General features: G+C 72.5%; 51 protein-coding genes and 16 pseudogenes (2 of these 67 only partly in view). 42 read left to right on the forward strand and 25 right to left on the reverse strand.

Annotated elements, in window-relative coordinates; all coding sequences use genetic code 11:
* Positions 1-781, forward strand: the 3' portion of a protein-coding gene (locus DEJ15_RS03290; RefSeq protein ID WP_110825597.1) for an endonuclease/exonuclease/phosphatase family protein. Its footprint begins 2 nt before the window's first position; 781 of the gene's 783 nt are visible here — the last part of the coding sequence; the start codon is cut by the window's left edge — 1 of its three bases falls inside, at position 1; its stop codon occupies positions 779-781.
* Positions 782-803: 22 nt separating this feature from the next.
* On the opposite strand, the gene DEJ15_RS03295 is transcribed toward DEJ15_RS03290, so the two are convergent.
* Complete coding sequence (locus DEJ15_RS03295; protein ID WP_146232839.1) at positions 804-1,532, reverse strand: hypothetical protein; 729 nt, start codon at positions 1,530-1,532, stop codon at positions 804-806.
* A gap of 144 nt (positions 1,533-1,676) precedes the next feature.
* On the opposite strand from DEJ15_RS03295, the gene DEJ15_RS03300 reads away from it, so the two are divergent.
* On the forward strand, positions 1,677-1,883 hold the full coding sequence (locus tag DEJ15_RS03300) for a hypothetical protein (RefSeq protein ID WP_110825595.1): 207 nt from the start codon (positions 1,677-1,679) through the stop codon (positions 1,881-1,883).
* 96 nt (positions 1,884-1,979) lie between these two features.
* On the forward strand, positions 1,980-2,891 hold the full coding sequence (locus DEJ15_RS03305; protein ID WP_110825594.1) for an SDR family oxidoreductase: 912 nt from the start codon (positions 1,980-1,982) through the stop codon (positions 2,889-2,891).
* A gap of 83 nt (positions 2,892-2,974) precedes the next feature.
* On the opposite strand, the gene DEJ15_RS03310 is transcribed toward DEJ15_RS03305, so the two are convergent.
* Entirely contained in the window at positions 2,975-3,295 is a 321-nt protein-coding gene (locus DEJ15_RS03310) for a hypothetical protein (RefSeq protein ID WP_110825593.1), read from the reverse strand.
* A gap of 212 nt (positions 3,296-3,507) precedes the next feature.
* On the opposite strand from DEJ15_RS03310, the gene DEJ15_RS03315 reads away from it, so the two are divergent.
* The 3 genes and pseudogenes from DEJ15_RS03315 to DEJ15_RS03325 all read left to right on the forward strand — a co-directional run bounded on the left by DEJ15_RS03315 (position 3,508) and on the right by DEJ15_RS03325 (position 4,512).
* The gene (locus DEJ15_RS03315) at positions 3,508-4,200 is read left to right on the forward strand and encodes a TetR/AcrR family transcriptional regulator (protein ID WP_146232840.1); all 693 of its coding nucleotides are present in this window, start codon (positions 3,508-3,510) and stop codon (positions 4,198-4,200) included.
* 116 nt (positions 4,201-4,316) lie between these two features.
* Positions 4,317-4,373: pseudogene (locus DEJ15_RS03320) on the forward strand (DUF2795 domain-containing protein); the annotation flags it as partial.
* Positions 4,374-4,428: 55 nt separating this feature from the next.
* Positions 4,429-4,512, forward strand: coding sequence for a DUF2795 domain-containing protein (locus tag DEJ15_RS03325; protein ID WP_284176284.1), 84 nt, complete (start codon positions 4,429-4,431; stop codon positions 4,510-4,512).
* A 78-nt stretch (positions 4,513-4,590) separates the two neighbouring features.
* Here the strand turns inward: DEJ15_RS03325 and DEJ15_RS03330 are convergent, their stop codons facing one another.
* The 3 genes from DEJ15_RS03330 to DEJ15_RS03340 form a co-directional block, all read right to left on the reverse strand.
* Complete coding sequence (locus tag DEJ15_RS03330) at positions 4,591-5,154, reverse strand: threonine/serine exporter family protein (RefSeq protein ID WP_284175599.1); 564 nt, start codon at positions 5,152-5,154, stop codon at positions 4,591-4,593.
* Between the two features lie 18 nt (positions 5,155-5,172).
* Positions 5,173-6,147, reverse strand: coding sequence for a threonine/serine exporter family protein (locus DEJ15_RS03335; RefSeq protein WP_110825589.1), 975 nt, complete (start codon positions 6,145-6,147; stop codon positions 5,173-5,175).
* Between the two features lie 92 nt (positions 6,148-6,239).
* Positions 6,240-6,680 carry an OsmC family peroxiredoxin gene (locus DEJ15_RS03340; protein ID WP_110825588.1) on the reverse strand — a complete coding sequence of 147 codons (441 nt, stop codon included), beginning with the start codon at positions 6,678-6,680 and terminating at the stop codon, positions 6,240-6,242.
* A 173-nt stretch (positions 6,681-6,853) separates the two neighbouring features.
* Between DEJ15_RS03340 and DEJ15_RS03345 the strand changes: the two genes are divergently transcribed.
* Positions 6,854-7,897: an NAD(P)-dependent alcohol dehydrogenase gene (locus DEJ15_RS03345; RefSeq protein ID WP_110825587.1), complete on the forward strand. Its 1,044-nt coding sequence runs from the start codon at positions 6,854-6,856 to the stop codon at positions 7,895-7,897.
* Positions 7,898-7,976: 79 nt separating this feature from the next.
* On the opposite strand, the pseudogene DEJ15_RS03350 reads toward DEJ15_RS03345, so the two are convergent.
* Positions 7,977-9,794: pseudogene (locus DEJ15_RS03350) on the reverse strand (gamma-glutamyltransferase family protein).
* 274 nt (positions 9,795-10,068) lie between these two features.
* Here DEJ15_RS03350 and DEJ15_RS03355 point away from each other — a divergent pair.
* The 7 genes from DEJ15_RS03355 to DEJ15_RS03390 all read left to right on the forward strand — a co-directional run bounded on the left by DEJ15_RS03355 (position 10,069) and on the right by DEJ15_RS03390 (position 16,275).
* On the forward strand, positions 10,069-10,449 hold the full coding sequence (locus DEJ15_RS03355) for a hypothetical protein (protein WP_284175600.1): 381 nt from the start codon (positions 10,069-10,071) through the stop codon (positions 10,447-10,449).
* Entirely contained in the window at positions 10,388-11,227 is an 840-nt protein-coding gene (locus DEJ15_RS03360) for a M23 family metallopeptidase (protein WP_284175601.1), read from the forward strand. Before DEJ15_RS03355 ends, DEJ15_RS03360 begins: the two co-directional genes overlap by 62 nt.
* A 117-nt stretch (positions 11,228-11,344) precedes the next feature.
* A complete protein-coding gene (locus DEJ15_RS03365) occupies positions 11,345-11,917 on the forward strand; it encodes a DNA alkylation repair protein (protein WP_284175602.1) in 573 nt (190 codons plus the stop codon).
* Between the two features lie 369 nt (positions 11,918-12,286).
* Positions 12,287-12,853 carry a cytochrome c oxidase assembly protein gene (locus DEJ15_RS03375; RefSeq protein WP_284175604.1) on the forward strand — a complete coding sequence of 189 codons (567 nt, stop codon included), beginning with the start codon at positions 12,287-12,289 and terminating at the stop codon, positions 12,851-12,853.
* A gap of 120 nt (positions 12,854-12,973) precedes the next feature.
* On the forward strand, positions 12,974-14,179 hold the full coding sequence (locus DEJ15_RS03380) for a zinc-dependent alcohol dehydrogenase (RefSeq protein WP_110825582.1): 1,206 nt from the start codon (positions 12,974-12,976) through the stop codon (positions 14,177-14,179).
* Positions 14,176-15,201, forward strand: coding sequence for an NAD-dependent epimerase/dehydratase family protein (locus DEJ15_RS03385; protein WP_110825581.1), 1,026 nt, complete (start codon positions 14,176-14,178; stop codon positions 15,199-15,201). The genes DEJ15_RS03380 and DEJ15_RS03385 overlap by 4 nt, the downstream gene beginning before the upstream one ends.
* Positions 15,202-15,303: 102 nt before the next feature.
* Positions 15,304-16,275, forward strand: coding sequence for a S1 family peptidase (locus tag DEJ15_RS03390; protein ID WP_284175605.1), 972 nt, complete (start codon positions 15,304-15,306; stop codon positions 16,273-16,275).
* A 68-nt stretch (positions 16,276-16,343) separates the two neighbouring features.
* Here DEJ15_RS03390 and DEJ15_RS03395 read toward each other — a convergent pair.
* Positions 16,344-16,574: pseudogene (locus DEJ15_RS03395) on the reverse strand (MarR family winged helix-turn-helix transcriptional regulator); the annotation flags it as partial.
* A gap of 333 nt (positions 16,575-16,907) precedes the next feature.
* Between DEJ15_RS03395 and DEJ15_RS03400 the strand changes: the two are divergent.
* The 3 genes from DEJ15_RS03400 (at position 16,908) to DEJ15_RS03410 (ending at position 19,313) form a co-directional block, all read left to right on the forward strand.
* Positions 16,908-17,474 (forward strand): COG1361 family protein, encoded by a 567-nt coding sequence (locus DEJ15_RS03400; RefSeq protein ID WP_284175606.1) that lies wholly within the window; start codon positions 16,908-16,910, stop codon positions 17,472-17,474.
* 94 nt (positions 17,475-17,568) lie between these two features.
* Positions 17,569-18,861, forward strand: coding sequence for a S24/S26 family peptidase (locus tag DEJ15_RS03405; protein WP_284175607.1), 1,293 nt, complete (start codon positions 17,569-17,571; stop codon positions 18,859-18,861).
* On the forward strand, positions 18,858-19,313 hold the full coding sequence (locus tag DEJ15_RS03410; protein WP_284175608.1) for a LamG domain-containing protein: 456 nt from the start codon (positions 18,858-18,860) through the stop codon (positions 19,311-19,313). The genes DEJ15_RS03405 and DEJ15_RS03410 overlap by 4 nt, the downstream gene beginning before the upstream one ends.
* A 57-nt stretch (positions 19,314-19,370) precedes the next feature.
* Here DEJ15_RS03410 and DEJ15_RS03415 read toward each other — a convergent pair whose 3' ends face one another.
* The 3 genes and pseudogenes from DEJ15_RS03415 to DEJ15_RS03420 form a co-directional block, all read right to left on the reverse strand.
* The gene (locus DEJ15_RS03415) at positions 19,371-19,835 is read right to left on the reverse strand and encodes a hypothetical protein (protein ID WP_284175609.1); all 465 of its coding nucleotides are present in this window, start codon (positions 19,833-19,835) and stop codon (positions 19,371-19,373) included.
* 139 nt (positions 19,836-19,974) lie between these two features.
* Positions 19,975-20,310 (reverse strand): annotated as a pseudogene (locus DEJ15_RS17590) (signal peptidase I); the annotation flags it as partial.
* Positions 20,213-21,022 carry a hypothetical protein gene (locus DEJ15_RS03420; protein ID WP_284175610.1) on the reverse strand — a complete coding sequence of 270 codons (810 nt, stop codon included), beginning with the start codon at positions 21,020-21,022 and terminating at the stop codon, positions 20,213-20,215. The pseudogene DEJ15_RS17590 and the gene DEJ15_RS03420, both read right to left, overlap by 98 nt.
* A gap of 115 nt (positions 21,023-21,137) precedes the next feature.
* Between DEJ15_RS03420 and DEJ15_RS03425 the strand changes: the two genes are divergently transcribed.
* The 3 genes from DEJ15_RS03425 to DEJ15_RS03435 are packed head-to-tail and all read left to right on the forward strand — an operon-like array spanning position 21,138 to position 22,818.
* Positions 21,138-22,091 carry a MarR family winged helix-turn-helix transcriptional regulator gene (locus DEJ15_RS03425; protein ID WP_284175611.1) on the forward strand — a complete coding sequence of 318 codons (954 nt, stop codon included), beginning with the start codon at positions 21,138-21,140 and terminating at the stop codon, positions 22,089-22,091.
* Positions 22,073-22,384: a pentapeptide repeat-containing protein gene (locus DEJ15_RS03430; RefSeq protein WP_284175612.1), complete on the forward strand. Its 312-nt coding sequence runs from the start codon at positions 22,073-22,075 to the stop codon at positions 22,382-22,384. The genes DEJ15_RS03425 and DEJ15_RS03430 overlap by 19 nt, the downstream gene beginning before the upstream one ends.
* On the forward strand, positions 22,381-22,818 hold the full coding sequence (locus DEJ15_RS03435) for a DUF6314 family protein (RefSeq protein WP_110825573.1): 438 nt from the start codon (positions 22,381-22,383) through the stop codon (positions 22,816-22,818). The genes DEJ15_RS03430 and DEJ15_RS03435 overlap by 4 nt, the downstream gene beginning before the upstream one ends.
* A gap of 42 nt (positions 22,819-22,860) precedes the next feature.
* On the opposite strand, the gene DEJ15_RS03440 is transcribed toward DEJ15_RS03435, so the two are convergent.
* Positions 22,861-23,202 (reverse strand): hypothetical protein, encoded by a 342-nt coding sequence (locus DEJ15_RS03440; protein ID WP_284176333.1) that lies wholly within the window; start codon positions 23,200-23,202, stop codon positions 22,861-22,863.
* A 232-nt stretch (positions 23,203-23,434) separates the two neighbouring features.
* Positions 23,435-23,875, reverse strand: a pseudogene (locus DEJ15_RS03445) (FAD-dependent oxidoreductase); the annotation flags it as partial.
* 15 nt (positions 23,876-23,890) lie between these two features.
* Here DEJ15_RS03445 and DEJ15_RS17595 point away from each other — a divergent pair.
* Positions 23,891-24,208, forward strand: coding sequence for a helix-turn-helix domain-containing protein (locus DEJ15_RS17595; protein ID WP_349814796.1), 318 nt, complete (start codon positions 23,891-23,893; stop codon positions 24,206-24,208).
* Between the two features lie 18 nt (positions 24,209-24,226).
* Positions 24,227-24,610 carry a cupin domain-containing protein gene (locus DEJ15_RS17600; RefSeq protein WP_349814797.1) on the forward strand — a complete coding sequence of 128 codons (384 nt, stop codon included), beginning with the start codon at positions 24,227-24,229 and terminating at the stop codon, positions 24,608-24,610.
* On the opposite strand, the gene xylB is transcribed toward DEJ15_RS17600, so the two are convergent.
* The 4 genes from xylB to DEJ15_RS03470 all read right to left on the reverse strand — a co-directional run bounded on the left by xylB (position 24,589) and on the right by DEJ15_RS03470 (position 28,085).
* Positions 24,589-26,091 carry a xylulokinase gene (gene xylB / locus DEJ15_RS03455; RefSeq protein WP_110825570.1) on the reverse strand — a complete coding sequence of 501 codons (1,503 nt, stop codon included), beginning with the start codon at positions 26,089-26,091 and terminating at the stop codon, positions 24,589-24,591. The two genes, DEJ15_RS17600 and xylB, sit on opposite strands and share 22 nt — an antisense overlap.
* Complete coding sequence (gene xylA / locus DEJ15_RS03460) at positions 26,084-27,277, reverse strand: xylose isomerase (protein WP_110825569.1); 1,194 nt, start codon at positions 27,275-27,277, stop codon at positions 26,084-26,086. Before xylA ends, xylB begins: the two co-directional genes overlap by 8 nt.
* 128 nt (positions 27,278-27,405) lie before the next feature.
* On the reverse strand, positions 27,406-27,741 hold the full coding sequence (locus tag DEJ15_RS03465; protein WP_284175613.1) for a TetR family transcriptional regulator C-terminal domain-containing protein: 336 nt from the start codon (positions 27,739-27,741) through the stop codon (positions 27,406-27,408).
* Positions 27,738-28,085, reverse strand: a complete 348-nt coding sequence (locus tag DEJ15_RS03470; protein ID WP_284175614.1) for a hypothetical protein — start codon at positions 28,083-28,085, stop codon at positions 27,738-27,740. The genes DEJ15_RS03465 and DEJ15_RS03470 overlap by 4 nt, the downstream gene beginning before the upstream one ends.
* 132 nt (positions 28,086-28,217) lie before the next feature.
* On the opposite strand from DEJ15_RS03470, the pseudogene DEJ15_RS03475 reads away from it, so the two are divergent.
* Positions 28,218-28,373: pseudogene (locus DEJ15_RS03475) on the forward strand (LacI family DNA-binding transcriptional regulator); the annotation flags it as partial.
* 103 nt (positions 28,374-28,476) lie between these two features.
* Positions 28,477-29,154: pseudogene (locus tag DEJ15_RS03480) on the forward strand (substrate-binding domain-containing protein); the annotation flags it as partial.
* 255 nt (positions 29,155-29,409) lie between these two features.
* Here DEJ15_RS03480 and DEJ15_RS03485 read toward each other — a convergent pair.
* The gene (locus DEJ15_RS03485; protein WP_181419509.1) at positions 29,410-29,571 is read right to left on the reverse strand and encodes a hypothetical protein; all 162 of its coding nucleotides are present in this window, start codon (positions 29,569-29,571) and stop codon (positions 29,410-29,412) included.
* Positions 29,572-29,709: 138 nt separating this feature from the next.
* Here DEJ15_RS03485 and DEJ15_RS03490 point away from each other — a divergent pair, with 138 nt between their 5' ends.
* Positions 29,710-30,558, forward strand: coding sequence for a class I SAM-dependent methyltransferase (locus tag DEJ15_RS03490; RefSeq protein WP_110825566.1), 849 nt, complete (start codon positions 29,710-29,712; stop codon positions 30,556-30,558).
* Positions 30,559-30,592: 34 nt separating this feature from the next.
* Here the strand turns inward: DEJ15_RS03490 and DEJ15_RS03495 are convergent, their stop codons facing one another.
* Entirely contained in the window at positions 30,593-31,975 is a 1,383-nt protein-coding gene (locus tag DEJ15_RS03495) for an FtsX-like permease family protein (protein ID WP_181420209.1), read from the reverse strand.
* Positions 31,976-32,026: 51 nt separating this feature from the next.
* Positions 32,027-32,404, reverse strand: coding sequence for a hypothetical protein (locus DEJ15_RS03500; protein WP_284175615.1), 378 nt, complete (start codon positions 32,402-32,404; stop codon positions 32,027-32,029).
* A gap of 268 nt (positions 32,405-32,672) precedes the next feature.
* On the opposite strand from DEJ15_RS03500, the pseudogene DEJ15_RS03505 reads away from it, so the two are divergent.
* The 3 pseudogenes from DEJ15_RS03505 (at position 32,673) to DEJ15_RS03515 (ending at position 35,696) form a co-directional block, all read left to right on the forward strand.
* Positions 32,673-33,867 (forward strand): annotated as a pseudogene (locus DEJ15_RS03505) (Gfo/Idh/MocA family protein).
* 100 nt (positions 33,868-33,967) lie between these two features.
* Positions 33,968-34,616, forward strand: a pseudogene (locus DEJ15_RS03510) (ThuA domain-containing protein).
* Positions 34,613-35,696, forward strand: a pseudogene (locus tag DEJ15_RS03515) (Gfo/Idh/MocA family protein). Before DEJ15_RS03510 ends, DEJ15_RS03515 begins: the two co-directional pseudogenes overlap by 4 nt.
* A gap of 19 nt (positions 35,697-35,715) precedes the next feature.
* Here DEJ15_RS03515 and DEJ15_RS03520 read toward each other — a convergent pair.
* Both DEJ15_RS03520 and DEJ15_RS03525 read right to left on the reverse strand, forming a co-directional pair.
* Positions 35,716-37,618: pseudogene (locus DEJ15_RS03520) on the reverse strand (ABC transporter ATP-binding protein).
* Positions 37,619-37,660: 42 nt separating this feature from the next.
* Positions 37,661-37,852 (reverse strand): hypothetical protein, encoded by a 192-nt coding sequence (locus DEJ15_RS03525; protein ID WP_284175616.1) that lies wholly within the window; start codon positions 37,850-37,852, stop codon positions 37,661-37,663.
* Positions 37,853-37,907: 55 nt separating this feature from the next.
* On the opposite strand from DEJ15_RS03525, the gene DEJ15_RS03530 reads away from it, so the two are divergent.
* The 6 genes and pseudogenes from DEJ15_RS03530 to DEJ15_RS03555 all read left to right on the forward strand — a co-directional run.
* Positions 37,908-40,313 (forward strand): extracellular solute-binding protein, encoded by a 2,406-nt coding sequence (locus DEJ15_RS03530; RefSeq protein ID WP_284175617.1) that lies wholly within the window; start codon positions 37,908-37,910, stop codon positions 40,311-40,313.
* Between the two features lie 213 nt (positions 40,314-40,526).
* Entirely contained in the window at positions 40,527-41,429 is a 903-nt protein-coding gene (locus tag DEJ15_RS03535) for a carbohydrate ABC transporter permease (protein WP_110891462.1), read from the forward strand.
* Entirely contained in the window at positions 41,426-42,349 is a 924-nt protein-coding gene (locus DEJ15_RS03540) for a carbohydrate ABC transporter permease (RefSeq protein ID WP_110825558.1), read from the forward strand. The genes DEJ15_RS03535 and DEJ15_RS03540 overlap by 4 nt, the downstream gene beginning before the upstream one ends.
* Positions 42,349-44,608, forward strand: a pseudogene (gene yicI, locus DEJ15_RS19335) (alpha-xylosidase). The gene DEJ15_RS03540 and the pseudogene yicI overlap by 1 nt, the downstream one beginning before the upstream one ends.
* Before the next feature lie 134 nt (positions 44,609-44,742).
* Complete coding sequence (locus tag DEJ15_RS03550) at positions 44,743-45,057, forward strand: MarR family transcriptional regulator (protein ID WP_284175618.1); 315 nt, start codon at positions 44,743-44,745, stop codon at positions 45,055-45,057.
* Positions 45,054-45,755, forward strand: a pseudogene (locus DEJ15_RS03555) (ROK family protein); the annotation flags it as partial. The gene DEJ15_RS03550 and the pseudogene DEJ15_RS03555, both read left to right, overlap by 4 nt.
* 393 nt (positions 45,756-46,148) lie before the next feature.
* Here the strand turns inward: DEJ15_RS03555 and DEJ15_RS03560 are convergent.
* Positions 46,149-46,727 carry a MarR family transcriptional regulator gene (locus DEJ15_RS03560; RefSeq protein ID WP_349814934.1) on the reverse strand — a complete coding sequence of 193 codons (579 nt, stop codon included), beginning with the start codon at positions 46,725-46,727 and terminating at the stop codon, positions 46,149-46,151.
* Positions 46,728-46,810: 83 nt separating this feature from the next.
* Here DEJ15_RS03560 and DEJ15_RS03565 point away from each other — a divergent pair, with 83 nt between their 5' ends.
* Positions 46,811-47,740: an NADP-dependent oxidoreductase gene (locus tag DEJ15_RS03565; RefSeq protein ID WP_110825554.1), complete on the forward strand. Its 930-nt coding sequence runs from the start codon at positions 46,811-46,813 to the stop codon at positions 47,738-47,740.
* A gap of 77 nt (positions 47,741-47,817) precedes the next feature.
* Here the strand turns inward: DEJ15_RS03565 and DEJ15_RS03570 are convergent, their stop codons facing one another.
* Positions 47,818-48,579 carry a glycosyltransferase family 2 protein gene (locus DEJ15_RS03570; protein ID WP_110825553.1) on the reverse strand — a complete coding sequence of 254 codons (762 nt, stop codon included), beginning with the start codon at positions 48,577-48,579 and terminating at the stop codon, positions 47,818-47,820.
* 194 nt (positions 48,580-48,773) lie between these two features.
* Here DEJ15_RS03570 and DEJ15_RS03575 point away from each other — a divergent pair, with 194 nt between their 5' ends.
* The 7 genes and pseudogenes from DEJ15_RS03575 to DEJ15_RS03605 all read left to right on the forward strand — a co-directional run bounded on the left by DEJ15_RS03575 (position 48,774) and on the right by DEJ15_RS03605 (position 53,259).
* Positions 48,774-49,679 carry a hypothetical protein gene (locus DEJ15_RS03575; protein ID WP_110825552.1) on the forward strand — a complete coding sequence of 302 codons (906 nt, stop codon included), beginning with the start codon at positions 48,774-48,776 and terminating at the stop codon, positions 49,677-49,679.
* 33 nt (positions 49,680-49,712) lie between these two features.
* Positions 49,713-50,127: pseudogene (locus DEJ15_RS03580) on the forward strand (phage holin family protein).
* A gap of 17 nt (positions 50,128-50,144) precedes the next feature.
* Positions 50,145-50,732 (forward strand): annotated as a pseudogene (locus DEJ15_RS03585) (DUF3618 domain-containing protein); the annotation flags it as partial.
* A 137-nt stretch (positions 50,733-50,869) separates the two neighbouring features.
* Positions 50,870-51,076 carry a hypothetical protein gene (locus DEJ15_RS03590; RefSeq protein WP_284175619.1) on the forward strand — a complete coding sequence of 69 codons (207 nt, stop codon included), beginning with the start codon at positions 50,870-50,872 and terminating at the stop codon, positions 51,074-51,076.
* Positions 51,018-51,614, forward strand: a complete 597-nt coding sequence (locus tag DEJ15_RS03595) for an HAD family hydrolase (protein WP_284175620.1) — start codon at positions 51,018-51,020, stop codon at positions 51,612-51,614. Before DEJ15_RS03590 ends, DEJ15_RS03595 begins: the two co-directional genes overlap by 59 nt.
* A gap of 198 nt (positions 51,615-51,812) precedes the next feature.
* Positions 51,813-51,896: pseudogene (locus DEJ15_RS03600) on the forward strand (GNAT family N-acetyltransferase); the annotation flags it as partial.
* A gap of 427 nt (positions 51,897-52,323) precedes the next feature.
* Entirely contained in the window at positions 52,324-53,259 is a 936-nt protein-coding gene (locus tag DEJ15_RS03605; RefSeq protein WP_110825549.1) for a Ppx/GppA family phosphatase, read from the forward strand.
* On the opposite strand, the gene DEJ15_RS03610 is transcribed toward DEJ15_RS03605, so the two are convergent.
* On the reverse strand, positions 53,256-53,825 hold the full coding sequence (locus tag DEJ15_RS03610; protein WP_349814799.1) for an antibiotic biosynthesis monooxygenase: 570 nt from the start codon (positions 53,823-53,825) through the stop codon (positions 53,256-53,258). The genes DEJ15_RS03605 and DEJ15_RS03610 overlap by 4 nt on opposite strands.
* A 166-nt stretch (positions 53,826-53,991) precedes the next feature.
* A protein-coding gene (locus DEJ15_RS03615; protein ID WP_284175621.1) for an OmpL47-type beta-barrel domain-containing protein crosses the window boundary here: on the reverse strand, positions 53,992-54,916 show its 3' portion. The gene runs 80 nt beyond the window's last position; 925 of the gene's 1,005 nt are visible here — the last part of the coding sequence; its start codon lies beyond the right edge, outside the window; it ends in the stop codon at positions 53,992-53,994.

Raw genomic sequence — 54,916 nt, forward strand, 5'->3', positions numbered from 1 at the left:
GACCAGCACCGCGCGCCCGATCACCCTCATGACCTACAACATCAAGAACCCGGACCCGGCGCACGACTGGCCCGCTCGCCGCCCGGTCGTCCTCGACCTCATCCGTCGGCACGACCCGGACCTGGTGTGCGTGCAGGAGGCGTTCGACCACCAGATGGACGACCTCCGCGCCGGGCTGCCCGACCACGCCGACATCGGTCAGGGTCGCGAGGGCGGCGCCGCGGGCGAGCACGCCGCCGTGTTCTACCGACGCGACCGCTTCCGTCCCGCCGGGTCGGGGTCGTTCTGGCTGTCCGACACCCCGGACGAGCCGGTCTCGAACACGTGGGGCAGCAAGTACCCGCGCATCGCGAACCACGTGGAGTTCCTCGATGCGGAGGGCCCGGCCTTCACGCTGCTGACCACGCACCTGGACCACGAACCGGGCCCGCACGGGGACGAGGTCCGCGGGCGCAGCGCCGCGCTGATCGTCCAGCGGCTGTCGGTCGTCGACGGGCCGGTCGTGTTCGCCGGCGACTGCAACGAGCCGTCCGGGTCCGGTCCGGCGTCGCGGGTCTTCGCCGAGGCCGGGTACACCGACGCGTGGACCGTCGCCGGTGACCCCGAGGACCGGACGGCGTCCTACAACGAGTGGCAGCCGCCGGTGCCGAGCGGAGAGCGCATCGACTGGGTGCTCACCCGCGGGGTGGCCGGTGTCGACCGCGTCGTGATCGACCACGACGGCCCCGAGAGCTGGTTCGCGAGCGACCACTTCCCGGTCGTGGCGACGATCCGCATCTGAGCGGGGCGGCGACGTCGGGCGGTCAGCAGCCCCGCGTCGCGCGGACCGGCATCGGCGACCCGATGACGGTCACGGTGGACTCCTGCGTCAGCACGGACACGCCGTTCTCGCCGGCGCCCTTGCGCTCCGACGACCACCCCGGAGCGAGCAGCAGCTGCCAGGCCTCGGCGTCCTCGGAGCCCAGCGACTCGCGCTCGTCCGCCGCGGCGTCCTCGATGCGGGAACGGACGTCGTCGCCGACCTGCACGCCGTGCGGACCGGAGAGTTCGACGGAGGTGCCGAGCCGGGAGCGGACGTGGTCGCGCAGGACCCGGATCTCGACGCGGTTGCCGGCCGCTGCGGGCTCGCGCAGCGCGGCGACCCGGAGGGCTCCGCCCCAGGTCGAGGTCGTGCTCGCCGGGACGCACCGACCGGCGTCGCCGACCGCGGTCTGCGTGCGCGCCGGCGTGCCGAGCAGCCGGTTCAGGACGCCGACCGTGTGCTTCGCGTCACGCATCGAGACGACCGAGACCGTGCGGTCGTCGGCACGCAGGACGATCGACTCGGCGGCGAGTTCGACCGAGTCGACGGTGCGGAGCGCGGCGCCGGACACGGGACGCCAGCTGGGGGCCGGAGTGGACGTCGCGGTCGGGGTGGCCTCCGCCGCCGCCGCTCGGCCCGCGTCGTGACCGGGCAGACGGTCCACGGAGGCGCCACCCGCCACGAGGGCGAGCACCACGGCGCCGATCGCCGTCACGGTCCTGGGAGTCACCCGCTCGACGGTAGCCGCCAGCGCCCTGGTGGACGACGGGTGTTACCGAAACGGAGCCGCACCGTCACCGGACCGTGACATTCCGGGCCTGCGGTCCCGCCGGGTCCCGGACGCGGCCGGGGACCGTCGCGTAGCGTCGTCGACATGGCGGAGTACGTGGTGGACAGCACGGGTGACAACGCGGCGCACGGCGTCGACCTCGTCGACGGCGACGCGCCGCCCGTGCGGATGATCGTGCACGGTGACCTGCCCGACGCGCTCGACCACGACGGCCGGACCTGGGCGCGCACGGGCGACGCGGAGGACCAGGGCGACGACGCTCCGCCGATCACGGTCTACCGCCCGCTCTGAACCACAGCCGGCCCGGCCCGGACGTGATCCGGACTGCGCGGCGGGGGGACAGCCTCCTGAGCGGGGGCGGGTGCGCGGGTGCGTACCGTCTGGCGCATGACGGACCAGCGGATCGACCAGTACACCATGCAGGACCCGACGAAGCTCTACGCCGACAAGAAGCCGGACGAGCAGTACCTCGAGGGTGCCGGCACCGACGCCGAGATGGCGGAGAACGTGCCCGCCGACCACGGCGAGGACACCTACCGCGGCTCGGGTCGACTCGAGGGCCGCAAGGCGCTCATCACCGGCGGCGACTCGGGCATCGGTGCCGCCGTCGCCATCGCCTACGCCCGTGAGGGTGCCGACGTCGCCATCGGCTACCTCCCCGAGGAGCAGGAGGACGCCGACCGCATCGTCGCCCTCATCGAGGCAGCCGGACGCAAGGCCGTCGCGCTCCCGGGCGACATCACGGACCTGGCGTTCTGCGAGCAGCTCGTCGCGTCCGCCGTCGAGCAGCTCGGCGGTCTCGACATCCTCGTGAACAACGCCGGCAAGCAGCAGAACGTCGACGACATCACGAAGATCTCCGACGAGGAGTTCGACGAGACGTTCAAGACGAACGCGTACGCCACCTTCCGCATCACGAAGGCCGCCGTGCCGCACCTCAAGCCGGGCTCGACGATCATCAACACGACGTCGATCCAGGCCTACGCGCCGTCGCCGCACCTGGTGCACTACGCCGCCACCAAGGCGACCGTCAACAACCTCGCGAAGGGCCTCGCCGCGCAGCTCGCGCCGAAGGGCATCCGCGTGAACGCCGTCGCACCGGGCCCGATCTGGACCCCGCTGCAGCCGGCCGGTGGCCAGCCGTCCGACGCGCTGCCGTCCGCGGGTGAGCAGACCTACCTCGGCCGCTGGGGTCAGCCCGCCGAGCTCGCGCCGGCGTTCGTGTTCCTCGCCAGCGGCGAGTCGTCCTACGTGGTGGGCGAGACGCTGCACGTCGACGGCGGCATGCCGACGCCGTAGTCACCGCGCGGCGGCGCCGCCGACACGACGGGAGGCCCTCGGCTCTGCAGCCGCGGGCCTCCCGTCGTCCGGGCACCCGACGATCAGTGTGTCCCGCAGGTCCGCGCCATCGTCTCGAGGAGTTCCCGGGCGGCGAGGGCCGCCGCGAGCTCGACCTCGACGGGGTTGATGCCGACGGCCTCCTCGAACTCGCGGCGCCGGGCCTGCAGCGCGACGGGCACCTCGGGGCGTTGCGGCAGGACGGCGATCGCGGCGGCCGCGGCCTCGAAGGCACCGTCGGGACGGCCGAGGTGCTCCCACATCGTGCGGACGTCGTGCGCCACCTGCTCGGGCGTGCTGCCGAACTCGAAGCCCGCGGAGGCCATCGTCGCGAGTCCGTGGGCGGTGGAGTCGTTCGGGGACATGGCGGCATCGTCACACATCCGGGCGGGACACGCCCGTGCCGGACACCGCCGCTCCCCGTACTCCGTTGTCCCCCCATCTTGCCGACCCCCCCGTACCGGGGATGCTCGTCGCCCGCGATCTACGGGAGGATCGAGGTGCGGACAGGACGTCCGCACCCCCCGGACGCCTCGGCCACGACCTGACCGTGCTCGTCCCGGACACGGAGGGCACGATGCTCGAAGACACCAGCGCCGACACGATGGCCGCAGCTGCGGCCGCGGCGACCCTGCACCTGCGGATCAGGATCGTCGGTGCGACCGTCGACCTGCTCCGTGACGTCCCCTTCCACGAGGCGCGACCCGAGCACGTCGCCGAGCGGCTCGACATCAGCACGTCCGAGCTGCACCAGCACTTCCCGTCGTGGGACGGCCTCGTCCTGGCCGCCCTCGACCGGTGGAACGGCGCGCGGATGGACGAGGTGACGCGCGAGGTCGGTGACGGCAGCACCGTCGAACTCCTGCGCGCCATCGTCGCCTCGAACGCCGAGGACCCCGCGCTCATGCGGTTGCTCGTCGCCCTGCTCAGCGTGGCGGGCAACCCGGAGCACCCGATGTCGAGCTACCTCCGCTCGCGTTACCAGCTGTTCTTCGCGCAGGTGAAGCGCGGCCTGGAGCACGACATCGCCCTCGGCCGTGCGCCGCACACGATGGACCCCCGCCGCGGTGCTGAGCAGCTCATCGCCCTGTACGAGGGGCTGCAGCTGCAGGCGCTCCTGCGCAGCGAGCTCGACCTCGTCGCGGCCTTCGACCGCGCGGTGGCGCGGCTCGAGCGCGGCTGGATGGAGCGGTACGAGGCGCAGGCACAGCGTCGGCTGTCGACCTGGTCCGACGTGTCCTGGTCGGACGACGAGAACTGGTCGGCCTGACGCTCGTCGCCGACGTCCGGCGCTGACACGGCGCCGGCTGGCCGCTGCCCGCATCCGCTGGGTCGGTGCCGAGGGAGTTCCGGGTACGCCGGGAGGTCCAACGGAAGGAACCGATCGTGGCAGCACCGAACCCCATCCAGATCCAGAAGTACCTGAGCGGCATCGACTACCCCGCCTCGAAGGACGACGTCGTGTCGACCGCCGAGAAGGAGAGCGCCCCCCGACGACGTGCTCGAGGCGCTCCGTGCGATTCCGGACGGTCAGTACGACGGCCCCACGGACGTGTCCAAGGCCGTCTCGGACGCGAACTAGCGCGCCACCGCCGGGCCCGCAGGGGCAGCGTCCGCGCTGAGCGACAGCGCACGTGGGGTCGACCCCGTGCGGTGTCGCTCAGTGCGAACGGCGGGCAGTGTGTGCGGCCGCGGGCGCGGGCGTCGGACGCGTCACCATCGCGGGACGGACCCGTTCCCGGGGTCGTAGCCGGAGTCGCGGATGACCGGCAGCGCGGTGGTGTCGCTGTGCACCGAGTGCACATGGATGCGGCGGCCGCGACGCAGGGCGCGACGTGCCCCCCGGCGTCGCGAAGAGCCCGCCGAGCACGAGCCCCGCGCCGATGGCGAGCGCCACGGTCACCGCCGACCCGAAGTCGAGCACCGAGCTCGACGACCCGCTCATCACGTTGAGCAGGGCGTTCGACACCGCGACACCGGGCAGGAGCGCGCCGCAGAAGGCCGGCACCGCGATCGCCGCGACGGCCGTCCGCATCCGCACCGCGGCGTACGTCGAGAGCACGCCGAGCAGCACCGACGCCAGGAAGGTCGCCCCGAGCAGCGGGAGCCCGAACGCCTTGAGCTGCCAGAGCGCCGCCCCCGCCGCCACGGAGAGCACCACCGCGACCGGGATCACGCGGGCGCTCGCCTGCTGCACGAAGCAGTTCGCCCCGGCCGAGACCACGGTCAGGGACAGGGACGCTCACAGCGGCAGGGCCTGCGTGACGATGCCGGACGGGTCGACCTCGAGCCGCAGCCAGTGCGTCATCGCGATGCCGGCCGGCACCCCGACGACGATCGCCGCGATGAGCATCCCGATCGTGAAGGCCCGGGCAACCGCCATCGCCCGGAACCCGGAGATCGCGTCCTGCGCCCACGTGACGAGTTGCACGTGCGGGAGCAGGAGCACCACGAGGGCGGCCACCATCGTCGCCGCGCCGGTCGGGGTGAGCACGTCCGCCCAGATCGCGAGCGTGCCGATCACCGAGGCGACGCCACCCTGGGCACCGGAGACGAAGAACTGCGGGTAGCCCCGTCCGGTCAGCCACCGGCCGGACACGATGATCCCGAGCATGAGGACGAAGGCCCCGACACCCGCCCGCCAGCCACCACCGGCCTGCATCGCGATCGAGGTGCCGAGCACGGAGAGCCCGACGTCGGCGAGCCACGTCGGCCACCGCGGCGGCATCCGGAGCACCGCGACGAGGGCACTCACGGCGCTGGTCATGTCGCGGTCGTCGTGGATGACGTCGTCGACGATCTGGTTCGCCCACGCCAGCCGCGCCAGGTCCGCGCCGTCGGACCGGGTGCTGCGCACCTTGACGAGTGGCGGACCCTCCACGGGGGAGTACTGGATCGTCACCGCGCTGCCGGAGAAGTCGAGGTCGAGCGGCGCGAGGTTCCACTTCGTCGCGACCGCGATCACCGCCGTCTCGACGCTCCGGGTGTCGGCACCGGACGCGAGCATCACCTCGGCCAGGTCGAGACAGAAGTCGACGATCTGGCGGGCGGAGTACTGCTCCCGCAGCGACCTGGTGTCCGGCGTGACGTGCTCGTAGATGGTGCCGCGGAGCCGTGCGCGGATGTCCCGCATGTCGTGCTGGGCGACGCTCCGCGCCTTCGATCGCGGTCGGGGTGGACGGCCCGGCCGCGGGCCGGGCAGGAGCGGTTCGGCCATCGGACCATTGTGCCTCCCGTCGGTGGGGAGACGGACGGGAGGCCCACCCACCGAGCGGTGGGCGGGCCTCCCGTCAGGCGCGTGCTCGGCGCTTACTGCTCGAACGTCGCGTGCAGCTCGATGTCGACGCCGGTGAGGGCCTTGCTGACCGGGCAGGTCGCCTTCGCCTCGTCGGCCGCCTTCAGGAAGGCCGCCTCGTCGATGCCGGAGACCTCGCCGGAGACGGTGAGGACGATCCCGGTGAGCTTGAAGCCGCCGGCCGAGTCCGGGCCGAGCGAGACGTCGGCCTTGACGTCGAGGGACTCGACGGTGCCGCCGGCCTCGCCGAGGATCGCCGAGAACTGCATCGCGTAGCAGGACGAGTGCGCTGCGGCGATGAGCTCCTCGGGGCTGGTGGTGCCGCCGGCCTCGTCAGCGGCGCGCTTCGGGAAGGACACGTCGTAGGTGCCGACCTTCGAGCTGGAGAGTTCGACCTGGCCGGAGCCGTCGTTCAGGCCGCCGTTCCAAGCAGTGCGTGCGGTGCGCGTGGGCATGGCCGCTCCTTTCGTCGGGGTGCGGGCCGGATGCGACCCTCGTGGCCGAGTCAACCGGAGAACGACCGTTCTCGCAACCGATGCACAGGCGGGACGCAGGATGCCACCGCTGCTCGTCCCACGGCCCCCCGCACCCGCTCCGCCGAGATGGACGACAGGTGTAGCTTTGCGGCATGCGTGCAGTCGTGTTCGAGCAGTACCAGACGTTCCCCTCCCTCACCGAGGTCGAGAAGCCCACGCCCGGGCCGGGGGAGGTGCTCCTCAAGGTCGCCGGTGCCGGTGCGTGCCACTCCGACGTCGCCGTCTACCGCGAGTTCCAGGAGGGGCAGCCCGGCGCACAGCGGCCCGGGTTCGTCCTCGGACACGAGAACTCCGGCTGGGTCGAGTCCGTCGGGGAGGGCGTCACCGGCTTCGCGGAGGGCGCCGCGTACCTGGTCTACGGGCCGGTCGGCTGCGGGCACTGCCGGTACTGCTCGAAGGGGCAGGACACCTACTGCGAGAACGCCGCCACGAACCCGTACATGGCCATCGGCCTGGGGCGCGACGGCGGCATGGCGGAGTACGTGACCGTCCCCGCCCGCAACCTCGTACCGCTCGGGGACGCCGACCCCGTCGCGGCCGCACCCCTGAGCGACGCGGCCCTCACGCCGTACCACGCCGTCAAGAACTCCCTGCCGAACCTGGCCGGCGGCGGGAAGTACGCGCTCGTCGTGGGTCTGGGCGGCCTCGGGCAGATCGCCGTGCAGATCCTCACCGCGCTGACCGGCGCGACCGTCATCGCGACGGACATGAAGGAGGACGCCATGGCGCGCGCTGCCGAGCGCGGCGCGATCACCGTCCCCGGCGGTCACGACCAGGTCGCGCGGATCCGTGAGATCACCGGCGGCAAGGGCGTCGACGCGGCGTTCGACTTCGTCGGTGCGCCCCCGACCATCAAGACCGCGCAGGCGTCGATGGCCGTCGGCGGGCGCTGCACCGTGGTCGGCATCGCCGGCGGCACCACCGAGTGGAACTTCTTCTCGACGCCGTACGAGTCGACGATCACGAACACCTACTGGGGCACCATCGAGGACCTGCACGACGTCGTCGCGATGTACCGCGCGGGGCAGATCGAGCCGGACGTCGAGCGGTACGCCCTCGCCGACGCGCTCGAGGCGTACCGCAAGCTCGAGGCCGGCGAGCTGTCCGGCCGCGCGGTGGTCGTCCCGACGCTCTGACCGCAGCCGCTGCGGTCGAGGCCTCCCCGACCGCAGCCGCCGGCGTCGGCCCGGCGGCGGGGCTGGCCCACCACCGAACTCAGCGCCCCGCCGCGTACCCCTGCGCCCCGCGGGGGTTCGCCGCAGCACCGAGGACCCCGGTCGACGGGTCCCGGGTGACGCAGCACAGCCGACCCAGGCTCCAGTCGCCGGCGCGCGTGACGACGTGCCCGCGCGCCTCCAGACCGGCGACCACGTCGTCGCCGAGCCGGTCCTCGACCACCAGGCCGGCAGGGTCCCACGTCCGCGGCCAGAACGAGCCGGGGAACGACGTCGTGTGCAGGGCGGGCGCGTCGATCGCCTGCTGCGGGGTGTACCCACCGACGATCCAGCGCAACAGGAACAGCAGCTGCCACTGGTCCTGCTGGTCGCCACCGGGCGAGCCGAGGGCGGCGACGGGGACACCGTCGCGGAGGACGAGCGTCGGCGTGAGCGTCGTGCGGGGCCGCTCGCCGGGGCGCAGGGTCGACGCGGTGCCCTCCTCGAGCCACGTCATCTGCAGCCGCGTACCGAGGCAGAACCCGAGCTCCGGGATGGTCGGCGACGACTGCAGCCAGCCGCCGGAGGGCGTCGCGCTGACGATGTTGCCCCAGCGGTCGACGACGTCGATGTGGCACGTGTCCCCGCGGGTGTCACCGTCGGGCGCGACGAACGGTTCGCCGCGGTCCTCCACCGGTACCTCGGCACGCTCGTCCACCGGGCCACGCCGGGCGCCGGGCACGGTGGGCTCGCCGACCCCGGCCGCACCGGTCACGACGTACGAGGTCCGGAGCGGCGGCAGGGCCGGCTCGACGCCCGGCACGGAGCCGGGACGGAACGCGTCCGATGCGGTGTCCCCGATGAGCGCCCGACGCTCGGCCACGGCGGCGTCGGCGAGCAGGGCGTCGAGCGGGACCGTGCCGTCCCCGTAGTACGCGTCGCGGTCGGCCATCGCGAGCTTCAGTGCCTCGACGATCGTGTGGGCACCGAGCTCGGTGGACGGGTCCAGGCGCTCGTCGTCGAGGGGCTCGAGCATCCGCAGGGTCTGCAGGAGCGCCGGACCCTGCCCCCACGGCCCGGTCTTCGCGATGGTGTGGCCGCGGAACGTCGCCGTCGTCGCCGGCTCGGTGGTCGCCCGGAACGCGGCGAGGTCACCGGCTCGGATGACGCCGGCGTGGTCGGTGCCGGACGAGTGCCGGTGCGGCTGCCGGACGAACGCGTCGATCGTGGTCGCGACGAACCCCTCGGCCCACTCCCGACGGGCGGCGTCGATCCGGGAGGCCCGTCCACCGACCGCCTCGTCGCCCGCGCCGGCCCCCGCGTCGACGAGGCGGTCGAACACCGCGGCGAGCGGCTCGTTGCACACGACGTCCCCGGTGACGGGGGGGGCGCGCCTCCCGGCAGCCACCGCTCGGCGGAGGTCGGCCAGTGGTCGCGGAACAGGTCGGCGACCGCGCCGATCGTCCGGACCACGCCCGCGCTGATCGGGTGGCCGTCGCGGGCGTACCCGATCGCCGGGGCCAGCACGTCGGCGAGTTCCCACGTGCCGTGGTCCCGCAGCAGCAGGAGCCAGGCGTCCACCGCGCCGGGGACGGCCGCGGCGAGCGCGCCGGCGCCCGGCACGAGGTCGAGTCCCTCGGCGCGGAAGTGCTCGGGGGGTGGCCGCTGCCGGGGCGGGTCCCTGGCCGACGAGGACCACGGGCGCGGGATCGGCCGCCGTGGCGAACACGGCGGTCAGGTCACCGCCCGGGCCGTTCAGGTGCGGTTCGACCACGTGCAGGACGAAGGCCCCGGCGACGGCGGCGTCGAACGCGTTCCCGCCGCGCTCCAGGACGGACTGGGCGGTGGCCGTGGCGATCCAGTGCGTCGACGCGGTCATGCCGAACGTGCCCTGCAGGTCGGGTCGCGTCCGGTCGGCCGACGGTCGGACGAAGGCGGGGTTCGGCTGGGGGGAGCATGCGTCCCATCCTGTCCCGGGGCGGGCGAGCACACCGACAGCTGTCGCGCACGCCCCCCGGTCCTGGGGATACCCGCAACCGGTTCCGGCTGCGAACCTTGACCGTCGGCGCGTACAGGGACGTGCCACATCAGGACACGCACCGCGCCGGCGCTCGGCGCCCGCGGTGGTCGCACCACGAGCAGGGACACCACGCATGATCAGGGCACGAGCACGCTTCGCCGCGGCCGTCACCGCCGTCGCGATCGCGGCCGCGGGACTCGTCGCGGTGGCGGCGCCGGCGCAGGCCGCCACCTACACGAGCGCCGTCAAGGCCGGGACCACACTGCAGCCCGGCGACTCCGTCAACTCCACGAACGGGCAGTTCCGGCTCGTCCTGCAGGGTGACGGCAACCTCGTCGAGTACGGCATCGGCAACGCGGTGCTCTGGGCCTCCAACACGGCCAACCAGCCGGGGGGCCACCGTCGTCGTCCAGAAGGACGGGTACCTGACGATGGTCCGGAACGGTCGGGTCGTGGCGCAGTGGGGATCGGGTGGCGGTGCCGCCAAGGACTTCGGCGTCCGGGCGGACGGTGAACTGCGCATGCGGAAGGTCGGCAACGGGATGTTCTGGCGCATCGCGACCTTCCAGAACCGCATCACCTCGGGCGGGACCCTCGCGGCCGGCACGACCCTCCGTGCGAGCGCCGCCTCGCCCCGCACGCTCACGATGCAGGCCGACGGCAACCTCGTGCAGTACGTCAGCGGCACGGCGGTCTGGTCCTCGCAGACCTTCGGCAACCCGGGCGCCTACACGGCGCTGCAGCCCGACGGCAACCTCGTCGTCTACTCGGCGGACGGCCGTCGTGCACTCTGGTCGACGCGGACCTCCGGGAAGGGCCCGGCGCAGTTGCTCGTGCAGGTCGACTCGAACGTCGTCCTCTACGGCTCCGCGGACACCCGCATCTGGTCGTCGCGTCCGGTGACGGGTCTGCGCTGGCCGGTGAAGACGACGCGCATCTCCGGCCGCTACGGCGACGACCGCGGTGCCGGCCACGTCCCGCGCTACCACCAGGGCACCGACGCGGTCGTGCCGGTCGGCACGCCGGTGTACTCGTCCGGGCGGGGCACGGTCACCTCGGTGGTCCGCAACCACGCCAGCTACGGCAACTACATCGTCGTCACCTACGGGCTGACGACCGTGCTGACGGCGCACCTCAGCGAGATCGAGGTCACGCAGGGGCAGGTGGTCTCGGTCGGCAAGGAGATCGCGAAGTCGGGCAACACCGGGCAGTCGACGGGCCCGCACGTGCACGTCGAGACCCGGGTGAACGGCACGCTCAAGGACCCGCTGACGGTGCTGCACTTCCGCTGACCCGGTCCCGTCGGGCCGATCCTGCCGAGTCGGTCCCGCCGGGTCCCGGTCGTAGGGTGGAGGGGATGCCACATCCCACCGCCGAGGACGTCCTCGCCGCGTTCGCGCGCACCCCGGGTGACGTCGCCGCCGCGCGCCGGATCGCACGGCGCTTCGCGGACCTGGACCCGGGGGGAGCGGTCGGCACTGCTGTGGAGCGACGACCCGGGTGGGCGGACCGTCGCGGTCGTCATGCTCGTCCAGGCCGCACGGCAGCACGCCGACGCGGACCTGACCGACGAGTTCCTGTCGGCGCTCCGGGCGGAACGCATCGACGACCCGGCGCTCGTCGACCTGGCCGCCGAGGAGCTCGTCGGCGTCCCGTTGCTCGGCGGGTCCACCGGGCCGCTGTACGCGCTCGCGAAGTCGGACGTGGCGCTCGTCCGGCGGGCAGCGGTCGTGGCCACCCTGGCGTTCGTGAAGCAGGGCGACGCGGAGGTCCCGCTCGGGCTGGCCGGGCGACTCGTCCGGGAGCGTGGCGAGGTGGTGCAGTCCGCCCTGGGGTGGGTGCTCCGCGAGACCGGCAAACGGGCGTCCGAGGAGGCCCTGGTGGCGTTCCTCGACCGGCACGGGCGCGCCCTGAGCCGCGCGGCGCTCGAGACCGCGACCGAGCACCTCGCCGCTGCCGACCGGGACCGACTCCGCGCCTGAACCGGCCCGGTACCCGTCGCAGGAGCGCACCGCGCCGAACACGGTGCACCGGTCTCCGACAGGATGGACCGACGACGACAGGAGCCCTCTGGTGCACTCTCACGGCGGCATGCTCGGGACCTTCACCCTCATCGCCCTCACCCTGGCCGGCGCCGTGTACGTCGTCGGCGCGGCCGGACAGCGGCGTCGCGGCCAGCCGGCGTGGCCGATCCCCCCGGACGGTCGCCTGGATCGCCGGGCTCGTGGCCGTGGCCGCGGTGCTCGTCGGACCACTCGGGCACGCCGGGAACCACGACCTCACCACGCACGTCCTCGGCCACGTCGTCATCGGCATGGTCGCGCCCGTGCTGCTCGTGCTCGGGTCCCCCCGTGACGCTCGCCCGCCGGACGCTCGAACCGGTGCCGCTGCAGCGACTCGGACGACTCGCGGGCAACCCGCTGACCAAGGCGCTCGCGTTCCCGGTCGTCGCCGCGGTCCTCGCCGTCGGTGCGTCGTGGCTGCTGTACACCGGGCCCACCGCAGCCGAGTCCACCCGCGACCCGGGGCTGCACTCCGTCGTGATGATCGGGTTCCTGCTCGTCGGGCTGCTCCTCACCGCCGCGGTGGTCGGGGTGTCCGCGGGCATCCGCCGGAGCCCGCGCTGGCTCCGCGTCGCCGTGCTCGCCCTGTCGACCGCCGTCCTCGGAGCCGAGGCGGTCCTGATGGCCGTCGACGGGGTCCCCGGCATCGCTGCCGACCAGGTGCCCTCGGCCGCTGCCGCGCTCGCCGGAGGCGCGGTGCTGTACGCCCTCGTGCTCGGCGCGGTCCTGGCCACCGAGCGTCGCCGCGACGAGCGTGCCGCCCGTGAGGAGCAGGACGTCCTGACGGCGCGCAGGACACGGCCGGCAGGGCCCGTGCCGTCGACGGACCAGGTCCGCTCCGGTCAGCAGGTCTGACCCGCCCGTCCGGTGCGCTGACCGACCCACGCTGGGAGGCGCCACGCGGCGGAGGCGTACCGATGGACGGAGCGTGCCGGGCCTCCCGTCCGGCCCCGCCGCGACGAGAGGAGCGCTCACATGCGCGCACTGACCTGGCAGGGCACCGAGAAGGTGTCCGTCGAGACCGTTCCCGACCCGACCATCCAGGAGCCGACCGACGCGATCGTGCGGATCACCTCCACGGCGATCTGCGGCTCCGACCTGCACCTGTACCGCGTCCTCGGCCCGTACATCGACAAGGGCGACGTCCTGGGCCACGAGCCGATGGGCATCGTCGAGGAGGTCGGCTCCGCCGTCACGAACCTGAAGGTCGGCGACCGCGTCGTCGTCCCCTTCAACATCTCCTGCGGCCACTGCTACATGTGTGAGCGCGGGCTCCAGTCGCAGTGCGAGACCACCCAGGTGACCGAGTACGGCAGCGGTGCGTCCCTGTTCGGCTACACGAAGATGTACGGCCAGGTCCCCGGCGGCCAGGCCGAGTACCTCCGCGTGCCGCACGCCGACTACGGCCCCATCAAGGTGCCGCACACCGGCGCGGACGAGCAGTGGCTGTTCATGAGCGACATCATCCCGACCGCCTGGCAGGCCGTGCAGTACGCGGACGTCCCCGAGGGCGGCACGCTCGCGGTGCTCGGTCTCGGTCCGGTCGGTCAGTTCGCCGCCCGCATCGGCAAGCACCTGGGCTACCGCGTGCTCGCCGTCGAGCCGGAGCAGGTGCGCCGTGACCTCGCCGCGAAGTACGGCATCGAGACGTTCGACCTGTCCAAGGACCTCGTCGCCGAGCTCGTGGACCTGACCGACGGCCGCGGCCCGGACGCCGTCGTCGACGGCGTCGGCATGGAGGCACACGGCAACCCCGCCGCCGGGTTCGCCCAGCGCGCCGCCGGCCTGCTGCCCGACAAGCTCGCACAGAAGGCCATCGAGACCGCGGGTGTCGACCGCCTCGACGCCGTGCACACCGCGATCGACCTGGTCCGCCGCGGCGGCACCGTCTCGCTCTCGGGTGTCTACGGCGGCATGGCCGACCCGATGCCGATGATGACGCTGTTCGACAAGCAGATCACCATCCGCGAAGGCCAGTGCAACGTCCGCCGCTGGGTCGACGACCTCATGCCGCTCGTCGAGGACTCCTCCGACCCGCTCGGCACGCTCGACCTGACGACGCACAAGGTCTCACTCGAGGACGCCCCGCACATGTACGAGGTCTTCCAGAAGAAGGAGGACGGCTGCATCAAGGTCGTCCTCGACCCGGCGCTGCCCGCGGGTTCCTCGGCCGCGGCATGACCAGGGTCGTCATCGTCGGCGCGACCGGGAACGTCGGGAGCGCACTGCTCCGACGGTTCCGGGACGCCGGCGCCGACCTGGTCGGGGTCGCCCGGCGACTGCCCGACCTGCGGGCCGAGCCCTACGACGCCGCGCTCTGGCACACGGTCGACGTCGGCGCGGTCGACGCCGTGGACCGGCTGGTCGCCGTCTTCCGCGGCGCGGACGCCGTGGTGCACCTCGCCTGGGCGCTGCAGCCGACGCACGACATCCCGGCGCAGCACCGCACCGACGTCACCGGGACCGCGAACGTGCTCGCCGCCGTCGCCGCGGCCGGCGTGCCGCAGGTCGTCGTCGCCTCGTCCGTCGGCGCGTACCGCGGTGTGGACGTGGCCGGCAAGCGCACCCCGGTGGACGAGAGCTGGCCCGCCGACGGCATCCCGACCGCCACGTACTCCGTCCACAAGGCCGAGAACGAGCGCGCGATGGACGTGTTCGAGCGCGAGCACCCGGACGTGGTCGTCACGCGGATGCGCCCGGGGCTCGTCTTCCAGCGGGACGCCGCGGCCGAGATCCGCGGGCTGTTCCTCGGCCACCTCGTGCCGATGCGCGCCGTCCGGTTGCTGCGGTTCGCCGTGCTGCCCCTGCCGTACCCCTTCGTGTTCCAGGCCGTGCACGCCGACGACCTCGCTGACGCCTTCTGGCGCGCGATCGACCGGACGGCCGGCGGCGCGTTCAACGTCGCCGCCGCGCCCGTGCTCACTCCGCCGCGGATGGCCCGGGTGCTCGGGATGCTCGGCGCGGTCCGCGTGCCCCTGCGGCTCGTGCGCGCGTTCGTGACGCTGAGCTGGCGGCTGCGCCTGCAGCCGACCGACGCGGGCTGGGTGGACATCGCGGCCGGCGTGCCGATCATGCGGACAGACCGTGCGCGTGAGGTGCTCGGCTGGGAGGCCCGGCACAGTGCCGAGGACGCCATGCGTGACCTGGTGGCCGGGTTCGCCGACGGGCACGGGGTGCCGGAGACGCCGCCGCTGCGCGGCTGAGGTCCGCTGAAGAGCGGACTGGTATGCCCCTCCGACGGGGGTGAGGATACGAGGCAGTTGCGGTGTGCAACTGCCTCGTTCCCCATCGACGAAGGAGTCGACATGCACAAGTCCGTCACCGCCGCGGTAGCGGCCACCGTGATCGCCGCGGGACTGTTCACCGCAGCCCCGGCGTCGGCGCTCCCCGCGTCGACGAAGGTCGTCGGGGGCGAGCGGGCGCCGGCGACCTCGTCGGTCGTGCAGCTCGAGGCGTCGGGCGGCGACATCCCCGCCGGGTACGTCAGCACGTGCACGGGCGAACAGATCACGGCGTCGTGGGTCCTGACCGCCCGACACTGCATCGACGGCATCGGCGCGATGAACGTGTACCACTCGAACTCGACGGTGAACCGCGGGACCCCCGTGGCCGTGGACCGGGTGACCGCCGCGCCCGCCGGCGACATCGCGCTGGTGCACCTCCGGACCGCGTACGCGCTGTCCTCGTACACGCCGCTCGACCTCACCGCGACCGCGAAGTCGAGCGGGACCGGCACGATCCAGGGCTACGGCCTGCGTGCGGACGCCGTGCAGTCCGACGGGCTGTACCAGGCGACCGTGTCCCTGACCGGGGCGAGCACCGACGCCTTCCGCGGTCGCGCGCAGCACGTCACAGGCGTCACGGGAGCGTCCAACCACGGAGACTCCGGTGGACCGCTCATCGTCAACGGCAAGGTGGTCGGCGTGTGCTCGACGGGTGACAGCGCCGACCCGGGGGGCGAACACGCGCGCCGGGTCGAACTACGCCCTGCTCGCGCAGGCGTCCTCGTGGATCCGGAGCACGGCCGGCGTCTGAACCGCACGGATTCCGACCCGCACGGACACACGGGCGTCACGGTCCCCACCGACCGTGGCGCCCGTCGTCGTGCGGGGAGCGTGCGGTCAGGACGGACCGGCGGTCAGCGGGATGCGTCGTCCGTCCCCGGTGTGGGTGCCGCGGTCGCCGCCTGCTCGTACAGGCCGGTCGCCAGGTCGTTGAGGACCGCGTGCAGGTCACCGCGGTGCCGGGTGTCGACGGCGCGGAGCATCGCGACGTAGCGACGGCGGTAGTCGCCGACGACCTCCTCGCCCGCAGGACGGAGGCGCAGCAGCGACCCACGACGGTCGTTCGGGTTCGGGGTCCGTTCGAGCAGACCGGCGGACGTCAGACGGTCGATCAGGTTCGTCACGGCGCCGGAGGTCAGGCCCAGGAACCCGGCGACCTCGGTCGGGGTGGAGTACCCGGTGTCACTGACGAGGACCAGCGCGCGCAGGCCGCTCTCGTGCACGCCGGCACGGGCGCTCAACTGCCCGACGAGGCTCGCGTTCGCGCGGACGACCGCGTCGAACGCGGCCATCAGGTCGGTCGCGCCGTCCTCGTCCTGTCCCGTCACCACCTGGTCCCGCCCCTCGCTCGTTGCGGAAGAGTACCGGGCCGACACGACCGTGCCGGACGCCGTCGCGCCTCCCGTCCTGCCCTGGCCCCCGCTCTGGGGGGCGAACTCGGGCTTCCATCTGGCTCAACCGGTCATTATCTTAATCATCAAGCAATCACTCCTCCGAAAGATTGCACCCCCCACACCGACTCACCGAACATCGAGGTACCCCGTGTCCAACCCGCTCCGCACCTCCCCCGCTGAAGCGCCTCCGCTTCGCCCCCCGTTGCGCTCCTCGCGGGCATCTTCGCCGCCGTGCTCCTGTCCCTCTCGCTCACCGGCACCCTCTCCGGGTTCGCCGCGAGCATCACGAACAGCAGCAACACCGCCGCCAGCGGCACGCTGATCATGCAGGAGCAGAACGCCAACGCGTCGGTCACCTGTCTCAGCACCGACGGCGGCTCGGTCTCCACCAACTCGGCGACCTGTTCGACCATCAACAAGTTCGGTGGCAGCACGACGATGACCCCGGGCAACACGGTCAACACCCCGATCACCATCAAGAACACGGGCACCGCCGCCGCGAACACCTTCACGCTGACCCCGGGCGCGACCTGCACGCAGACGGCGAACGGCACGTCGAACGGCACCGCGACCGACCTCTGCGCGAAGATGAACCTCGTCATCACCTCGGGCTCCACCACGGTCTTCTCCGGCACCCTCGCAAGCTTCAAGGGCGCCACCGCGATCTCGCTGCCCACCGCTCCCGCCGCCGGTGCGAGCGTCCCCTTCAACTTCGCCGTCACGCTCGACTCCTCGGCCGGCAACACCTACCAGGGCCTCGCCGCCTCGGTCCCGATGACCTGGACCTTCACGGCCTGATCCGCCCCGCCCAGACCGGCGACGCTCGACCGACCCCCCTACGGTCGAGCGTCGCCATCACCCGTGACCGACACCGACCAGGACGGAGCAGCACATGAGCCAGACCTCGGCCATCCCGCTCAGCGGGACACTGCCGCGGCCGCTCCTGCGCGGGCGGACGTTCAGCCGCTCCGAGTCCGTCCTGGCCTGGTCCGTCGCCGTCGTCGCCGCGGTCCTCCTGACCGCCGCGATGCTGTTCCTCACCAACGGCGGCCGCTGGTTCGTCGTCGAGACGCCGTCGATGGGTGAGACCGCCCCGGTCGGCACGCTCGTGCTCGACATGCCCGTGCAGGCCTCGTCGCTCCGCGTCGGCGACATCGTCTCGTACAGCGTCGCCGCGAACCCCGACGTCGTGTACACCCACCGGATCATCGAGATCGACCCCGACGGCGGCATCCGCGCCCGGGGCGACGTGAACGGCGCCGCCGACCCGTGGACCCTGACCCAGGACGACCTGGTCGGCGCCCCGGTCCTGCTCGTCCCGCACCTGGGCTGGCTCTTCAAGGCCGCCCCGGTCCTCCTGGTCGGGACGCTCCTCATCTGGGGCCTGACCAGCGCCTTCACCGACCGGGTCACCCGGAGCAGCCTGCGCATCGCCGGCGGCTCGCTCACGGTCTCGTACGCGGCCTTCCTGCTCAAGCCCTTCGTCAACGTCACGACGATCTCGAACAGCACGTCCCCCCGGCTCGGTCGAGGCGACCGTCGTCTCCTCCGGGATCTTCCCCGTCCGCGTCGACGCGGTCGGCGGCAACGCCGTGCACCTCGTCGACGGCGAGGTGGGGCGGGTCACCATCACCGAGCTCAACCGGCACGGTCACTACCAGCTCGTGTCGAGCATCGACCTCGACCCGGCGGGCTGGGCACTGCTCGTCGCGGCCTGCCTGGTCCCGCTCGTCCTCTGCCTGGTGGTCGGACGCGTGCAGACGGTGCGGCCCTCGTGAACCCCGGTCGTCTCCGCGACGGCAAGGTCGTCGCGCTCCTGCTGGTCGTCGCACTCGCCGTCGTCCTCCTCGTCAACCAGTTCGCCCCGACCCGTTCGGGCTTCAGCGCGAAGGTGACGAACGGGTCGAACTCCGCCGGCACCGCGGCGTCGAACACCTGCACCGGTGCGGTCGGCTTCGACGCCACCGCCAGCAATGCCCTCTTCGCGTACAAGCTGACCGAGCCGTCCGGCTCGACGACCGCGGCCGACTTCTCCGGCAAGGGCGCGAACGGCACCTACCAGGGCGGGATGACCGCGAGCACCCCGAGCCCGATCGCCTGCCCCCCGCGACCCCGGGACCGCGTGGCTCCTCGACGGAGCGTCCGACTTCCTCTCCACCCCCCGCGGCGCAGCGGAACCCCGTGACCTTCAGCGAGGAGGTCTGGTTCCGCACCTCGGTGGCCGGCGGCCTGCTCATCGGCTTCGGTGGCAGCCAGGTCACCGTCTCCGGCCAGCACGACCGGCAGGTCTACCTCAACACGAACGGGCAGCTCGTCTTCGGCGCCTACAACGGGGCCACGCAGGTGGTGACCTCGCCGAAGTCCTACAACGACGGCGCGTGGCACCACGTCGTCTCGACGATGTCCGCCACGACCGGCATGCGGTTGTACGTCGACGGCGCGCTCGTCGCCTCGAACGCGAACTACACGGCGCCGGAGAACTACACCGGGTACTGGCGGATCGGGTACGACACGATCTCCGGCTGGCCCGGAGCGCCGGCGAACCCGTACTTCACGGGTTCCATGCGGTTCGCTGCGGTCTACAACTCCGTGCTCACCGCGGCACAGGTGAGCAGCCACTACGCCGCCGGGCGCTGACGCTGACGCTGACGCTGACGCCGGGGTCGGCCGTGGACCGGCGTTCGACCGGGCTCGTCAGCGGGCGCAGGAGGTGCGGCCGAGTCCGAACAGCCGGATCGTGGTGATCCGCACGGTGGACGGCGACGTGGCCGTCCACGTGTCGGTGAGGTCGGTGCGCACGCTGATGGTCGACGTCTTCCAGACGAAGAAGTCCGACGCGCCGAGCGTGACGTCCCGCTCGCCCGCAGCGGTGTTGATCCCGCTCGCGGCCCCGTCGACCAGGACGGTGAAGTGTTCGGGTGCGACCCCGGAGTAGGTCCATCCCACGTCGACCGCGGCGTTGCCGACGTTCGTGCAGGTGAGCCCGGTCACCGGGGTGGCGACCGCGGTGGTGATCGAACTGGCCTCGGTGGTCGTGGTCGCTGCGAAGGCAGCGGCCGCTGCGGGTGCGGGCAGTGCGACCCCGACGACGGCACACACCGTCGCCGCGACCACGACGGCCCGGGCGCGGGCGCGGGGGGCGGCGCGGACGTGCGGCACGGTGACGGCCGTGGCGCGGGAGCCGGTCGGTCGGGGCGTCGGTGCGGGTGCGCACGGCGGGCACCACGGCGAAGCCGGCGAGCACGACGATCCCGGCGGCCAGTGCGACGAGGGGCACGGTCCGGTGCTCCGCGGCCCAGACGACCGGGAGCCCGACGAACGGGACACGCAGGTAGCCGACCCCGACGACCGAGGACCGCGCGACGGCGGTCGAGTCCGCCTCCGGGTTCGCGTCGCCCTTCGTGACGAGCTCGCCGTGGGCGTCCACGTCGTGGAGGCGGTGCAGGCGCAGCACGCCGGCGTGGTCGGGGTCCGGGAAGAGCAGCACCTGACCCGCGCGGAGGTCGTGGGCCGGGACCGGCTTGCTCACGACGACGTCACCGGGCAGCAGGGTGGGCTGCATGGAGCCCGTCATCACGGTGGTGGTGTGCCACCCGAGTGCGAGCGGAGCGATGCCCCAGAACGCGACGCCCACGAGTGCCGCGATGACGCCACGAGCGGCGAGCACGACCGTGAACCGGAGCCACGACGACGAGCGCATGCCGATCCTCCTGTCCGGTGGGCGTGCGGTGGTGGGCAGGGACTAGAGGTTCTGGGCTTCCCAGGTGAAGCCGAGGCTGGCGGTGGCGCCCATGAGGGTCGCGGGTGCGTCGGGGGGAGACGGTGTACGTGATCTGGAAGGTCCGCGTCTCGGGCTTCGTGCCCGCGGTCTTCCACGTCCCGAGGCCGGACGCGTAGTCCTTCCGGGTCGACACGAAGGACGCGAGCGAGCCGTCGTAGAGAGTGCCGTCGGTCCCGGTCGCCGCCGTGAACCCGTCGCAGGTGCCGTAGCCGCCGCCGGTGCCCTGCTTGACCTGCAGGGTCACGGACGAGGCCAGGGCCTTGGTCTGGGTGACGTCCTTCGCGTACATGCGGACGGCGCTCGGCAGGCTGCCGCTCGAGGTCACCGCGATGCAGTTCGTGCCGGTGGACCCGGGCTTCAGGTTCGACGCGGAGAACAGCGCGCCGTTCGAGGCGTCGTTCGTCAACGCGACCGTGCCCATCGACCAGTTGTCGGCACCGTCGGACGAGGTCGCCGAGAAGGCCGAGTAGCTCGCCGTGGAGACGGCGACGCCGGCGGCGAGCAGCGCGGCGGGGATCACGGCGAAGGTGCCGAAGCGAGCGAGGGTGCGGGTAGGGCGACGCATTTCCGGGTTCCATCCTGATCGTGTCACCTCGATTTTCGAGGCATCTACGACTGTACGCCTCGATTTTCGAGTTTGTCAATCTCCGTGATGAACGGATGTCGACTAGGGTCGCCTTGTGACCGCACCTCCTCGGCGCCCCTCGACCGCCGACTTCGACCGTCTCCTCGACGAGGCCGTGGCGACCCTCTACGGCGCACAGGTCGAGCACGCGCACCTCATGCAGCACCTCGCCGTCCGGCACGGCCTGAACCCGGTCGACCTCCGCGCGCTGCAGTTCCTCGGTGCGGTCGACGACGACCGCACGCCGAAGGAGCTCGGCGGGTACCTCGAGATGGGGACCGGGGCCGTGACCGCGCTCCTCGACCGGCTCACCCGGCAGGGACTCCTCGACCGCGTCCGGAACCCCGATGACCGGCGCAGCGTCCGCATCGAGCTCACGCTCGACGCGGTCGCGGTCCTCGGGTCCGTGCGGGCCGCGTACCGCCAGGTGCTCGAGAGTGCCGTTGCCCCCCGAGTCCTTCGAGCTGTTCATCGACTTCACCGGACGGATGGCCGACGCTCTGCGAGCAGCCGCCCGTTCGGACGACACCGACCTCTGAGGAAACGACGTCCGAGGACACGACGTCTGAGGATCCCGACGTCTCGATCCCGGTGCCCGACCCCGCGGTCGTCCGTCCGCGGCAGACTGGGGGGCATGGCACGGAAGACCGGCGTCGCGGCGCCCCGCATCACCCTGACCGAACCGGCGGACCTCGAGCCGTGGTCGCCCGGAGCCGGGGACGTGCTGACCGGTGACCGGATCGACGGCAAGCGCATCGACCTGCTCGACGTGGCGGGGGGAGCGGCTGCCCGACCTGGAGCTCGAGGAGTGCGTCGTCGGGACCCTCCGGGCCGACGGCGCCGACCTGCGCGGGCTCCGCATCCGGGACACCGTGGTCGAGGTGCTGGACGCCCCCCGTGCTCCGCGCTCAGAGCGGCGCGTGGCGCGAGGTCCGGATCGCCGGCGGGCGGATCGGGTCGGCCGAGCTGTACGACAGTTCTTTCAGCGCGGTGGAGTTCATCGGCATGAAGCTCGGGTTCGTGAACCTCCGCGCGTCGGTCCTCACCGACGTGGTGTTCCGCGACTGCGTCATCGACGAGGTCGACATCGCGGACGCCCGGCTGCAGCGCGTGGCCTTCCCGGGCAGCACGATCCGGGAGGTCGCCGGGGCGGACACCCGCATCGAGGACGTGGACCTCCGCGGCGCCGACCTCGACCGGGTGGAGCGGCTCGACGGGCTGCGGGGTGCGACGATCGGCGGCGAGCAGCTGTACACGCTCGCGCCGCTGCTCGCCGCACAGGCCGGGTACCGGGTCGAGTGACGGCCACCGAGGCGTCCGCCCCGGCACTGCTGCTGCCCACCGACCTGCTCGGGTGGTGGGACCTGCACCGGACGGTGCACGACCGCCTCGCCGGGGTGACGGGCACGGTGACCGGCTCCACCGAATTGACGGCCGAGGACGACGGGTCCGTGCGCTGGCACGAGGCGGGGACGATGGTCTTCGGCGCCACCGAGACGCCGGTGTGGCGCACCCTGTCCGTCCGACGCGGCACCGGTGACCGGTGGTACGTGCACTTCGCCGACGGCCGGCCGTTCCACGACTGGGCGTGGGGTGACCGCGTCGAGCACGCCTGTGCGCCGGACGACTACACGGGCCTCCTCACCGGGACGCCCGAGCGGTGGCGGGTCCGGTGGGAGGCCCGTGGTCCGGCCAAGGACCTGGTGCTCGACAGCGTGCTGACGCCGACGCGGTGACGCCGGTGCACCGCCGCAGCCGCAGCCACGCGGCCGGACCGATCAGCGCCGCAGTGCCGCCGCCACGTCTGCCTGCAGCAGGTCCCCGTGCACCGCGGCCCCGGTCTGCGTGCCCGCTGCCGCCGAGCCGATGACCGTCAGCATCGCGTTCGCCACGTTGCCGGCCGCGTAGACGCCTGGGACGTCGGTCTTCCCGAGCGCGTCGACGGCCAGGACCCGGCCGAACCGGGTCCCGTTGGCCTCCTGGTCCACGGGCGCCAGTCCGAGCCCCGCGGCCCAGTCGACCCGGGCCTCGACACGACTCGCGGCCGCCAGGGCGTCGAGTCCGACGACGGACCCGTCCGGCAGCTCCACGCCGCTGAGCCGGTCGCCGTCGGACAGCACTCGCGCGACGGGGGGAGTGGACGACCGTGATCCCCCGTGCGGCGAAACCGGCGAGGACGGTGTCGTCGACGGTGCCGGGATCGGCCACGAAGGCCGTCACGTCCTCGCTGAGGGCCCGGAACATCTGCACCTGGTGCGCTCCGGCCGGTGTCGTCACCAGGACGCCGATCCGTCGGTCGCGGACCTCCCACCCGTGGCAGAACGGGCAGTGCACGACCCCGCGGCCCCACTGCTCGGCCAGTCCGGGGACGTCCGGCAGCAGGTCGACGCCACCGCCGGCGATGACCACGCGGCGTGCTGCGACGACCTCGCCGCTGTCCAGGGTGAGCCGGAACCCGACCGGGTCGTCCTCGGTGACGGGCGCGGCGGACGCGGCCACGATCCTCCCGTCCGTGACGGTGACGCCGTAGCGGGCCACCTCCTCTCGGCCGACGCGGACGAGGTCGAGGGGTGCGGTGCCCTCCTGGCCCAGGTAGTTGTGGACGCCCTCGGCGGGGGCGTTGCGCGGCTCGCCCGCGTCGACGACGAGCACGGAGCGGCGCGAGCGCCCCAGGATGAGCGCTGCGGACAGGCCGGCGGCACCGCCGCCGACGACGATGACGTCATGGAGTTCGGACATGGGGGGGGATCCTCTGCCGAGCGGATCGTCGGTGGCAAGCTCCGTTGCCGGCATGGCAACATGGGGGGCATGGCACACGCACGGGAGGCCCGCCCCACGGAGCCGACGACGGCCGACGTCGTGGACGCGGTCGGCCCACGGCTCCGGGCGCTCCGTACGCGACGGGGCACCACCCTCGCCGCGCTCGCGGAGCGCACCGGCATCTCGGTGAGCACCCTGTCCCGGCTGGAGTCCGGCCAGCGGAAGCCGACGCTCGAACTGCTGCTGCCGCTCGCCCGCGCGTACCAGGTGCCGCTCGACGACCTCGTCGGGGCACCGGCGACCGGGGACCCCCCGGGTGCACCTCAAGCCCGAGCGGCACGGTCGCCGTGTCGTGATCCCCCCTGACGAAGCGGACCGGGGGGCGTGCGCTCGTTCAAGCAGCTCATCGAGCCGCACGACCACGGCTCGGACACGACGCTGAAGACCCACGAGGGCTACGAGTGGCTCTACGTGCTGTCCGGTCGGCTCCGACTGGCGCTCGGCGACGAGGTGTTCGACCTCGGCCCGGGCGAGGTCGTCGAGTTCGACACCCACACCCCGCACTGGGTCGGCAACGTGACCGACCAGGTCACCGAGGTGCTCTGCCTGTACGGGCCGCAGGGGGGGAGCGGGCGCACGTCCGGTCCAGCCCGCGGGCTGGCTGAGGGCACGGAAGCCGGACACGACGGCGGCGGCGAGCCGCAACGTCATCGCGTTGCGCCCCGCCGCCGACGTGCGCTCCGCGGTCAGCCGACGGCGGCCCGGTAGCGCTCGAGCACCTCGGGGTGCGGGTCCGCGGGGATCGCCGTGGTCGGGATCGACCAGCCGGGCAGTGACCCGGTGACGACCCACGCGGCCTGACGGGCAGCGCCGGCGGCGACGTACTCGCCCGGTTCCGGCACGAGGACCTCGCGGCCGAACACCTGCGCGGCGACGACCCGGACGGCCTCGTTCTGTGCGGCACCGCCGATGAGCAGGAGTCGCTCGACCGTCACACCCGTGCGCTCGACCGCGGCGAGGCCGTCGGCGAGGGCGCAGAGCATGCCCTCGACCGCCGCCCGGGCCAGGTGTGCCCGGTCCGTCGTCGCCGGCGTCATGCCGAGCAGCGACGCGGTGGCGTCCGGTCGGTTCGGCGTGCGCTCACCGACGAAGTACGGCACGAGGACGAGCCCGTCGGCACCGGCCGGCGCCTGCAGTGCCAACCGCCCGAGCTCGGCGTGGTCGACGCCGAGCAGGCCGCCGACCACCTCGAGCACGCGGGCCGCGTTGAGCGTCGTGACGATCGGCAGGCGGGCACCCGTGGCGTCCGCGAACCCGGCGACCGTGCCCGTCGGGTCCTCGATCGCGGTGTCGGTCACGCCGAACACCGTGCCGCTCGTCCCGAGGGACACCGCGACGTCGCCCGCCGCCAGGCCGAGGCCCAGCGCGGCGCCGGCGTTGTCCCCCGCGCCCGCCGTGACGACGAGCCCGCGGGAGGCCTGCGCACCGCCCGGCAGGTCGACGTCCTGCTCGAGCGTGCCCATCGCCTCGGACGGCGCGACCACGCGCGGCACGATCACCGCGTCGCCGTCGTCACCGGTCTCGGCCCCGCGCAGCGGACGGCCCAGGGTGAGCTCGAACAGTTCCGGGTCGTACTCGCGGCGGGCCGGGTCCCAGTAAGCCGTGCCGCTGGCGTCCGAACCGTCGGTCGCCAGGGCGTCCAGGTCGGGACCGAGCGGGCTCTCGTCCGCCGGGCCGTAGCCCCGGAGGCGCCAGGACAGCCAGTCGTGCGGGAGCGCGACGGCCGCGACGCGGGCCGCGTGCTCCGGCTCGGCGTCGCGGAGCCAGCGCAGCTTCGTGGCGGTGAACGAGGCCACCGGGACGAGACCCGTGCGGGCGACCCACGCCTCCCGGCCGAGTTCCTCGACCATCGCGGCGGCGGCGGCCGCGCTGCGGACGTCGTTCCAGAGCAGGGCCGGGCGGATCACGCGGCCGTCGGCGTCGAGCACGACCATGCCGTGCTGCTGCCCGCCGATGCCGATCGCGGCGACGTCGTCGAGGCCACCGGCGTCCGCGACGGCGGTGCCGAAGGCGTCCCACCAGGCGGTGGGGTCGACCTCGGTGCCGTCCGGGTGGGACGCGCGGCCGGAGCGGACGACCTCGCCGGTGGCGGCCCGCCGGACGACGACCTTGCAGGACTGCGTGGACGAGTCGACCCCGGCGACGAGGACGTCACCGGGGTCGGTCGCGCTGGAGGCGAGATCAGCCACGAGCGCCCATGAGGTGCTCGACGGCGAGCTGCTGCAGCTTGACGAAGCCGAAGCCCTTGCCGCCGAAGTACGCGTCGGCGTCGAAGTCCTCGTAGGCGGAGGTGTCGGCGAGGAAGTCGTCGTACGACTCTCCCGCGTTCAGCGTCGGCTGCGCGAGCTCGGTGACCTTCGACGCCTCGAGGGCTGCCTGCACCTCGGGGTCGGCGCGGAACGCCTGGGCACGCTCCTTGAGGAGCAGGTACATGCGCATGTTGGCCGCGGCCGAGTCCCAGACGCCGGTGAAGTCTTCGGTGCGGGACGGCTTGTAGTCGAAGTGACGCGGGCCGTCGTACGCGCGGCCGCCCTGCGGTGCACCGTGCTCGAGGAGGTCGACGAGCGAGAACGCGTTCTGCAGGTCGCCGTGACCGAAGACGAGGTCCTGGTCGTACTTGATGCCGCGCTGCCCGTTCAGGTCGATGTGGAAGAGCTTGCCCGAGTACAGCGCCTGCGCGATGCCGGCGGTGAAGTTCAGGCCCGCCATCTGCTCGTGGCCGACCTCGGGGTTCACGCCGAACAGCTCGGGGCGCTCGAGGGTGTCGATGAACGCGATCGCGTGGCCGAGCGTCGGGAGCAGGATGTCGCCGCGGGGCTCGTTCGGCTTCGGCTCGATGGCGAACTTGATGCCGTAGCCCTTGTCGGTGACGTACTGGGCGAGGAGGTTGACGGCCTCGCGGTAGCGCTCGAGCGCGGCCTGGACGTCCTTGGCGGCGTCGTACTCGGCGCCCTCGCGGCCACCCCACATGACGAACGTCTCGGCACCGAGCTCGGCGGCGAGGTCGACGTTGCGGAGCACCTTGCGGAGCGCGAACCGGCGGACGTCGCGGTCGTTCGAGGTGAAGCCGCCGTCCTTGAAGACCGGCGCGGAGAAGAGGTTCGTGGTCACCATCGGGACGACGAGGCCGGTCGACTCGAGCGCGCCCTTGAGGCGGTCGATCTGGGTCTGACGCTCGGCGTCGGTCGAGCCGAACGCGAAGAGGTCGTCGTCGTGGAAGGTGAGGCCGTAGGCGCCGAGCTCGTCGAGCTTCTCGACCGCCTCGACCACGTCGAGCTGGGGGCGCGTCGGGCCGCCGAAGGGGTCCGAGCCGTTGTAGCCGACGGTCCAGAGACCGAAGGAGAACTTGTCGTCGCGGGTGGGCTGCACTGCCATGGGGTCTGCCGATCGTCGTCGAGCGGATTTGTTGTCAGCGAGAACATATGCGCTGTACCGACTCGAGCGCAACCCCTCGACGGTCCGCAGGCGCGCCGACGCCCCGCCCTGCGCCTCCCGGCCGGGCGTCAGAGGTCGTAGACGCCGTCGAGTCCACCGCCGGCGACCGGCCCGCGCAGGGCCCAGCCACGGCGCAGCTCCGTCGTCGCCGTCCGGAACGCCGCCAGGACGTCGAGGCCCTGCCGGAGCATGCCCTGCAGCTGCAGTCCCTCGTACAGGGCGAGCAGCTGCACGGCGGCGCTCCCGGTGTCGACCGACGCCGCTTCCCGTCCGGTGGCGACGTCGCTGTCCAACAGCTGCCGGACCGTGCGGTGGAAGGCCTCGTACTGGTTCCGGTAGAACGGCGCCGCCGGGTTCAGCGGGTCCGCGCCCGCGGTCAAGCTGCTGACCAGCAGGCGCATCATGCGGGGGGTCGGCGAGGTTCGCCGCGATCAGGCGTTCCAGGAACGCGACGGCTCCGTCCCCCCGTGGCGTGCTCCAGCAGCGGCCGCAGGCGGACCTCGTGCCACCGCATCACGGCGACGGCGAGCAGGCTCTCCCACGTCGGGAACTCGCGCTGCACCAGTTCCGGGGCGATCCGGGCCTGGGCCGCGACGGCGTCACCGGTCAGGTGCAGGCTGTCGCCGGTGCGGATGAGTTCGATGGCGGCCTCGGCGATGCGGATGCGGAGGCGTGCCTGCTCGAGGCGCTCGTCCTCCGCGGTCCCCGTGCCGGTGGCGCTGTCGGCGGAGCGGGCATCGGTGGTCATCGCAGCCTCGGTTCGTCGTTCGGCCCCCCAGGGATGGACGGGGCTGTGCACCATCAGTCTGGCGAAGGTCCCCGCGGTGGTGCCTGCCCCAGTAGGCGGGGCAGCGACTGCGCGTGCTGCGATACTCCCTGCATGGGCGTCGACGCTGCGGGCGGGTCCGGCTCGCGGCCGACCCTCGGGACGATCGCCCGCCGGGCCTCGGTCTCGCTCGCCACCGTGTCGAAGGTCCTGAACGGCCGCCCCGGTGTCTCCGGTCCGACCCGGGAGCGCGTCGAACACCTGCTCGCCGCCTCCGGCTACGCCCAGCGGGACCGTCCGCCCGAGCCCGGGTCCCTCGTCGAGCTCGTCGTCGAGGACCTGGCCAGCGAGTGGTCGATCGAGATCGTCCGCGGTGTCGCGCAGGTCGCCCGGGAGCACGGCTACGCGCTGTCCCTCTCCGCGCTCGGCCCCGACCACGCCGTCGGCGAGGATTGGATCACCGGCGTGCTGCACCGCCGCCCGGTGGCGGTCGTCCTGCAGTTCTCCGCCCTCACCGCGGGCCGACGCGACCAGCTCCGCGCGCGGGGCATCCCGTTCACGGTCGTCGACCCCGTCGGCGACCCGCCCGCCGACGTCCCCGTGGTCGGCGCGACGAACACCGCCGGGGGGAGCGGCCGCGACGCAGCACCTGCTCGACCTCGGGCACCGCAGGATCGCCGCGATCGCCGGGCCCCTCGACATGCGCTGCGCCGCGGACCGGTTGGCCGGTCACCGCGCGGCGCTCGCCGCGGCCGGACGGGAGGCCCGGACCACCTCCGCCGGGACGGCTGCGGTCGACGACGGGGCGGCCGGGCACGTCGTCGTCGCCGACTTCAGCCGCGCGGACGGCGAGCGCGCAGCCCGTGTGCTCCTCGCGACGGCGCCCCGACCGACCGCGATCGTGACGGGCAACGACCTGCAGGCCCTCGGCGTGCTCGACGCCGCTCGGGCGTCCGGCCTGCGGGTGCCCGAGGACCTGTCGGTCGTCGGGTTCGACGACGTGGCACCGGCACGGTGGGCACGTCCGGCGTTGACGACGATCCGGCAGCCACTGCAGGAGATGGCCCAGCGGGCGACACGGATGGCGCTCCGCCAGCACGCGGGGGGGCGCGACCGAGCCGGTGGGGGGACCTCGACGACGGGCCGGTCCGGGTCGAACTCGCGACGGCGCTCGTGGTGCGCGACTCCACGGCCGCACCCGGTCCCGGGACCCGGGACGCGCCTCCCGTCCGACGCTGACGGCCGGCGCGGGCCGCGCAGGTGGGGTGACCGGTCGACGCGGCACCGCGGGAGCCGCGTCCGGTGCTCACAGGTCCGGCAGCCGGCGGCCCTGAGCGGTGTCGTTCCAGGTCGTCCGACCGCGTGCGTCCGTCCACGCGTGCAGTCCGCCGTGGCCCTGCGGGAGCCCACAGCGCCACCGGTCGAACACGCTCGGGCAGCGGTCCTCGGTCGGGATCGGGTCGGCCATCGATGTCCTCCAGTCGTCCGGGTCCGTCGCCCGGCTCTCTCCTCATGACGTGTTCGGAGGGCGTTCCGTCACGGATGGCGTCCGACCCGGTCCGGAGGTCCGTCGAGAGCGACCGCCCTGCTCGGTAGGGTCGGGCGCATGAGCATGGACCACGTCGACGTCGACTGGGAGCACGCCCGCGACACGAACCGCGCGAACTGGGACGACCGGGTGCCGATCCACGAGGGCGCCTACGCGCGCGACGCCTTCGCCGACCCGGCCCACCGGTCGGTCGTCGTCCGCGAGGACCTGCCGGCGCTCACGCCCTGGCTCCCCGGCCGGTCCCTCGACGGCCTGGACGTCTGCCACCTGCAGTGCCACATCGGCACCGACACCGTCTCGCTCGCGCGGGAGGGAGCGCGCGTGACCGGCGTCGACTTCTCGCACCCGGCGCTCGTGTCGGCGGCGGTGCTGGCCGAGCGGTCCGGGGTCGACGTCACGTGGGTCGAGTCCGACGTCCTCGACGCCCGCGCCGCGGTGACCGGTGACTTCGACGTCGTCTACACGAGCATCGGCACGATCTGCTGGCTGGCCGACCTGGACCGGTGGGCCGCCCAGGTGGCTGCACTCCTGCGACCCGGCGGGGTGTTCTTCATCCGCGACGGCCACCCGGCGCTGTACGCCCTGGACGAGGACGCCGACGAGCTCGTCACCCGCCACCGGTACTTCCCGGACGGGACCGCCCAGCAGTGGGAGGACGCGACCACCTACGCCGGCGACGGGACCGTGTCGCAGCCCCGCACGTACGAGTGGCCGCACCCGCTGTCCGAGATCGTGAACGCCCTGCTCGGCGCAGGACTCCGGCTCCGTCGACTCGACGAGGGCCGGACCCTGCCGTGGCGTTTCAGCTCCCGCATGGAGGAGACCGGCGACGGATCGTGGACGTGGCCGGAGCAGGACCGCGACCGCATCCCGACCACCTACACGATCGTCGCCACCCGCGACTGACCCGGCGACGGGGAGCGGTGCAGGCCGCGGTGCCTCACCCGCGGAGCGCCGTGACCGGCGTGCCCCGCACGGCCCGGGCGGCCGGCCCGAGTGCGGCGGCCAGGCCCGTGCCGGTCGCGCCGGCGAGCACGACGACGAGGAGCCACGCGGGCACCGTCGGCCCGACGAGCACCGCACCGTTCGTCGCCCCGAGCAGCGTGTAGGCGCCGGCCCACCCGTACGCCGTGCCCAGGGCGACCCCGAGCACGACGGCGATGGCGATCGTCATGGCGGTCTCGACGAGGACGAGCGACCGGATCTGTCGCGCCGTCGCACCGACCACCCGGAGGAGCCCGAGTTCCCGGCTGCGCTGCGCGATCGTCAGTGCCGTCACGGCGACCACCCCGGCGGCCGCGATGATCCCCGCGGCACCGACGAGTCCCGCGAACATGACCGCGAGCTGGTCGAACTGGGTCTGGATGTCGCGGTAGTAGACCGGATCACCGGCTGCCTGGCGCTGCAGCATGGTGGCGTAGGTGGCGAACCCGACCGAGAAGGTCGACATGAGCGTCACCGCGATGACGAGGCCGACCGTCGCTCGGGCCGTGCGTCTCGGGGCTCGGAGCGAGTTCCGGGCGGCCATCGACGCGATGACGCTGTGCGCGGTCGCCGACACGGCGAGGCGGAGGACGGCCGGCAGGAGCACCGGGGACGCGATGACGACCCCGGTGAACGACAGGGCCCCGCTCGTCACCGCGAGCAGGAGCGCACCGACGGTCGTGGCACCGAGCACGAACGCCACACCGATGCCCGCGGCACCGGCCAGGAAGAACACGACCGCCACGACACTCCGGGTCCTGGTGGGTGCCTCGCCGGGCAGGGGTTCGACGGCGGCGTCGAGCGCCCGCAGCGGTGGGATCGTGAGGACGTCGCGGGAGCCGATGCGGAACGCGATCGTCGTGATGGCCGCGACGAGCGCGGCGATCGGTCCAGACGCCGGCGGCAGGAACCACCCGAGCGGCGGGAGCACCGACGTGGCCGCCGCGAGGGCGAGCACGCCGTTGGCGACGACCGTGCCCGCGACGACCCCGACGAGGGCGCCGAGGACGCCGCAGGTGAGGCCGACGCCCGTGACCTGCCGCCGGAGCTTGACGCCGGTGGCGCCGAGGACACGCTGCAGGGCCAGGGAGCGGGTCTGACCGGCGATCACCGTCGCGCAGGTGTTCGACGCGACGACGGCGCTGACGTACAGCGCGATCGCGATGAACACCCATGCCACGACCGGCAGGATCGCCGCGACCGTCGCGCTCTCGCCGGTGCGCCGTCCGAGTTCGACGATCCGTTGCGCCGCCTCGGAACCGGTCACCACGAGGGCTCCGAGTCCGGCGGACAGGGCGGCGACCGCCACCGTCGAGCGGCTCTCGACGCGGACGCGCATCCAGCTGGGGGGGCCGACGACGAGCCGGTCGGCCGCGATGACGGGACATGGTCAGGACGCGCCGTCGCCCGTGTTCGGCGTCCAGGCGACCCAGCGGTGCCCCTTCGCCGCCAGGGACCAGTCCCCGCACCGGACGACGGTGTCCGCGGCGTACACGTCCGGGGCCTCGGGGACGGTCATGACCGGAGCCGACTTCCTCGGCACGGTGTCGCAGCCGTCCGCGGCCACACCGGCCGGACTGGTGAACACGATCGTCTTCGGCGCCTCCGACGCGTCCTCCGCGCCCGTCCCGGTGACCGAGGTGATGTCCGTCGCGTCCGACGGCATCCACTCCGGGGCGTTCGTCAGGTCCGCGCGGGTCTCCGCATGACCGGTGACCTCGTCGTGGAGCGTGTCGCTCAGAGCGGAACACCCGGTCAGGGAGACCACGCAGAGGGCGAGCGCGGCGATCGTGAGGGGCTTGGTGGGGGGTTCGGGACACGGTGTGCCTTCGTCGTTGCACCGATCCAACCGGTCGGGGGAGGGCCGCCGGGATCGGCGCAGCGGAGGACCGGCGTGCTCCTCCGGGATGACATCCGCGCGACCACGTGCCGCGTGACCCGCCCACGAAAGTTTTCCGATCCTCCCGTCCGGCTTGTCCCGCGCACCCGCCGGTCCCTAGCGTCGACGGCGGACGCACGATGCGAGGGAGCATGCGATGACGGACGACCGGTTGCGGGTCGCGATGATCGGCCACGGCTTCATGGGGGGCCGCGCACTCGCAGGCGTGGCGGGTCGCGCCGCGGTTCTTCCCGCTCGACCGCGAGCCCGAGATGACGGTCGTCGTCGGGCGCGACCCGGAACGCACCGAGGCCGCCCGTGCCCGCTTCGGCTGGCAGCGCGCGGAGACGGACTGGCGGCGCGTGGTCGAGGACCCGGACATCGACGTCGTCGACGTCTGCTCGCCCGGGTCGTCGCACGTCGAGGTCGCGATCGCGGCCCTCGAGGCCGGCAAGCACGTCCTGTGCGAGAAGCCCCTCGCCAACACCGTCGCCGAGGCGGAGGCCATGGTCGCCGCCGCGGAGTCCGCCGCGGGACGCGGGGTGCGCTCGATGGTCGGCTTCAGCTACCGCCGGGTCCCCGCGCTCGCGTTCGCCCGCCGGCTCGTGCGGGCCGGCCGGATCGGCGAGGTCCGTCAGGCGCGGGCGCTGTACCTGCAGGACTGGCTCACCGACGCGGACGGGCCGATGACGTGGCGGTTGGACGCCGCGCTCGCCGGGTCCGGCTCGCTCGGGGACATCGGCGCGCACGCCGTGGACCTGGTCGAACACATCACCGGTGCGACCCTCGGCGCGGTGAGTGGGACGCTCGAGACCTTCGTGCACGAGCGACCGCTGCTCGCGGACGGCGTCGGACTGTCCGGCACCGCCTCCGAGGAGCGCGGACAGGTCACCGTCGACGACGCCGCCTGGTTCCTCGGCCGACTGACGGGAGGCGCGGCGCGGCCGGGCGGGACCGTCGCCTCGTTCGAGGCCACCCGGTACGCGACGGGGCGGAAGAACGGCCTGACGATCGAGATCAGCGGGTCCACGGGCGCGATCGTGTTCGACCTCGAGGCGATGAACGAGCTCCGCGTGTACGACGCGACCGCCCCCGCCGGGGAGCAGGGCTTCCGGCGGGTGCTCGTCACCGAGCCCGAGCACCCGTACATGGCGAACTGGTGGCCGACCGGACACACGATCGGGTACGAGCACACCTTCGTGCACGAGGTCGTCGACTTCGTGACCGCGATCACCACCGGGCAGCAGCCCGAGCCGTCCTTCGCCGTCGGGCTGCACGTGCAGGACGTCCTCGATGCCGTGCAGCGGAGCGCCGCCGACGGCAGTGCGTGGACCCCCGTCACGGCCCGATGACCCGCCCCCCACCCGATGACCGACCCTTCCCCCCGATCCGCAAGGAGCACCTCCCGTGCAACGCCAGGCACTCGTCGTCCGCGGCGGCTGGGACGGGCACATGCCCGTCGAGACCACCGAGCTCTTCATCCCGTTCCTCCGCGACAACGGCTTCGACGTCCGCGTCGAGGAGGGCACCGCGGTGTACGCCGACCAGGCGGTCATGGACGCCACCGACCTGGTCGTGCAGGTGAACACGATGTCGACGATCGCCGACGAGGAGTTCGCCGGTCTGCAGCGGGCGGTCCTCGCCGGCACCGGGATGGCGGGGTGGCACGGCGGCATCGCGGACTCGTACCGGGCCAACGCCGACTACCTCCACATGATCGGCGGCCAGTTCGCCCACCACGCGGGCAAGCACCCGTCCGAGCGGGTGGGTGAGCAGTCGGACAACTACATCCCGTACACGGTGCACATGACCGACCTCGGTCGCGAGCACCCGATCACGCAGGGCATCGACGACTTCTACCTGGTCAGCGAGCAGTACTGGGTGCTCAGCGACGAGTACGACGACGTCCTCGCGACCACCACCCAGGAGGCGCGGAGCTGGGACGCCTGGAACCGTCCGGTGACCTCGCCGGCCATCTGGACACGGCAGTGGGGGGAAGGGGCGGGTCTTCGTCTCGGCACCCGGGCACCGCATCGAGATCGTCGAGTCGCAGCCGGTCCGCACGATCATCGAGCGCGGTCTGCTGTGGGCCGCCCGATGAGCGCCGCCCCCCTGCGCGTCGGCATGGTCGGCGTCGGCACCATCAGCAAGCAGTACCTCGAGCAGTTCCCGTCGCTGCCCGACCTCCGGCTCACCGCGGTCGCCGACCTCGACAGCGAACGAGCGGCTGCTGTCGCTGCCCAGCAGGGCGTGCAGGCGCTCGGGGTCGACGAGCTGCTCGCGTCCGATGACGTCGACGTCGTCCTCAACCTGACGATCCCCGCCGCGCACGCCGATGTAGCGCTCCGGGCGCTCGCCGCGGGCAAGCACGTCTACGGGGAGAAGCCCCTGGCGCTGAGCACCGCCGAGGCCGCTCCCGTCCTGGCCGCTGCCGAGGTCGCGGGTCTCCGGGTCGGCAGCGCGCCGGACACCGTCCTCGGCACCGGCGTCCAGACCGCCCGTGCGGCGCTCGACGAGGGGCACATCGGCACACCGGTCGGGGCGGCGGTGTCGTGGAGCGCACCCGGCCACGAGCTCTGGCACCCCGCACCCGGCTTCTACTACCAGCCGGGCGGCGGCCCGCTGCTCGACATGGGCCCGTACTACCTGACGAGCCTCGTCACGTTCTTCGGCTCCGTGGTGCGCGTCAGCGGCAGCACGACCCGGTCGACCCGGCAGCGCACGGTCGCCACCGGCCCGGACGCCGGCCGGGTCCTGCCGGTCGACGTCGACACCCACGTCGTCGCGGTCCTGGAGCACGAGGGCGGGGTCGTCTCCACGATGACGGTGTCGTTCGAGGTCTGGGCGACCGAGGCGCCGCTGTTCGAGGTGCACGGCACCGCCGGTTCGCTGTCGGTCGCCGACCCGAACCGGTTCTCGGACCCGACCAGGATCGCCACGGCCGAGGACCGGACGTTCCGGGAGCTGCCGGAACTCGCGGGCCACCGGGACGCCGGTCGCGGTGTGGGCCTGGCGGACATGGCGCGGGCGATCGCGTCGGGGGGAGGAGCACCGGGCCTCCGGTGCGCTGGCGTTCCACGTGCTCGACGTCATGGAGTCCATCGCGACCGCGGGGCGGACGCACGCCGTCGTCGACGTCGCGAGCCGTGCCTCCCGGCCGGCACCGGTCCCACTCAGGTAGCGCGGCGGACGGACGGCGATCAGGTCGGGTTCGCCGCCTGAGGTTCCGCCGCGATGTCCTCCTGCACCGCGAACTGGGTCCGGTGCAGCTCCTCGTACCGCCCACGCGCCGCCAGCAGTTCCTCGTGCGTCCCGCGCTCCACGACGGAGCCGTCCTCGACGACGAGGATCATGTCGGCGCTGCGGATGGTGGAGAGGCGGTGGGCGATGACCATCGCCGTCCGGCCGTCGAGCGCCTCGCTGAGCGCAGCCTGCACCGCGGCCTCGGACGTGGAGTCCAGCGCGGCCGTCGCCTCGTCGAGGATCACGACGCGCGGTCGGGCGAGCAGGAGCCTGGCGATGGTCATCCGCTGGCGCTCACCCCCCGGACAGCCGGTACCCACGCTCGCCCACCATCGTGTCCAGCTGGTCCGGCAGGGACCGGATGAGCGGCTCGAGCCGCGCTCGGCGGACGGCGTCCCACACCTCGTCGTCGGACGCCTCCGGCCGCGCCAGGCGCAGGTTGGCGCCGATGGTCTCGTGGAAGAGGTGGCCGTCCTGGGTCACCATGCCCAGGGTGTGCCGCATCGAGGCGAACGTGACGTCGCGGACGTCGGTCCCGCCCAGCCGGACGGCGCCGCTGTCGACATCGTACAGGCGCGCGAGGAGCTGCGCGATCGTGGACTTGCCGGCACCGGAGGTCCCGACGAGGGCGACGGTCTGTCCGGGCTCGATCCGGAAGGACACGCCGTGCAGCACCTCCTCGCCGCCACGGGTGTCCAGCGTGGAGACCTCCTCGAGGGAGGCGAGGGACACCTTGTCGGCGGACGGGTAGGCGAAGTGGACGTCGTCGAACTCCACGGCCACGGGACCGTCGGGGACGGCGACCGCGTCGGGCTGCTCGCGGATGAGCGGTTCGAGGTCGAGGACCTCGAAGACCCGCTCGAAGCTCACCACCGCGCTCATGATCTCGACCCGAGCGTTCGCGAGGCTGGTCAGCGGCACGTACAGACGGGTGAGGAGGAGCGCCAGGGTGACCACCGCGCCGGTGTCGAGCTGGCCGGCGAGCGCCAGGAAGCCGCCGAGCCCGTACACGAGGGCGAGGGCGAGGGCGGACACGAGCGTCAGCGCGGTGACGAAGACGAACTGCAGCATCGCGGTCCGGACCCCGATGTCGCGGACACGGGCGGCGCGCACGCGGAACTCCTCGGACTCCTCGTCGGGGCGGCCGAACAGCTTGACGAGCGTGGCCCCGGGTGCCGAGAACCGCTCGGTCATCTGCGTGCTCATCGCGGAGTTGTGGTCGGCGGCCTCCCGGCGCAACGCGGCCAGGCGGCTGCCCATGCGGCGCGCGGGGATCAGGAAGACCGGGAGCATGACCACCGCGAGCACCGTCACGAGCCAGGACGTGCTGAGCATGACGGACAGGGTGAGGACCAGTGCCACGAGGTTCGTGACCACGCCGGAGAGCGTGCCGCTGAAGGCCTGCTGCGCGCCGATCACGTCGTTGTTCAGGCGACTCACGAGGGCGCCGGTGCGGGTGCGCGTGAAGAACGCGATCGGCATCTTCTGCACGTGGTCGAAGACGGCAGTCCTCAGGTCCAGGATCACGCCTTCGCCGATCCGCGCCGAGTACCAGCGCGTCACGAGTGACACGACGGCGTCGCCCACCGCCACGAGCGCGATGACGACGGCGAGCCAGACGATCGTGGCGACCGCGCCCCGGGCGACGATGACGTCGACCACCCGGCCGGCGAGCACCGGCGTCGCCACGGCGAGCACGGCTCCCACGACGGAGAGGGCGATGAAGACGACGAGCTTGGCCCGGTAGGGCACGGCGAACGTCAGGATCCGCCGCACCGACTCACGCGAGAAGCCGTGTTCGCCGTTCTTGGCGGTCGAGATCTTGTACAGCGAGCTCCAGGCCGCGCTCTCCATGCTCATCGCAGTTCCTTCCGTGGCGGCAGGCCGACGAACGGGTCGGGGTCACCCGAGCTCGGGGCCTCCCCCAGCGGCGGCGAGCACGCAGTCAGGATACGGCGCGGGCGGCAGGAGCACGCAGCCCATGAGTTCGCGGCCCCGTGGCGCGCTCCATTCGTCCGCGAGGCCGACGGATGCTTGCGCGAAGCGCTTCGACGCTGTTAGCGTCGCCGTCGCGAGCTCGTCGAAGCGCTTCACCAGCCCTTTGACGGCGGCCCGCGCCCGACGACGACCGGCACGAGGAGGTGCGCAGATGGTGACGATCCACGAGGTGGCGAAGGCCGCGGGCGTGTCGATCTCGACCGTCTCCTACGCCCTCTCCGGCAAGCGCGCGATCTCCGCCACGACCCGGGCACGCATCGACCAGGCCGTCGCCGAGCTCGACTACCGTCCGAACGCCGGCGCCCGGATGCTCGCCGGGGCCCGCACGAACATCCTCGCCCTGTCCGCCCCGATCCGGGAGGACGCGCACCTGCCGACGCACATGCGCTTCGTCACAGCGGTCGTCGAGGCTGCTCGGGCGCACGACGACGACGTGCTCCTGCTCGCCCGCGACGACGAGGTCACCGGCATCCGCCGCGTGGTGGACAGCTCGTTGGTGGACGGCGTGGTCGTGCTCGGGGTGTCCACGGACGACGAGCGCGCCGAGGTCGTCCGCCGATCCGGTGCCGCGGCCTCGTTCGTGGGTGTCCCGGGCGACACCACCGGGCTGACGTGCATCGACCTGGACTTCGCCGAGGCCGGACGGGCATCCGTCCGCCAGCTGGCCGCCGCCGGGCACCGCAGCATCGGGGTCATCGGGCACCCGGCCACGTACGTCGAACGGCACACCGGCTTCATCCGCCGCTTCGCCGACGCCTTCGAGGACGAGTGCCGCGCCGCCAGCGTCGCCACGCTGGCGCTCTACCCGTCCCTCGACCGCGCCGACCAGCGCCGTGCGGCGGACGAGCTGCTCGCCGGTCTGCCGGACATGACGGCGCTCGTGTTCCACTGCAACGAGCCCGTCGTCGAGGCCGTCCTCGCCCACCTCGTGTCCCGGGGCGTCCGCGTCCCGGAGGACGTGTCCGTCCTCGCCGCGTGCGCGAGCTACGACACCGACGTGCTCGAGGTCCCCCCTGTCCACCATCCCCCCTCCCGCTCGAGGAGATGTGTCGCGGTGCCGTGGAGGGCGCCGTCCGTCAGGTCGACGGTGCCCGTGAACCGGGCGTCACGCTCCTCCGACCGCGGTTCATCGACCGCGGGTCCATCCGACCGGTGCACTGACCGGCATCGCTCAAAGGCGCTTTCGACGGTCCGTCGTCGAAGCGCTTCGACAACCGAACCAGCCTCATCCCCCCTACAAGGAAGTAGCGACATGAAGAAGTCACGCCTGCTCGGCGCACTCGCCGGGCTCGCCGCGACCGCCGTCGTCCTCACCGGCTGTTCCGCCGGCGGGAGCGCCGACGACCGCAGCAACGAGGACGGCAAGACCCTGAAGCTCTGGCACTTCGAGTCCGAGGACTCCGCCATGGGCAAGGCCTGGAAGGAGTCGATCAAGGTCTTCGAGAAGGAGACCGGCGCCAAGGTCGAGTTCCAGGAGAAGAGCTTCGAGCAGATCCGGAAGACGGCCAGCCAGTCGCTCAACTCCGACCAGGCCCCGGACCTGATCGAGTACAACAAGGGCAACGCCACGGCTGGCCTGCTCGCCAGCCAGGGCCTGCTCAGCCCGCTCGACGACGCCGTGGAGAAGTACGGCTGGGACGACAAGCTCGCGAAGTCGTTGCAGACCACGGCCCGGTACGACGAGAAGGGCGTGATGGGCTCGGGCTCCTGGTACGGCGTGCCCGACTACGGCGAGTACGTCGAGTTCTACTACAACAAGGAGCTCTTCGAGGAGTACGGCGTCGAGGTCCCGAAGACCGAGGCCGACCTCGAGAAGGCCATGGCGACCTTCGAGTCGAAGGGCGTCACGCCGCTCGCCGAGTCCGCGGCGGAGTACCCGCTCGGCCAGCTCTGGTACCAGCTCGCGCTGACCAAGGCCGACCGGGACTGGGTCGACGACTACCAGCTGTACAAGAACCCCGTCGACTTCTCGGACGAGCAGATCAGCTACGCCACGAAGACGATCAAGGACTGGACCGACAAGGGCTACATCTCCGCCGACGCCACCGGCATGAAGGCGGAGGACGCGGGCACCGCCTTCATCAGCGGCAAGTACCCGATGTTCTTCTCCGGCTCGTGGTGGTACGGCCGCTTCGGCACCGAGATGAAGCAGGACTGGGGCACGTTCCTCTACCCCGGCGCAGAGATGTCGCCCGGCTCGTCGGGCAACCTCTGGGTCGTCCCGACCAAGGCGAAGAACAAGACGCTCGCCGAGGAGTTCATCGACATCACGCTCCGTCCGGAGATGCAGGCGATCATCGGCAACAACGGTGGCGTCCCGGTCGCGGCGACCGAGTCCGACATCACGGACGAGAAGAGCAAGGAACTCATCGCCAACTTCAACACGCTCACCGAGCGTGACGGTCTGGCGTTCTACCCCGACTGGCCCACCTCGACCTTCTACGACCAGTTGAACGCCGGTCTGCAGAGCGTCCTGAACGGCAGCAGCTCGCCCAAGCAGGTCAACGAGGAACTCGGGCAGCAGTACGCCGACGGCGTGAAGGCCGTCACCGGCTGACCCGCGGGTCTTCGGACCACCACGGTCGCTGACGTGACCACCTGCCTGGAGGCGCGGTGCCGGCCCGACCCGCACCGCGCCTCCCGGCCCCCCTCATCCCGCACGACCCCCCACCTCCCCGGAAGGGAAGCCCGACGATGGCGTCCAGTCCTCCTCTCGCGCCGCTCCGCGGCCGCGTCCCCCGCCCCCCGCCGCCGCGACGACGGCGCGATCATGCCCGCCTCCGGCCGCGGCAGCTACTGGTTCTACCTGCTGCCCGGCTTCGTGCTCCTGGCGGCGATCATCCTCGTGCCGCTCGGCTGGAACGTGTACCTGTCGTTCACGAACTACCGCGGGATCCTGCCGCCGCAGTTCACCGGCCTCGACAACTGGCGCCGGCTCATGGCGGACGGCCAGTTCTGGATCTCGTTCCGGAACAGCATCGTGATGATCCTCGCGATGGTGATCGTGCCGACCAGCCTCGGCCTCGTCCTCGCAGCCGCGCTGTTCGACGTCATCGGCAAGAAGTTCGGCGGCAAGCTCGCGAGCTTCCTCCGCGCCACCTACTACCTCCCGCAGATCCTGCCGGCCGTCATCGCCGCGATCGTCATCGGGTGGATCCTCCGCCCGGAGAACGGCGCCCTCAACGCGGTGCTCGGCGCGGTCGGACTCGACGGTCTGCAGCACAACTGGCTCGGCAGCCCGGACACCGCACTGCTCTCGGTCGCGGTCGTGCTCGTGTGGGTGCAGATCGGGTACCCGGTCGTCGTGTTCATGGCCGCCCTGCAGCGCGTCGACCCCGAGCTCTACGAAGCCGCGGAACTCGACGGCGCGAACTGGTTCCAGCGCTTCCGCTCCATCACCGTCCACATCATCCGGCCCGAGATCTTCGTCGTCGTGCTCACCTGCACGATCGCGGCGCTCAAGGTGTTCGGTCCCGTCTACGCCCTCACCGGCGGCGGCCCGGGCAACGCGACCATCGTGCCGAGCTACTACTCGTACAGCCAGTTCTTCCAGGCGCAGCAGGTCGGCTACGGCGCGACCATCGCCACCGCCCTGACGGTCGTCATCGTCATCGTCGCCATCGGGTTCATCGCCGCCCAGAACCGGGCCGAACGCAAGGAGGAGGCACGATGACCGTGTCCGCACCCGACACCAGGGCGACCGTGACCGCGGACGCAGGACGGGCCTCCCGGCCGACGACGAAGCCGCGCAAGCGGCCGGGCGAAGGCGGGGTCAAGCGGCCCGCCGACTGGGTCGTGCTCGCCGGCGGGGTCGTCATCGCGGTGCTCATCGCCGCGCCGTTCCTGCTCATCCTGCTCAACTCATTCAAGACGCCCGCGGACTACGCCGCCGGCGGGCCGCTCGCCTGGCCGTCCCAGCTGTCCTTCGACGGCATCACGACGTTCTGGAACCGGGTCGACTTCCCGCTGAAGCTCTGGAACAGCGTGTTCATCAGCGGCATGGTGGCGCTGCTCGCGGTGCTCATCTCGATCCTCAACGCGTTCGCGATCGGCATCGGCCGGGTCCGCTACCGCACCTGGATCGTGGTGCTGTTCATGCTCGCGAACATGCTGCCGCAGGAGGTGCTGCTCTACCCGCTCTACATGATGTTCAAGGGCATCGGGCTGTACGACAACGTGTGGAGCGTCATCATCGTCTTCACGGTGATCCAGTCCGCGTTCGGCACCTACCTGCTGTCGAGCGTCTACGGCACCTTCCCGAAGGAGATCCTCGAGGCCGCGGCGCTCGACGGCGCGGGTCGCTGGCGGGTGCTCTGGCGGGTCATCGTCCCGATCAGCCGCCCGACCCTGTCGGTCCTGCTCATCTTCTTCTTCATCTGGACGTGGAACGAGTTCCTCATCCCGCTGACCTTCCTGGTCAGCAACGACAACCAGACGGTCCCCGTCGCGATCTCCCTGCTGCAGGGCGACCGGCTCATGGACGTCACGACCACGAGCGCCTCGGCCCTGCTCGGGCTCATCCCCACGCTCGTGTTCTTCCTCATCTTCCAGCGCACGCTCGCGCGCGGCATCACGGCAGGAGCGGTCAAGTAATGAAGTTCACCGACGGGTTCTGGCAGCTCAGGCCCGGAGTCCACCCCGTGTACGCCGCCGAGGCGTACGACATCGACGCACGGCAGTCGCCGGAGGGCGACCGCCTGGTCGTCACGGCGCCGACCAAGGTCATCGCGTCGCGGGGCGACACCCTCAACCGTCCGACCCTCACCGTCTCGCTGTCCAGCCCCATGGAGGGCGTGGTCACCGTCCGCGTCGAGCACCACCGTGGTCGCCGACCCGAGCTGTCGTTCGACCTGGTCGGCCAGGAGGCGGGGCACGGCTCCGTCACGGTCGAGGACGGCGTCGGGACCCTCACCTCCGGCGACCTGTCGGCCGTCGTCACGCCCGGAGCCCCGTGGGACCTCCGGTTCCTGTCCGAGGGGCGGGTGCTGACCGGCTCCGGGCACAAGTCGCTCGGGTACGTCACGCTCGAGCCCGGCGCCGAGGTGTCGCGCGGGGTCGTCGGCAACGCCCGGGTCCAGGGCGCGGACGCCCCCCGCCTCGGACACGTTCGTGCACGCGCAGCTCGACCTCGGCGTCGGGGAGCTCGTCTACGGCCTCGGGGAGCGCTTCGGGCCCCTCGTGAAGAACGGGCAGACCGTCGACATCTGGAACGCCGACGGCGGCACGTCGAGCGAACAGGCGTACAAGAACGTGCCGTTCTACCTGACGAACCGCGGGTACGGCGTGCTCGTCGACCACCCCGGGCACGTCTCGTTCGAGGTCGGGTCCGAGACCGTCGAGCGCGTGCAGTTCTCGGTGCCGGGGGGAGTCCCTCGTCTTCCACGTCATCGGCGGGGGCAGCCCGGCGGCCGTCCTCGAGCGCTACACCGCGCTCACCGGCCGGCCGGCGCACGTGCCGGCGTGGTCGTACGGCCTGTGGCTGTCGACCTCGTTCACGACCGACTACGACGAGGCGACCGTGAGCTCGTTCGTCGACGAGATGGCCGCGCGCCAGCTGCCCGTCTCGGTGTTCCACTTCGACTGCTTCTGGATGCGCGAGTTCACCTGGTGCGACTTCGAGTGGGACCCCCCGGGTGTTCCCGGACCCCACCGGCATGCTCGGACGCCTGCACGACAAGGACCTGCGGGTCTGCGTGTGGATCAACCCGTACATCGGCCAGGCGTCGGCGCTGTTCGACGAGGCGGTCGATGGCGGCTACCTCGTGATGAACCCCGACGGCACCGTCTGGCAGTGGGACCTCTGGCAGGCCGGCATGGGCCTCGTCGACTTCACGAACCCCGAGGCCACCGCCTGGTACCAGTCGAAGCTCCGCGCGCTCGTCGAACAGGGCGTCGACTGCTTCAAGACCGACTTCGGTGAGCGCATCCCCCCTGGACGTCGTCTACGCCGACGGCAGCGACCCCGAGCGCATGCACAACCTCTACACGCAGCTGTACAACCAGGCCGTGTTCGAGGTGCTCGAGGAGACCCGCGGGAAGGGCGACGCCGTCCTGTTCGCCCGGTCCGCCACCGCCGGCGGCCAGCAGATGCCGGTGCACTGGGGTGGCGACAACACCTCGTCGTTCCCGTCGATGGCCGAGACGCTCCGCGGTGGGCTCTCGCTCGCACTGTCCGGCTTCGGGTTCTGGTCGCACGACATCGGCGGCTTCGAGGGCACGCCCGACCCGGCCGTGTTCAAGCGCTGGGTCCAGTTCGGACTCCTGTCGTCGCACAGCCGGTTCCACGGCAGCAGCTCGTACCGGGTGCCGTGGGCGTTCGACGAGGAGGCCGTCGACGTCACGCGGATCTTCACCGAGCTGAAGCTCCGGCTGATGCCGTACCTGTACGCGGCCGGGCTCGAGGCGTCGGCGCGGGGCATCCCCGTCATGCGTCCGATGCCCCTGGCGTTCCCGGACGACCCCACCGCGGCGTACTGCGACCGGCAGTACATGCTCGGCGCGGACCTGCTCGTCGCGCCGGTGTTCAGCGCGTCGGGCGAGGTCGAGTACTGGTTGCCCGCGGGGTCGTGGACGAACTGGTTCACCGGCGAGGTCGTCACCGGCGGGGTCTGGCGGCGTGAGCAGCACGGCTTCGACACCCTGCCGCTGTGGGTCCGCGAGGGTGCCGTGCTCCCGCTGTCCACGCGCACCGACCGGCCGGACCACGACTACCACGAGGCGCTCGAGTTCCGGGCGTTCCCGGGCTCCGCGGGTGCCGGCGCCCGGTCGGTCGTGGTGACGGCGCCGGACGGCCGTGCGGTGACGTACGACGTCGCCTACGCCGCCGACGGCACGGTCAGCTCCGTCGGCTGACCCGCGCGGGCCTGGACCCTTCGTCCGCGCTCAGCGACAGTCCTCGTGGCGACCGCCGCGAGGACCGTCGCTGAGCGCGGGTCCGGGGTGACGGGCGCACTACGCTGACGGGACCACGACGGATCGGAGCGGACATGACGGAGGCGAGCACTGCCTCCCGTCCGGTGCGCACCACGGACGTCGTCCGGCGGCGCAACCTCGCCCGGGTCCTCCGGCTCGTGCACGAGGGCGGGCCGATGCCGCGCTCGGCACTGACCCGTGAGACCGGCCTGAACCGGTCGACCGTCGCCGCGCTCGTCGGGGAACTCGTCGAGCTCGGCCTCGTCGTCGAGGGGGGGACGCGCCGCCCGCGACCGGCGTCGGCCGTCCGAGCGCGACCGTGTCGGCGTCCGCCGAGGTCGTCGCCCTCGCGATCGTCCCCGAGATCGACGCCGTCACGCTGGCCGTGATCGGTCTCGACGGCACCGAGCACGAACGTCGTACCGTCCGGACCTCGACCGTCTCCACCCCGGACGAGGCGCTGACCATCGCCACCGACCTCGTCGCCGGTGCTGCGGGACGGCAACGGGACGCCGGCCGCCGGGTGGTGGGCGTCGCCGTCTCCGTCCCCGGCATCGTGCGCGTCGACGACGGCGTGGTCCGGTACGCACCGCACCTGGCCTGGCGGGACGAGGCCTTCGCCGCCCCGCTGACGGAACGCACCGGGCTGCCGGTCCGGGCTGCGAACGACGCGAACCTCGGTGTCACCGCCGAGTTCCTGTACGGGGCCGGCCGTGGCGCCACCGACGTCGTCTACGTCAACGGCGGCGCGAGCGGCATCGGTGGCGGGATCATCACCGGCGGCCGTCCGCTGACCGGCACCGACGGGTACGCGGGCGAGCTCGGGCACACCTTCGTCGCGGCCAACGGCATCCGTTGCCACTGCGGTGCTGTCGGGTGCCTGGAGACCGAGGCGTCCCAGGCGGCACTGCTCGACGCCGCGGGGCTCGGGATCGACGAGGCCGACCGGCTCGGGGAGGTCCTCGCCGACGGGCCCGGGCCGGAGCTCGGCGCGGTCGTCGAACGGCAGGTCACCGCACTCGCCGTCGCGATCCGCAACGTCGTGCACACGGTCAACCCCGACGTGGTCGTGCTCGGCGGGTTCCTCGGCACGCTCCTGCGCCACGTCGGGACCCGCCTCGAGGACGCCGTGCGGGAGCAGACGATGACGGCGATGGGGGGAGGACCTCCGGATCGTGCCCGCCGAACTCGTCGGCAGTGTGCTGTTCCGCGGAGCGGCCGAGCTGGCCTTCGCGGCACTGCTCGCCGACCCGGCGGCCGGCTGAGTCGATCGGCCTGCACGCGACCGCAGTCCCGGCGCGAGCGAGCGCGGCGCCCGCGATCCGCGCGTGGTCGGGTGGACCCGCGGACGCCCGCCGCAGTTCGGGTCAGGGGCGGGCGTCCACGGCCAGCGCGTGCCTCCGGGAGTGGCAGGCGCGAGTCGTCGCTCCGCGAGGTCAGGGTCCCTCGTGTGCCTTCCGGCTGGGCGACTCGGGGAACGCTACGCCGTCCGGCTGGACCGTGCCCAGGGTGCGCCGAGCGGCTCGTCCGGCACCGACGGGCGCGGGGTCAGGCGGACCGGCGGCGCCGCGGGGCAGCGGAGCGTGGAGGTGCCTCGCGCAGTCGCGTCCCGACCTGTCCGAGGATGCGGGCGAGCGACTCGGTGTCCGCCTCGGACAGTGACGCGAAGAGGAGCTCCCGCACGAGTGCGATGTGCCCGGGGAACACGGCGGCGAGGACGTCGCGGCCGGCGTCGGTGATCGACACGACGACCCGGCGTTCGTCCTCGGGGGGAGGCAGCCCGCGACACGAGTCCGCGCTGGTCGAGCAACTGCGCCTGGTACGTCAGCCCGCTCCGGCTGTAGACGACGCCGTCGGCGAGGTCGGTCATGCTCCGGCTCCCGCTCGGGGCGTCACCGAGTCGGGCCAGGAGCTGGAACTGCACGTAGCTGAGCGCTCCGACGTCCTTGAGCTGCTTCTCGACCGCGGGGCGGAGCAGCGCGCTGACCTCGGTGAAGGACAGGTAGGCGGACAGCTCCGCGGTGGTCAGTGGGCGTGGGGTCTCCGGCACGATCTCCATCCTACCTGTTGCTTCGAGTTCGAAGCAGTGGTACGTTCTTGGCAAGTGCTTCGAACTCGAAGCAAAAACGAGAGGAAACGACCATGAAGGCCATCCAGTTCTCCGAAGTCGGCGGCCCCGAGGTGCTCCGCACCGTCGACGTCGAGCAGCCCACTCCCGGTGCCGGCGAGGTGCGCGTGCGCGTCGCCGCTTCCGCGTTCAACGCCGCCGACAACGGCATGCGAGCGGGGTTCCTCCCCATCCCGGTCGTCCTGCCGCACGTCCCCGGCTACGACGTCTCCGGCACGGTCGACGCCCTGGGCTCCGGCGTCGACGGGCTCGCCGTCGGTGACGCCGTCATCGGGTTCCTGCCGATGGAGCGCGACGGCGGCGCTGCCGAGTACGTCATCGCACCCGCCGAGGCCCTGGTGCACGCACCGACGAGCATCCCGCTCGAGGACGCCGCGGCGCTGCCGTCCGTGGCACTCACCGCGTGGCAGGCACTCGTCGACGACGGTGGACTCGAAGCCGGGCAGCGCCTGCTCGTCGTCGGAGCCGGTGGCGTCGTCGGGAAGTACGCGGTCCAGCTCGCGAAGCAGTGGGGTGTGCACGTCATCGCGACCGCGAGTCCCCGCAGCGCCGACGCCGTCCGGGCAGCGGGCGCGGACGAGGTCGTCGACCACACGACGACCGACCTCGCCGACGCCGTCACCGGACCGGTCGACGTCCTGCTCAACCTCGCCCCGATCGAGCCCGAGGAGTTCACCCGTCTCGTCACCCTCGTCCGTGACGGTGGCGTGGTCGTGAGCACCACCGCCTGGATGGCCGCTCCCGACGACGCCACCCGCGGGGTCCGCTCCGCCGTCGTGTTCGTGCTGCCGAACCGCGACCGCCTGGCGCGACTGGCCGCGATGGTGGACGACGGCTCGCTCCACGTCGAGGTCACCCGCCGCATCCCGCTCGACGCACTGCCGGCCCTGCACGCGGAGGCGAGCACAGGGCGCATCACCGGCAAGGTGGTCGTCCTGCCCTGAGCCGCACGAGCCCCGGGGTGGTCGTCAGCGTCAGCGGGTCGGCTCCGCCTCCGGCGCGGGCCGGGGTCCGGGTCAGGTCAGCGGCCGCGCCACCACGCGTGGTCGCGGTCCCGCAACGCGACCCGGGCCCGCCGCGCCCACCGACGCGTCGGCGTGGCACGGCGGCCGTTCACCCGGAAGGTGTGGAAGGCACGGCGGGTCCGGAGTGCGGCGGACGCCAGGCTCGAGAACGGCCGCGCGGAGACCCGCACCGTGAGCCTGCGGTCGGCCAGCACCCGCCACGCGGGGTCGAGCTGCATGCTCAGGTCGATGTCGTCGTGCACGTCCGGGTCCTCCCGGTGCACACGGTCGCGGACGGCGAGCCACGCCGAGCGACGGACCGCGGTGGCGGACCCGAAGATCGGCGGGCGGCCGAGTGCGCCGTGCATGAGCACGAAGTACGGCCCCATGTAGAGGACCGGCCAGAGCGCACGCACGACGGGCCCGGCGTCGGAGGGACGGCCGGGACCGGTCACGGCGACGACGTCCGGGTCCTCGAGCAGGCCGAGCGCGGCCGCGATCCAGCCGGGCGGCGGAACCGAGTCGGCGTCGAGACGGACGATGACGTCGCCGCTCGCCGTGTCGTAGCCGACTGATGCCGCGCGGGAGATCCCGGGGACCGGCTCGCTGCGGACCACGGCCCCGGCCGCGCGTGCCACCGCCGCACTGTCGTCCGAGCTGCCGTTGTCCACCACGACGAGCTCGTCCGCGGGATGGGACTGGGCGGCCAGTGCGGCGAGGCATCGCCGCAGGTGCTCGGCGTCGTTCCGCACCGGGATCACGACCGAGACGGAGGGCATGGCCCGAGCCAACCCGGAGGGCACTGGGAAGAACCCGCGATCCAGGCGCGGTCTGGCGTTCTGGGGGAGGATCGCGTCCGGGATCCGCGTGGATCGGCGTTCCTGGAGGTCGTCCCAGTGTCCGGCGCGCAGGTTCGGATCCACACGCCGTGGGTGCACCGCCCTCGGTGACGAAGAAGACCGGAAGGCCGACCATGACCACGAACCCACCCGGGAACGACTCCGGGACGCCCATCCACGACGCCACGGCTGCTGCCGAGGGGCACGAGATCCACCCCGGCGTCACGGTTCCGTCCTACGCCAGCGGCACGCCCGTCGAGCGCCCGTCCGGCTTCGACGACCTCGAGCCGCTCGACGCCGTCCCCGCCGACACCCAGCTCACCGCCGGCACCTCCGCCGCGGACAGCCTGACCGCCACGCCGTCCGCCTCGTCGGGTCACGACGACTCGGACTCGAGCGGTGGCAAGGCGAAGGCCCAGGCCGCCAAGGGCGCCGCCTCCGACGTCGCTGGTGACGCCAAGGAGAAGGCCGCGAACGTCGCCGGCACCGCCAAGGAGCAGGCCGCGAACGTCGCCTCCGAGGTGTTCGACCACGCCCGCCAGCTCTTCGGCCAGGCGTCCGGCACCCTGAAGGACCAGGCGGCCGGCCAGCAGCAGCGTGCCGCCGGTGGCCTGCGCACCATCGGTGACCAGCTCGGCAAGATGGCCGAGAACGACGACGAGCAGGGCCTCGCGGCGAAGGTCGTCCGCGACCTCTCCAGCCGTGCCAGCTCGTTCGCCGGCTACCTCGAGGGTCGCGAACCCGGCACGCTCGTCGAGGACGTGAAGTCCTTCGCCGCACGCCGTCCGGGTGCCTTCATCGCGATCGCCGCCGGCGCGGGCATCCTCGCTGGTCGCCTCACCAAGGCGCTCACGACGGAGATCAAGCACGAGAAGGAAGCCGAAGCGCGCAGCGCCGACCTGACCTCCGGCACCGCGGGCTACGACGCCACCCCGACCAGCACCACCGGGTACGACACCACCGGGCTCGGGACCACGGGCACGACCGGCTTCGGTACCACTGGCACGACCGGGACGACCGGGACGGGGCCGCTCGTATGAGCGAAGCCTTCCCCCGGCGCGACCGGTGGGACGGTGCCCGGGCAGCCGACGCCCGAGGAGCGCGCCGCGACGACACCCCTCGGCGAGCTCCTCTCCGAAGTGTCGCGTGACCTCTCGACCCTCTTCCGGCAGGAGGTCGCGCTCGCCAAGGCCGAGCTGACCGACTCCGCGAAGAAGGCCGGCAAGGGGGGCGGGCATGTTCGGCGGCGCAGGCGTCGCCGGGCTCTTCGCCCTGCTGTTCCTGACCATCGCCGCGTGGTGGGGCCTCGGCTACCTCATCGGCAACGCATGGTCCGCAGTGATCATCGCCGTCATCTACGCGATCGTCGCGGCGGTCCTGGCATCCCGCGGCCGCAAGGAGATCAAGCAGATCAACGGCGCCCCGCAGACGGTCGAGACCGTCAAGGAAGTCCCCGAGACACTCAAGCCCAACACCGGGAGGAACTGATGAGCACCCCAGACGAGATCCGCGCAGACATCGAGCGCACCCGCGGCGCACTCGGCTCGGACGTCGACGCGCTCGCCGACAAGGTGAGCCCGTCGCAGATCGCCCACCGCCAGACCGAGAAGGTCAAGGGCAAGTTCCAGGACGTCCGTGAGTCGGTCATGGGTGCTGCCGGCAGCGCTCGCGACTCCGTGATGGGCGCTGCCGACTCGGCTCGCTCCAGCGTCTCGGGCTCCGGCTCGAACGCCGCCGGGACCGTCAAGGACACCGCCTCGCGCGGCGTCGAGAAGGCGAAGGGCAACCCGCTCGCCGTCGGCCTCATCGCCTTCGGTGTCGGCTGGCTCGCGTCGTCGCTCCTGCCGTCCTCCACCAAGGAGGAGGAGCTCGCCGGTGAGCTGAAGGACAAGGCAGCGCCGCTCGTCGACAAGGCGAAGGAGCAGGCCAAGGAAGCCAGCGCCCCGCTCGTCGACGCCGCCAAGGAGCACGCGCAGGACCTCAAGGGCACCGCGCAGGACGCGGCCCAGACGGTCAAGGACGAGGCGCAGGGCGCCGCGGCCGACGTCAAGGACAACGCGCAGTCGTCCGCGGACGACGTCCGCAACGCCTGACGGACATAGTTCCAGACGGGAGGCCCGGTACCAGCTGGTACCGGGCCTCCCGTCCGTCCCGGGGTGGTTCCGCGACGGAACGTCCGCCGTCCGCGGACCTGTGGCAGCGGTCGCCGATCGGAGAGCAGGGTGGGACCATGCCCGATGCACCCACCACCGCCGTCCTCTTCGACATCGACGGGACCCTCGCCGACTCGAACTACGCCCACATCGACGCCTGGTGGCGGGCCTTCCGTGCCGCGGGGGGAGTCGGTGGACGCGTGGCGCATCCACCGGGCGATCGGGATGGACTCGTCGAAGTTGCTCGAGGAACTCCTGCCCGACGCCTCCGACGAGGTTCGTGACACGGCTAAGCAGTTCCACACCGCGTTCTACTCCGAGCACATGCCGCAACTCCGCCTGCTGCCCGGGTCCCGCGAACTGCTCGAGGCCGTCGCCGCGCGCGGGCACGCCGTGGTCCTCGCGACGAGCGCGCCGCAGAACGAACTCGACCGTCTGCTCGAACTCCTCGACGCGGACGAGTGGGTCACGGCGGTGACGGGCGGTGAGGACGTCGAGCAGGCGAAGCCGGCCCCGGACATCATCGGGGTGGCACTCGAGAAGGTCGGCGTCGACGCCGGGTCCGCCGTCATGGTCGGCGACGCCATGTGGGACGTCGAGTCCTCCGGCCGCGTGGGGGGTCACGTGCGTCGGGGTGATGACCGGCGGCATCGGTGGCGACGAGCTCCGGGGAGCCGGGGCGGCCGCCGTGTACGACGACCCGGCCGCGCTGCTGGCGGACCTGGACGACAGCCCGATCGGCTCGCTCGGTCGCCACGCGTGACGCGCGTGCCGGAGCGTGCTCCGGCGCACCGGCCACCGTGTCAGGATGGACGATCGTGATCACCATCGAACGCGTGCCCTGGGAAGACCCGCGCGGAGTCGCACTCCGCGCGACCATGGACGAGGAGATGCACGAGCGCTACGGCGACTCGAACCCCGGTGAGGCCCCCCGAGGTCACGGCCGAGCGGAACCGCGTGCTCTCCGTGGACCCGACGACGGTCGTCACCTCCCTGCTCGCGATCGACGAGGACGGCTCCGTGCTCGGGCACATCGCGGTGCGTCGGCTCGGGGACGAGATCGAGTTGAAGCGCCTCATCGTGTTGGCTGCCGCGCGGGGCAAGGGAGCGGCGACCGCGCTGCTCGACGAGTGCGCGCGGGTCGGGCGAGAGCAGGGGGGCCGAGCGTCTGATCCTGCAGACCGGCGACAAGCAGCCCGAAGCCGTGGCGCTGTACGAGAAGACCGGGTGGCAGCGCATCGACGTGTACGAGCCGTACGCCGAGACCATGCCGTGGTCGTACTGCTTCGCGAAGGCGCTCTGACCCTCCCCCCATCCGGGTCCCCGCTGTTCGGTCGCCGGTGTTCTGGAACCTGCTGCCGTTCATCACCGTGGCGTTCGTGCTCGCGCTCTTCATCCCGCAGATGCGGCTCGCCGATGTCGCCGGTCCCGACGGCCAGCCGGGACCGGTAGCCGCACCGCGAGGCGCCCCTGCGGACGCGGTCCGGGCCTCCCGGCGTCCCGGCCCGGTCGCTCCCGCTAGCGTGGGCGCATGCGCGTCGGAGTCCTCGACATCGGTTCGAACACCGGTCACCTGCTCGTCGTCGATGCCCACGGAGGAGCCGCGCCGCTGCCGGCGTCGTCGTTCAAGCAGGCGCTCCGGCTCGCGGAGCACCTCGACGACCGCGGCGCGGTGACACAGGTCGGGATCGACGCGCTCACCGACTTCGTGTCGCAGTCCGTCCGCGTGGCCGAGGACCGCGGGTGCGAGGAGATGCTCGGCTTCGCGACATCGGCGGTGCGTGACGCGGTCAACTCCGAAGCCGTCCTGGCCCACGTCCAGGAGCAGACCGGCGTCGAGCTGGCGGTCCTGTCCGGGTCCGACGAGGCCCGGCTGACGTTCCTCGCCGTCCGGCGCTGGTTCGGCTGGTCCGCCGGGCGCCTGGCGGTGTTCGACATCGGCGGTGGGTCGCTCGAGATCGCCGGCGGTGCCGACGAGGCCCCTGACGTGGCGTGGTCGATGCCGATCGGGGCCGCCCGCCTCGCGCGCTCGTTCTCCACCGCGGGGACGCCCACGGACGACGACGTGCGGCGCATCCGACACGAGATCCGCGTCGAGATCGCCCGTGACGCCGGTCGGCTGCTCCGTGCCGGGGCACCGGACCGGGCCGTCGCGACCTCGAAGACCTTCCGCTCGATCGCCCGGATCTGCGGCGCTGCCCCGTCGGCCGCGGGCGCCCTCGTCCCGCGGGTGCTCGACGGCGCGGTGCTGCGCGAGCGGCTGCCCGCGCTGCTGACGATGACGGTCGAGGAGCTCGCCGCGCTGCCGGGCGTCTCCCCGAGTCGAGCGCACCAGGTCGTCGCCGGTGCGCTCGTCGCCGAGGCGTGCCTGGACATCTTCGACCTCGCGTCGCTCGAGATCTGCCCGTGGGCACTCCGCGAGGGCGTCATCCTCGAACGGCTCGACCAGCTGTCCGTCCTCGGCTAGCCCCTCCCCACGAGCTGCGGGAGCGTCACCTGCGGGGCGGAGCCAGCAGCCAGGGGCGGATGAGCTTCGTCACGAACGGCAGCACCCAGAACGTCATGATCGGCGTGAGCACGAGCGTCGTGATGAGCACGCGGGGCAGCGCCGACAGGCCCGCGAAGGACGGCAGCAGCCACCCGACCAGGACCGTGAAGACCAGGTTCACCGGGAAGAACCCGAGCCAGATGCTCACCGCCTGCTTCCAGCGCGGGGGGAGCGGTCGAGGCCGGGGCGTCCTGCGGCACGTCGAACCACCCCTCGATGCCGGTGCGCTTCTCGACCCGCGACTCGACCACCAGGTCACGGCCGAGGTCGAGCCACCGCAGGCGGTCGTCCGAGTTCTCCCACGTCGTCAACGAGTCGTGGTCGGCGAACCGGTAGAGCATGTGCCACTCGCGGGACTGCGCCGTCGACCGCACCCATCCCGAGCCGAGGAACCCCGGGTAGCGGTTGGCGAGGTTCACGCCGGACTGCACCCAGCGGGTGACCTCCGGGATGCGGTCGGGTTCGACGAGGCGGGTGATGGACACGGTGACGGGCGGGCCGGCGGTCTCGGGTGACGACGGGGAGAGGCTCCCTGGCTCTTGTGGAGTCATCCGACCAGTGTCCCGGACGCGTGTTCCGCGCAGGTGACACGGCAGCGGGGCACCGCCCTCGACGGACGGTGCCCCGCTGCTCACACGGGCTGGTGATGGATCACTTCCGGGTGGTCACCGACACCTTCGTGACGGAGCTGATCGCCTTGCCGGACCCGTTCGTGAAGACGGCTCGGTACTGCTTCCCGTCCGTCGCTGCGGCGGCGGTGAACGTCCAACTCGTCTTCGTGGCACCCGAGGCCGTGGTCCAGCTCTTCCCGCCGTCGCTGCTGCGCTGCCACCGGACGATCGGTGTCGGCGAACCGGAGGCGGTCGCCGTGAGCGTGACCTTCGTGCCCACGGTGACGGAGACCTTCGCGACCGGCTGCTTCGTGACGACCGGAGCGGCCTTCGGTGCCGTGACGGTCTTCGTCTTGGCCGGGCTGGTGTTGCCCGCCACGTCGACCGCCCGGTACCGCACGGCCTTCGGCGTGTCGGCGATCGCGACCGGTCCCGTGTACGTCTTCCAGGTGGTCCCGTCGAGCGAGTACTGGATTGCGTCGACGCCGGAGAGCGCGTCGGTGGCGGTCAGGGTCAGCTTGCCCGTCGTGGAGCTGGTGACCCGGGCGACCGGGTCGGTCGTGTCGATGCGCACCGTCTGCTCGAGGAGCGTCGAGATCGACCCGTCCGCGCCCACCGCGAGGGCTCGGAGCTGGTGCTCGCCCTCGTCGGAGATCGCCACGGGGTCGGTCGCCGGCAGGAGTTCGCCGGAGTCCACGGACAGGTAGAGCCGCGCGTCGTCGTCCGTCGACGTGACCCGGACCTCGACCGGTGCGTCCGTCCAGCCCGCGGCGTTCGCCGACGGTGAGGCAGTGATCGCGACCGACGGCCCGTCGCCCGTCTGGTTCGTCAGGACACGACCCTTCGTGACCGTCTGGTAGCTGGTCAGGTCGGAGAACTGCGCCGTGTACGGCTCGACGGTGATGCCCGCCACGCCCTTCTGGCCGGCGAGCTGCTGGAAGCCGGCGGTCTGGGACGCGGTCGTG

This window comes from Curtobacterium sp. MCJR17_043, assembly GCF_003224315.2.
Classification (GTDB): domain Bacteria; phylum Actinomycetota; class Actinomycetes; order Actinomycetales; family Microbacteriaceae; genus Curtobacterium.

Coding starts and splice junctions, on each gene's coding strand:
- DEJ15_RS03300 (WP_110825595.1), top strand. CDS start 1,677: ATGGCGGAGTACGTGGTGGACAGCACGGGTGACAACGCGGCGCACGGC.
- DEJ15_RS03305 (WP_110825594.1), top strand. CDS start 1,980: ATGACGGACCAGCGGATCGACCAGTACACCATGCAGGACCCGACGAAG.
- DEJ15_RS03310 (WP_110825593.1), bottom strand. CDS start 3,295: ATGTCCCCGAACGACTCCACCGCCCACGGACTCGCGACGATGGCCTCC.
- DEJ15_RS03315 (WP_146232840.1), top strand. CDS start 3,508: ATGCTCGAAGACACCAGCGCCGACACGATGGCCGCAGCTGCGGCCGCG.
- DEJ15_RS03335 (WP_110825589.1), bottom strand. CDS start 6,147: ATGGCCGAACCGCTCCTGCCCGGCCCGCGGCCGGGCCGTCCACCCCGA.
- DEJ15_RS03340 (WP_110825588.1), bottom strand. CDS start 6,680: ATGCCCACGCGCACCGCACGCACTGCTTGGAACGGCGGCCTGAACGAC.
- DEJ15_RS03345 (WP_110825587.1), top strand. CDS start 6,854: ATGCGTGCAGTCGTGTTCGAGCAGTACCAGACGTTCCCCTCCCTCACC.
- DEJ15_RS03355 (WP_284175600.1), top strand. CDS start 10,069: ATGATCAGGGCACGAGCACGCTTCGCCGCGGCCGTCACCGCCGTCGCG.
- DEJ15_RS03380 (WP_110825582.1), top strand. CDS start 12,974: ATGCGCGCACTGACCTGGCAGGGCACCGAGAAGGTGTCCGTCGAGACC.
- DEJ15_RS03385 (WP_110825581.1), top strand. CDS start 14,176: ATGACCAGGGTCGTCATCGTCGGCGCGACCGGGAACGTCGGGAGCGCA.
- DEJ15_RS03390 (WP_284175605.1), top strand. CDS start 15,304: ATGCACAAGTCCGTCACCGCCGCGGTAGCGGCCACCGTGATCGCCGCG.
- DEJ15_RS03405 (WP_284175607.1), top strand. CDS start 17,569: ATGAGCCAGACCTCGGCCATCCCGCTCAGCGGGACACTGCCGCGGCCG.
- DEJ15_RS03420 (WP_284175610.1), bottom strand. CDS start 21,022: ATGCGTCGCCCTACCCGCACCCTCGCTCGCTTCGGCACCTTCGCCGTG.
- DEJ15_RS17595 (WP_349814796.1), top strand. CDS start 23,891: ATGGCACACGCACGGGAGGCCCGCCCCACGGAGCCGACGACGGCCGAC.
- xylA (WP_110825569.1), bottom strand. CDS start 27,277: ATGGCAGTGCAGCCCACCCGCGACGACAAGTTCTCCTTCGGTCTCTGG.
- DEJ15_RS03465 (WP_284175613.1), bottom strand. CDS start 27,741: ATGATGCGCCTGCTGGTCAGCAGCTTGACCGCGGGCGCGGACCCGCTG.
- DEJ15_RS03470 (WP_284175614.1), bottom strand. CDS start 28,085: ATGACCACCGATGCCCGCTCCGCCGACAGCGCCACCGGCACGGGGACC.
- DEJ15_RS03485 (WP_181419509.1), bottom strand. CDS start 29,571: ATGGCCGACCCGATCCCGACCGAGGACCGCTGCCCGAGCGTGTTCGAC.
- DEJ15_RS03490 (WP_110825566.1), top strand. CDS start 29,710: ATGAGCATGGACCACGTCGACGTCGACTGGGAGCACGCCCGCGACACG.
- DEJ15_RS03495 (WP_181420209.1), bottom strand. CDS start 31,975: ATGCGCGTCCGCGTCGAGAGCCGCTCGACGGTGGCGGTCGCCGCCCTG.
- DEJ15_RS03530 (WP_284175617.1), top strand. CDS start 37,908: ATGGTGACGATCCACGAGGTGGCGAAGGCCGCGGGCGTGTCGATCTCG.
- DEJ15_RS03535 (WP_110891462.1), top strand. CDS start 40,527: ATGCCCGCCTCCGGCCGCGGCAGCTACTGGTTCTACCTGCTGCCCGGC.
- DEJ15_RS03540 (WP_110825558.1), top strand. CDS start 41,426: ATGACCGTGTCCGCACCCGACACCAGGGCGACCGTGACCGCGGACGCA.
- DEJ15_RS03550 (WP_284175618.1), top strand. CDS start 44,743: ATGACGGAGGCGAGCACTGCCTCCCGTCCGGTGCGCACCACGGACGTC.
- DEJ15_RS03560 (WP_349814934.1), bottom strand. CDS start 46,727: ATGGAGATCGTGCCGGAGACCCCACGCCCACTGACCACCGCGGAGCTG.
- DEJ15_RS03565 (WP_110825554.1), top strand. CDS start 46,811: ATGAAGGCCATCCAGTTCTCCGAAGTCGGCGGCCCCGAGGTGCTCCGC.
- DEJ15_RS03570 (WP_110825553.1), bottom strand. CDS start 48,579: ATGCCCTCCGTCTCGGTCGTGATCCCGGTGCGGAACGACGCCGAGCAC.
- DEJ15_RS03575 (WP_110825552.1), top strand. CDS start 48,774: ATGACCACGAACCCACCCGGGAACGACTCCGGGACGCCCATCCACGAC.
- DEJ15_RS03590 (WP_284175619.1), top strand. CDS start 50,870: ATGCCCGATGCACCCACCACCGCCGTCCTCTTCGACATCGACGGGACC.
- DEJ15_RS03595 (WP_284175620.1), top strand. CDS start 51,018: ATGGACTCGTCGAAGTTGCTCGAGGAACTCCTGCCCGACGCCTCCGAC.
- DEJ15_RS03605 (WP_110825549.1), top strand. CDS start 52,324: ATGCGCGTCGGAGTCCTCGACATCGGTTCGAACACCGGTCACCTGCTC.